The following is a 57,671-nucleotide window of genomic DNA, read 5'->3' as shown; positions in this document are numbered from 1 at the left end:
GCTCCAGTTCCGACTCGAGTTCATCTCGGGTAGTGACCGTGTTTTCGGTCTTGGCCGGAAGACCGTGCGTATCGATGATCTCTTCGACCCGTTCCTCCGGCAAATGTGCGAAGATCGACTTGCCTAATGCTGACGTGTGGAGATACTGCCGCGTGCCGACCTTCGTGTCGAGCGAAATCGCTTTTTCGCCCTTTGTGGTGTAGATGTAGATTCCTCGTCCGTTTTCCTCAACCATCAGATTGGCTATCTCTCCTGTTTCTTCGGCTAAACTATCGATTTCGGGCTTTCCAACCTTGTACACGTTCATCCGCGATCGGATGTGGGCGCCGAATTCTAGACACCGTAAACCGATTCGGTACTGTCCATCGGTTTTGACGATGAAACCGTGCTGCTGGAGCGTGGTCATATGATGATGGACGGTGCCTTTGTTCATATCGAGACGCTGGGCAAGTTCCGTGAGGCCCGCTTGTTCAGCTTCTTTCAACTCTTCCACTATCTGTATCGTGGTTTCGAGGGATTGGATCGGGTTTTTCGCTTTCATCGCCATCTAACTCTGGAATTGCGTCGTTCGCACTTAAATTGTTTGGTGACGTTAAACAGAGCCGCTGGATCGCCGCGGTACTCGCCTACGTGTTTCTCGACACAAGACTGATCAAGCGGACATGATGGACACCGTCAATTCGAAGACGGTGGATTGACATTCACAAATCTCCAGAAAGTGCGTATAGAGAGGTAGTGCTAACGGAACTCTCTCCAACGCTCATACGCCGTCGGTTGACTTTCCTCTTTCTAGCCGAACTCGTCGAAGACATCGCGTGATCGCGATGCCGTTCAACGTCATCGGAAGATCCACATCTCTATGCTCGTCTGGTCGCTCATCTTGGGCTTCGCCGGGGACGTAAAAACCCGCTCTATCACCGCGTTTCAACGCACCTACCAGACTGCGACCAATCAGACCATAGTTCGATCCAGCTTCTACGACCGGTTCATACCAGAACTTCGTGACCACCTCACACGTGCTCGAGGAGGTCGCGGTCCCTTACACGATCGCACCGCAACTCACCCAGTTCCGTGAGACGATGGTTGCCGATGCAACCGTGTTCAGGTTGCATCGGCTCCTTACGACGTTTCCAGCCATTCACGAAGTGCGTCGCGAGGCTAGCCAACCAGAGAGATCACGCCTTACCTTGAATAAACGGCCGGTTCAAGCCTTCAACACGGAGGTGTGGCCTTAACCGAACACAGATGCTCCTCGTACAATCGTAATGAAAACCATTGGAAAGCTTTGCTCTGTAGGACTACTAGACGGGAAGGCGACGATTCCATTATCACTGTAGAAAGCGAAGAGACGGAGTGTTGTGACTTCCGAAATCCGTCTTTTCACCCGAAAATGCGTCGCAAAAGCTAAAAGATTGTCGAGGATCCCGACGAACCCGCCGACCCCGAAGGGGGTGGCGGGTTCGCCGAGTGGGTGATGCTCACGCTGCAGGCACTCCGAATCGAGCCCGGGACGTCCTACCGCCAGACGATCGACCTGCTGAGCGAAATGCCCGGCATTTTCGAGGAGATTGGGTTGACGCGGCTACTACACTTCACCGTGCTTCGTGACTGGTTCGAAACCATCTCGGGAGACCTACCGTGCGTTTCTCAGCGAATCAGCCGAGAAACGCACTAACCACGCCGCGATCGACTCGACCGGCTTCGACCGAGACCAGCCTTCACGCCACTACGTGACTCGCGCACACTATCGTGTGTGCTCGCTCAAAGTGACCGCACTGGTCGACGTGAAAACGCTGTACGTCTTCGACGTTCACTGCACGACGACCAAGAAACATGACGCCAAGATCAGGCCGCAGGTCGCTGGCAGCAGATCGAGGCTACGACGGGAAGCCGTTCCGCGACGACCTTCGTGCCGATGGCATTCGTCCGTTGATCAAGCATCGGATCGACTCCTCGCTCGATAAAGCGCGCAACGCCCGGATGAATAGCCGGTGGTACAATCATCGGTGGATGGTTGAAACCGCCTTCTCAAGCATCAAGCGTACGCTCGGCTCCGCCGTGCGTGCGCGAAAATGGCACTCGAATTCTGGGAGTTGGTGCTGAAATGTGCGTCTACAATCTTCGTCGAATGGTTAGATATCCGTAAAAACGACCGCCGTCGCTCGGTTACTGGCTCTCGGCTCAGTAAGTGAACACCGCGAAATCGAGCCTCAATTCTACGAAGCAACAAGATTAATAAGGTTTGACGTTAGATGTTTTGGCATGACATCAGTTAACAGGAGAACAGCACTAGGCATAATTACCACTGGTGTTGGAACCGGGATAGCAGGGTGTTTAGGAGGAAATAGCGACCAGTTGATCCACCTCGGGTTCGGCGGAACCCTCCAAGAGGCCAGAGAAGAAGTCGCTGAGGCGTGGACCGAGCAGTCCGATATCGAAGTCGTTCACGAATCCGCGGCCGAGGCGGAAGAGTACATGACCATGATTGAGCAGAATCCGGAAACGTACGACGTGGTCACGTCGAACGACGAATTCTTCCACCGAGCCGGGGAAGAAGGCCTCCTCCAGTCGATCGATCTGGATCAGACCCCGAACTTCGAGGAGAACACCTACGACGACACGCGGAATCAGGATGCGATGCCGTTCGCCTTCAATGACGACGGGGAGATCCACATGCTCCTCCGGGAAACGGTGACAACCGGATTCGCGTACAATTCGGAGCTCGCTGAGGAAGAACACACGTCCTGGGATGCGCTACTGAGAGACGAGTACAACGGGTACGTTTCGTTGTTGAACCGACCGCACTACCGATACACCAACGCGGCGCTCGCCCTCGGTCTGGACTTCTACGAGGCGCTCGAAGACGACAATCAGATGCAGGAGATCGAAGAGCTATTGGTAGAACAGAACAATCAAACGTTCAATTATTTTGAGGCTGCTGACACGATGATGCGGCAGCTTCAAAACGAGGAAGCCCACATCTCAGAGGCGTGGGGCGGACGTGTGTTTAGTCTCATAAACGAAGGACACGACCACATCGAGTACGTGATTCCGGACGAGGGGTGTGTCGTCGGTGTCGACGGGACGGGCATTCCAGCTAATGCCGACGAAGATAACCTAGAACACATTTACGACTACCTCAACTTCCAGTACCAAGAAGAAAGCCTCGAGACGTATCCGCAGCACACCAACTATGCGCCACCGATGGCCGACCCGCCAGAGGCGGTTACCGACTTACCGGGATGGACTGATAGTCTGTCCGACTTCGCTTTCACGGATTACGAAGCCCTCGATCCACACCACGAGGACATCATCGAGCGGCTCGAATTGATAAGGTCCGGTGACTATGAACCGTAGGAGACATTCAGGTGTCTTGAAATAATACTCCAGATAAGATAAACAAGGTAAATAATGATATTAAGAGTAGAAGGTTTGGTAAAACGCTACGGAGATTTAGTAGCAGTTGACGACATCAGCTTCGGAATCGAGGGAGGTGACTTCGTCACGCTGCTAGGACCGAGTGGTTGTGGAAAATCGACGATCCTTCACACGATAGCCGGATTCCTCGAACCGACTGAAGGGAACATCTACCTCCGCGGCGAGAACGTAACGGAGAGACCGCCGAACAAACGAAACATCGGGATGTCCTTCCAAAATACGGCGCTGTTCCCTCATATGACCGTGCGGGAAAACATCTCGTACGGACTCCGGATGCGAGACTACGACGTTCAGTCGTACGAAAACCGAGTCGACGAGATCTTAGAACTGATTGACCTCCCGGAACACGGCGAACACAACCCGAGCGAACTGAGTGGCGGGCAACAACAACGGGTTTCTCTCGGTCGGGCGATCGCCTTCGAACCCGACATTTTACTTCTCGACGAGCCACTGACCGGCCTCGATAGAGTGTTGCGCGAAGAGATGCGTTCCTGGCTCAAACAGATGCAGGCCGAAACGGATGTCACGATGCTCTACGTCACGCACGACCAGGCTGATGCGTTATCGATGTCCGATAAAGTGATCGTGTTACGGGACGCGAAAAAGCAACAGGAGGCGGATCCGAAGACGATTTACGAACATCCGGCAAACTCCTTCGTTGCAGAATTCGTCGGGAAGTCGACGAAATTCGAGGGGCAGATCAAACAGAACGGCAATAGAGCCGAGATCGAAACAAGCGATTCGAAAATCGCGGTTGATTCCGAGAGGTATCGATCGTTCGGCGATCAGAACGAAAACGAACCTGTCACGGGATACGTTCGACCGGAGGACGTCGGGATCTCCACGAACGGAAATACCGACGGTCAGAACGCGTTCAGCGGATCTGTCGAAGAAATTCTCGATATGGGAGATCGGTCGGAAGTCACCGTCGTCGTCAGCGAGTTGGGGACGGTACTCGTCTACACGGAGCGATTCCCGGACTTTAATGAAGGAGACGAGATAACCGTCGAAATTCCGGATAACAAAGTGATGCTCCCATGAAGGTCGTCAGCAATCACCCCGTTCCGGAAGTCCTCTCGCGAAAGCTGACACACAAGACGATGGCGTTTCTGGGACTCGCGTGGGTTGGGCTGTTTTTTATCGGGCCGCTGTTGCTGCTTGCTATAGAAAGCTTGAATATGAGCGGAAGCGGCGGTGTCTTCGAGTCGTACGTACGTTCGCTCAACGAACCGTATCGCGGCGCATTTGTTCGTTCGTTCATATACGCCGGCGCTACGATGATCGTCGCACTGGTGTTATCGTACATCATTGCCTACTATCTGGTCTATATTACGGAACGACCTGCTCTGATGATGGCGCTGGTACTGATGCCGCTGTGGGTCGCGTACATCATCAGGTATTTCGGAATAATGACGTTTTTCGCGCCGGTGGGCCCGCTGTCGCTGATTACTGACGACGTCCCGCGCGTCCTCTACTCCTCAACCGGCGTCGTGATCGGTCTCGCGAACGTCTTTATTCCGTTTGCGGTGTTACCGATTTACAATTCGATGAACACAATCGATAGCGAGTACATCCACGCGTCACGGATGCTCGGTGCCGGGTATTTCAGAACGATAGCGAACGTCGTCATCCCGCTGAGTCTCCCCGGGATCGTCGCGGCGGGACTAATCGTGTTCATCCTCTCTGCGGGCTCGTACTTAGCACCGGTGCTCCTTGGAGGACCAGAACAGACGATGATCGCGAATCAGATCGCGATTGCGCAATTGGAGGCGGGAAACTCTCAGCTTGCAGCATCGTTGTCGACGATCTATACCGTTTTGCTGCTCGTCGGACTACTACTATTTAACTCCATCCTCGATCTCCAGGAGGTGTTCGCGAGGATATGAACACCGACCGAATCGCCCACACTGCCGTCGTTACAGGATCTGTCTTGGGATTCCTCTTTTTGATTACGCCAATAGTTATGGTGATATTAACGTCTCTTACGACCGAGCGGTATCCGACGCTACCCTATAACGGTCTCACTCTCGACTGGTACGTCGAAACGTTCACTGACAGGCAGGTTGTCAGTTCGATACTCGTGAGTTTTTACGTTGGGACGGCCGCTGGCATCCTCGCAACTGTCGTCGGCACCGTCGCTGCGTTCGGATTCGTCCGGGGCGACTTCCCGTACAAAGAAGAGCTATCGACGGTCATCTTGCTTCCGATGGTGATCTCACCAGTGATCGTCGGTTTCGCGCTTATTCGGTACTTCAGTCTGACTAATCTCCCGAGTGGATACCCGGCGTTGATCGTCGGTCACACCACGTTGACGCTCCCTTTCGTATTCTTGCTGGTCCGGTCGCAACTGTTGACGTTCGATCGAGACCTGGAACGGGCGTCGAGAATGCTCGGAGCGGATCGGCCACTTACGTTCATGAACGTTACGTTACCGTTGATGGCTCCAGGTATCTTGGCCGGATTCTTTATCGCATTCATCCTTTCATTCGGTGAATTTACCGCGTCGCAATTCTTGGTTGAACCTGGGCTCAGAACAATCCCGATTGTCATCTACAACATGCTCGTTACCGGGCTCACGCCCGTAGTGAGCGTGGTCGCAACAGTGCTTGTCGTTATGATGTTACTTCTCGCAGCGATCGCCGAGTATCTTTCATAGCTTTCGCTTCTGCGTTCTACCGTTGTAACTGAGTTTCGATTAGAAATATATCATATAAAGGCGGGCGTCGAACACCCTGCCGGGCGTCGCCGTCCACTCGCGTTCCAAAACCTCATCAAATTCTGTTGCATGGCATTCGCTGAACACGTTTGTGAGAAGCTTGGTCAAACTATAGTAGCCGCTGAAACGATTTACATATTGATCGCATAGCCGTCGTGCGATCGGGTATGCATTGACTTTTAGCGACTACTATAGCTATAGACCTAAAATTCGGTCTTGATATCACAATCTTCAAACCGTGAAGAACCGCCCTAGTCGGGTATTTCTATATCACTTGACGAGAAACGTCGGTAGTTCTCATCGGATCAGCTGGTAATAATAACTGACAGGTTAGATTCTCAGAAAGCGTCTGAGGGGGTGTTGTGCAATTCTTATACCACCAGATGGCCTGCCACCAGATTTGAATCCTCAGAATGGGGCAGATCGAAAAACAGTTTCATATACTTATAATTTGAGTTACCCGAATCAATAACTCTCGAATGTAGTATAAATTACATAAGTGATGGCAAACGAGTTAGAAATCTTCTCCTTCGAACCTCTCTAAGAGAGTCCAAATTCTGAATGTTCTTGGATCGTGTGAACTGAGAGACTGCTGACCAAATATCGCGTTTCAAATCATCTTCAGCGGCCAACAACGCTCCTAAGCTCCTGTTCGAGATCATCGAGATCGATCGATCGAACGTTAATTTCGGCGCCATATCGCTCTTTATATCCGGATCCGGTCAGGATTGTAACTACGTCGTCGTCCGCTTTGATGTGACCCGAACTCGACAGATGGCGAACACCGGCCAGTGAAACAGCGCTTGAGGGTTCAACGGACGTTCCCGCCTTCGTCGATAGGTGTGCCATCGCGTCACGGGTCTCGTCATCCGGCACGGAAATGACCGCGCCGCCGGTATCACGCGCTGCCTCGAGCGCTCGCGTCCCACTCGGCGGATCGCTGTTCGCGATCGATATCGCGATGGTTTCGTCCGCCGACACTGGCATTACTACCGCTTTGTCTTCCCGGTAGGCCATTGCAATTGGGTCGCACGCTGCCGCCTGAACGAAATAGAGTCGGGGGACGTCGTCGATCAGGCCGGCACACTCGAGTTCTCGAACTGCCTTCCAGACGGCGCTCGCCTGCCCGCCGCTACTGACCGGGAGGACGAGCGCATCCGGTTCGGCAGGGTGTAGCTGTTCGAGAATTTCGTAGGCAACCGTCTTCTGACCGGCGACTCGAAGCGGCGTGTCGGAGTTGACGAACATCACATCGGTCTCGAGTATGAGCGTCTCCGCGTACAGTCGGCCGTAGTCACCCTTGACGCGGAAAACGTGCGGGTCATGTCGGTTGATGAGCTCGAGTCGCTCCGGCGGGGTATCCACTGGCACGAAGACCGCACACTCGAGTCCAGCACTTGCAGCGTACGCGCTTGTACTGAGCGCCATATTGCCGTGGGAGACGGTTCCGACCCACTCATGACCGGTCTGTGCAGCGTAGCTGACGCCGACCGCAGTTCCACGGTCTTTGAAACTCCCCGTTGGGTTCTGGGCTTCGTTTTTCAAGTAAAGCGTACAGCCGACATACTCGTCCAGCCTATCCGCGCGGACGAGTGGCGTCGTTCCGGGAGGAATACCAACCGGATCAGACACCGGAAGGGTATCCACATATCGCCACATTCCGGCGGTCCACTCATCGTCGGGCCACCCCATACCGATCGGGTTGGTATCAAACCAGAGGGGCTCCCCGCACGTACAGCGCTTCCGGTCATCGATTTCGTACGCCTCCGCACAGTCGTAGCATCGAACTTGAGGGGTCATTACGGAAGTCATCTCACCGAGATGGTAAAATGCTTTGGCTCATCTGAAGCTGTGACTACTTCTTTTCCGTGTGGAAGACATAGTTGATTTCAACTTGGTCAGCAAGGAGAACATGAAAGAGATCTTTCTCCCAGACAAGGGGGGTTGTTGAGAGTATCTGCGTGATCAGCGGTAGCTAGGTAATTTTGCATGTCTACACTTCGATAATACAGGCCAATCAAGAAGGCGACGACGAGAAAGGGTGCACAACGCTATCAGTGCCCGAGCTGTGAGAGTATCTTCAACGATCTCACGAGGACGATTTTTGTTGAGCATCGGCTTTCCCCTCCCGAAGATATTCACATCATCCGGGAAATGGAAGAGAAGAAGATGGCACAGATTATTCGCCAGCTTGATCGATCCTACAAGTCAGTCGTAGACTTCGTTCATGAAGTTCAAGACGTTCTTAATACCGGCCCTAAGTTCGATCTTTCAGGTGTCTGTGAAGCCGATGAGTTCTACGTGACCGCTGGAGAAAAAGGATCAAGCAAGAAGATGAGCGAGAGCGTGGACTCTCAAAAAAGGACGCGAAACGTTCGAGTCAGACAAACTGCCAGTCGTGACACTCGTCCGTCGGAGCGACTGAGGAGTTCGGTTTCTCGTTCGAGAGGATCTTCAAGACGCGGACGGAGATATCGCCGAGTATAGTGATGGAAGCGTGATCCTGTGTACGGATCAGTACGACATTTTATGATGAAATTGAGGGGGATGACACGATTGATGGCCACTTAGCTGGGATGTATGAACCCTTCTGTAACGGTCTCATCATGCCTCCACTGAGCGTGACACTGCACATCAAGGACAGCAAATGACCCGTATCGGTTAATGTCGTGACTTTGAGTGTTTTTACCGACCGGTTCGATCACGACTGGTAGTATGCTGAGGCATGACCTCAATCGAAGAACGTGCTGTCGAGAGCGACATGCCCTGACTGCGGGCGCTGCTGCGCATTTCAGTGCAGCAACGCCCGCCAGAACCCCATCTTCAATCGGTCAAATGATTTGTAGATCGTGGTGTAGTCTGGGAGACTATCTCGATTAAGTTCAAGGACATCACGGATCTTGGCCATGTACTTCAGTCAATATTCGGTCTCATAGAAGTTGTGGTCCTCTTCGAGCCGGAAACAGTGGAGAACAACGTTAATCCAGCGGACTCGCCCGCGTACTTCCCCAACACTTGTTTGGATAGGTGATGACACCTCTCAACGAAGTCGAAGAGATCGACCCCCATGAACAAGAGTCGAGTTCCTTGATGTCACCCTTCTACTCCGAGATATCGGCTGATTCAATCGCTATTCAACACGGCAAGGCGTTGAACGCTCGCACGGAGTGGTCTGGAACTCTACGATCGGCTGGACCGGGGAACCGATGAGTTCGGCGGCGACTATCCGTTAATCATTCTGCTGATGCCCTCGGGCGACCACACCTAACCTGGACCGACCGCCAGTTCGAAGCGAGCAACCCTGTCATCATCGAACTATCGGGGTGCCGTCCCCGGTACTACTCGCCGCTCGCCCGGACGACGTTCGTCATAGATCCGTCAGCGGAACTCAAGCGCACGGCTGCCATCGGTTGTCGAGGAGATCGAAGCCGCGCTCGACGTCGCCGAACCTGGCGTCACCTGTGAGGCGGTCGAGAAGGCCTGGCGCGACGAGATCACGGAGTACGGCCTCTAAAATGAGGACCGCGTCAGCTACTCGATGGGGCTGGCTACCCGCCGGACTGGGGCGAACATACCGCCAGCATCCGCCCCTGCGATGAGACGGTGCTCGAGGGGGAATGCCGTTTCACATGATCTCCAGTATCTGGACGGACGCGATCAACTAAACGTTCTACGTCACCAGTAACTGAACCGAAACGTTTGCAAACTCCCACAAAAAATATTCACTGCGTAATTCCCGATGAGTACACCACCAACCCAGCAGGAATCCGAACTGGAGGAACAACTCGATTCGGCGCTCGTCACCGCCCGCCGACAGCTCGAGCGCGCCGCAACGCACGTCGACGTCGACGACGGCATCATCGAACGGCTCAAACACCCGACGCGTGTTGAGCAGGTGTCGGTCCCACTCGAGCGCGACGACGGTAGCGTCGACGTCTTCACGGGCTACCGCGCCCAGCACGACGACGTCCGCGGGCCATACAAGGGCGGACTCCGGTACCACCCTGAGGTGAACGCCGATGAGTGCATTGGCCTCTCGATGTGGATGACCTGGAAGTGCGCCGTGATGGATCTTCCCTTCGGCGGCGGGAAGGGCGGCATTTCCGTCAACCCCAAGTCGTTGAGCGAGGAGGAAACCGAGCGGCTCACCCGTCGGTTCGCCGAGGAGTTACGCTACGTCATCGGACCAACGACCGACGTTCCGGCGCCCGACATGGGGACGGACGCCCAGACGATGGCCTGGTTCATGGACGCCTACTCGATGCAGCAGGGCAAGACAATCCCCAGCGTCGTCACTGGGAAGCCGCCCGTCGTCGGTGGCAGCTACGGCCGTGAAGAGGCACCCGGCCGTTCGACGGCGATTGTCGCCCGCGAGACCGTCAACTACTACGGCGGCGACCTCGAGGATACCACGGTCGCCGTTCAGGGATTCGGGAGCGTCGGCGCCAACGCCGCCCGCCTTCTCGAGGAATGGGATGCTAGCGTCGTCGCCGTTAGCGACGTCAACGGCGCTATCTGCGATCCGGACGGTCTCGACATCGGATCGATCCCGACCCACGAGGAAAAACCGGAGGCTGTCCTCGAGCAGGATGCGCCTGAGTCGCTCACCAACGAAGAGATCCTCGAACTCGACGTGGACGTGCTGATCCCTGCCGCGGTCGGCAACGTCATTACCGTGGACAACGCCGACAGCATCTCGGCCGAGATCGTCGTCGAGGGGGCGAACGGCCCGACGACGTTCGCCGCCGACACCATCCTCCAAGAGCGCGGCGTTCGCGTGATTCCGGACATTCTTGCCAACGCAGGTGGCGTGACGGTGAGCTACTTTGAGTGGCTCCAGGACATCAACCGGCGAAAGTGGAGTCTTGGGCAGGTCAACGAGGAACTCGAGGAGAAGATGCTCGACGCCTGGGAGGAGATTCGAACGGAGGTCGAGGCAAAGGATCTCAGCTGGCGCGACGCGGCTTACGTCGTCGCGCTCTCGCGGATCGCGGAAGCGAAGGCGAAGCGCGGCCTTTGGCCGTAACTCGAGGTGTTGCCATCGCACAGAAACCGTTTTCTCACATCGATCTAACACAGTTCTTCCATACTGTCCGTATCGACCGCATTCGATCTTGATTCTGTAAGAAAAAGCTGACAAGGACACCCTCTTCGACCGGGTCCAGCATCTCCTCTTCGGTCGAGGAATCGCTGTACGGCGCTATACTGTTGAGGGCCGTTCTGATCACACTCGTTTTGTCGATACCTCTCTGTAGCCGTCAGCTGTCTCCTAAGAACATCCGTTTTCTCATACACTGCTTGTACTGCATAACGGAGGTAGTCGGTCAAGGCTTGTTTCTTCTGCTCTATTGTGCTCTGTAGGATCGCTAGGCGATGCTGTGATTAGCCTACTATCGTCGGAGAATAGTCAACCATTGGACTAGTATTTGGAATCCACCGCAGTCTCTTGTTCTTACAGAAATCTGTCATCTGGCCTTCAGCATCAGGGAAATATTCGTCAAGATGGCTCTGGTAAATCACTAAACGGTGTCGGCTTAGTCCGTTAGAACTAGGGAGTTGAAGCGGGAAGCTTCCGATGTTCATGTCGAAGATTTCCCTCTTCACTGGAAAGGTCGTGACGTTGTCTAAAAATGCTGTTGGTGGCTAAGGCGAAGTCGCCGCCCCGCAGGGTGGCGGCGGCTTCGCCGACTACGCCGTCGTTTCGCTCCACTGTCTCCGGATTTACCTGGAGAAATCCTACCGGGAAGCACTTGATCTGCCTTAGCGAGATGCCACAAATACTGGTGGAGATCGGCCTCGACATAGCCGATCTCCCACATCACTCGACGCTAGTGAAGGCCTTTGACAGGATCAAAATTGCCGTCTGGCGAGTGTTGCTGTGCTTGTCAGTTGCACGAGCCATCAGGTCGAGCGGCAATGGATGCGACGTTTTTCGACCGCGAAAACGCGAGTAAACACTGCTGCCGTCGCACGAATTGCCGCGTGCAGACGCTCAAAACCACCGCGCTCATCGATACAGCCACACAAGTCGTCCTCGACATTCATTGTACGACCGAGAAACGCACGACACCCGCGACTGGTAACTATTACGCGAGAAGCTCAGTGAAGAGGGTGTGAGACCGGTGATCAAGCACCGTGGGTTCCGTCCTATCGATCCGCGCGTTGTGCGCGCGATCGATAGGGCTCTCTACGGCCAGAAAGCCTGTCTGAGACCGTATTCTCGGTGATTAAACGCATGCTCGGCGATGCCGTGGTGCGCAAAGCGGGTGTTGAGAGTTCCGTGAAATCGTCCTGATGTGTGTCGTCGACAATATCAAGCGTGCTGTGAGTTAGGCGATTGCACCATTTTATGGCGATTCACCACGGCCAATTTAGAAACTTGAATCCGAAAACTCTATCGCTAACTTGCCTCCCCCGTTACCATCAGAATTCTATCGATATTCACACGATGAATCAATAGTCGATACCTGCCCTGAAACCGAAACCTTTCGAAGGGTGTTCACAAATAGTTAGATAGGATTCGAGTTGATGAGATCATATAGCAAAAGTTGGAACAAAAATTGGACATGGATAGCCGTGATCTTCCTGTTTATTCTGGCTGAAGCGATCACCACACAGGCTAGAGGGCCAATTCTCGTCAGCTTGGAACGCGCTTTCGGGGTCTCAGAGGCCGCACTCGGACTGGTTGCTCCGGCTGGAACCATTGGATTCCTTGGAGCGATACTCGTGACTGGACTCCTTGCAGGCCGCATTAGCGTTCAACGAACGATGGTGCTCGGCATCGCCGGCGTTATCGGTTCGCTGCTCTTGATGGCAATTGCTCCACACTATCTTCTGTTTCTTGTGGCGTTGCTCGCCCAAGGGTCGGCCTCTGGCGCGTTTCGAGGGGTTGATCGAGTCGTTCTCAGTCACCTCTATCCCGATAACCGTGGGAGGATGTACGCTGCCTATACCTTCGTCTGGGCTATCGGGGCCGTCCTCGGTCCACAGCTCGTTAGTGGTATTCTCACACTCGCGGACTGGCGTAGTGTCTTCGTTATCATTGCTATCTGTTTTTTGCCAGCTGCAGTCCTCGCACGGCGACACAACCTCCCTTCCATGGACGCAGAACGAGCGTTGTCCAAAAACGGTCTTCAAATTCTGCTCCGCCGGCCGCCAGTTGTCTGTGCCTGTATCAGTATGGTCCTCGTCGGGGCGCTTGAGGGGATTATGTTTACTTGGCTCGCATACTATGCGGGTGGATTCTACGATACGGTGACTGCAAACCTGCTTTTATCAATATATCTATTAGCATACCTGCCTGCACGACTAGTATATATGTATGTTGTCGACCAGGTTCCGTACCTGTTACTCTTGGTCTTAATGATGCTTCCTGTGGCACCAGCACTCGCAGTTGCATTTTCGGGCTTCATTGGAATTCCGTTGTTCACTGTTGTTTTCATTGCTGGTGCGGGGATCTCAGGAGGATTTCCATTACTCTCCGCGTACGCTGTTGAGGCAGCTCCGGAATACAGTGGACCACTGAATGCACTGACAAATGGATCATTGTATGTGGGAATGTCGACCGCACCTGCTGCAGTCGGGCTTCTTGCAGAGGTTTACGGTATTAGGAAGGCCCTCTCGGTGACGGTATGTTTGACAGTTGCCCTCATAATCTCGATCGTGATTACGTGGTTCTGGACCGGAACAGCAGACGCATCTACTCCAAACACAATGGCGGAGTAGTCGAATCAGTAACGTATGAACGCACGTTACGGTACCGAAGGGCGAGATTCTACGACCTAATCGCTTCTCAAACTAGCCTAACGATAGTAAACATTAGAAGTAGTTGCTTGCTTTGGAGGGGCCTTGTTTAGACGATCAGTTTCGGGAGGGTTGAGTGCCACTTGCTCAAAAAGCCGTCGCTTGCGGGCCCGAACCGGCTTACCAACCGGACAAAGACGGGTATGCTGACTGGGTGATTCTCGCCATTCAGACGCTAAAAGAGTGTCTCGGACAAACCTACAGGAAACTGCTAGATGTATTCAAAGAGATGCCGAGAATAGTGAAAACGCTTAGGTTGGCGGCTGAGACGTTGCCGCACTTTGCTATGGTTTGTGTCTGGAAACAAGACATACCGATGAAGCGGTAGCGAACAATTCTTAAGTCATCCATTGAATTACATGATCTTGGTGACGTCCAAGCGATTGATGCAACCGGTGTGGATCGCGTCCAAGCCAGTCAGCAGTACGCGAAGCGGACGGATTTTGCGTTTGAAGCTGTGAAAACGTCGCTGCTCATCGACTGCGAGACCAGCGCAATTCTAGATATACACTGCTCGATGAAACAACCGCACGACACACAGGTTGGCTGGCAAGTGATCGTGCGGAATCTCAACGAATTGGACACTGTAGTGGCCGATAAGGGCTACGATTGGGAGATCCTTCATACGAAATTGTAAGAAAAAGGTATCACGCTGCTGATTCCAACGCGAGAGAAAGCTTTGATGAGCACTGTATAGTTTAGCACCTCTGCTGGCGGTCGTTTGTTGAGTGACTGGTGCGGTCGCTGTGTATTATAGTAGTGGGCAAATTGTTCAAGTCATTCTCTGGCGCTCGCCCGACTGCCGACCCACGATTTATGGAAGCGGTCGATTCGCATTTTGAGAGTGTGAAACCATTTTTAGATGCGGTTTCGATCGACATAGTCGAGTGACCGCTCAATCCTAATCGGGAGAGGGCAGCCAGATATACAGCACCATCGACGAGAAACTCAGCATCGGAGAGATCGTGTTTCTCGGCGAGTCCATGCAGAAACGCAGCAGCTAGATCGGTGCCTCGCCGTCCAAAGAGTACTATGTCGAGAATGAGTTTCGTGGCAAGGTCTATTGCAGCGTACATCCAAGATTGGTCGCCGTTAATCCTGACAGCGGTTTCGTCAACCGCGACCCGCGACGGCTGTGCCGTCGGCGGGTCTGGAACGCTGTCAGCCAGCCGATGTACCCAGTGCCAAATTGCTTGTGAGAGCGTTCTACGCCAAGTGAGCGAAAAATCACTTGTGTCTCTCGAAGCGAACAACCAGTCGCGTGGAGCAGGACGGCGACGCCCGTCAGGGCGTTCGCCGTCCGCTCACGCTCCCAACGGTCATCAAATTCCACGAGAGCGGACACCGCGTCAGCTAATGGAGCTGGGTATTCGACTCCATCTTGCTGGTCTCTCGCTTTCGAATACCGTTCGAGAATTAGAGAAGTTCGGTGCCGAGCGCAGTCGCAAGGCAGTCCACGATTGGGTTCACAAATGAGATCTACAGCCGGCAGTTGACGAGGAACCGAATCACGTTGCGCTTGACGAGACGGTGATTCAACTCGACGACCATCGCTATTGGCTGTACACTGCTGTCGATCCAGAAACAAACAACATCCACCATACACGGCTATATTCGACGACTACGACCGCATTGACAGAGCGGTTACTGCGGGAGCTCACTGAGAAACATGACCTCGACGATGCCGTGTTTCTCGTCGATGGAGCAAAACATCTCCAGACTGCCCTCCGTCGATCTGGGCTCCGATTTCGATACGAAAAACATGGAAATTGGAACAGTGCTGAACGTGTCTTTTGTGAGATAAAACGCCGTACTTCTTCGTTCTCAAACTGCTTTAGTCATGCAAAACCATCAACAGCAGAATCGTGGCTCCAAGCCTTCGCCGTCTGGCACAATGCTATAAACTAAACACGACCGCCCAAAGTGGACAAAATGTTATATTCCTTGAGTCTCGAGCGGTCTATATGCTTAGAAAAACCCTAAGTGCTGTTGGAATAATTGCTGCCGGAATCGTACTGTATTGCACTCTCGGAACTGAGGACGAGACACCCGACCGCGACGAGCGTAGACAATCGGTCACTATCGAAACGGCGTCGCGTGAGGAACTGTACAGGCCGGATGATCGTGGCTCGTCACATGGGTCTCGAGACGAGTTCAAACGAGACTTCGTCGATCACCGCCGGGAGAAAGAGGACGAAGAGGACAACTAACTACTCCCGCACCCGTTCAAGAACAGCCTCTGGCGTCTCCCCGACGTTGTTGGCGTCCTCGACGACTAGGTAGTTGAGAATCATATCAGAGCTAGTTATGAGCAAACCAAAAACTAGTAAGTAGACTTAAGAAATCCCACTTATTATTCATATGTAATGTCTGACATTGGTGAAGTGCTTACTGCAGCTATGGTGTTAGTAGTGGGCGGTGGTGTGATTGCTGTTATGGCAGGAGCGAATGCCACAGTTGTTTCTGACCTGATGGCAAGCGGTATTACACTCATAGTTTATGTTGCAGTCATTGCTATCTTTGCTCTAGTTCTGATCAATCTGGTTAAAGACATTTAAAACTCACACAATGACTATCAAATCAACTCTGTCAGATATCAGGAAAGAAATGAAGAAAGATGGACTTGATCTACTTGAGCAAGTATTGGTTCTGATAACCGGGGGAATTCTTGGAGGGAAGGGCCTTAGCTTGGCCAATTCTGATCTCCCTATATTATACGAATTTGGCGCCTATATGGTACTATTTGCAATTGGAATGTTTGTACTTGGGACAACACACTTCGTAATCTCATTTCAGAGAGTTGTAAACTCGGAAAGAGAAGAGAACTAATCGTCTACAGGGCAGTGTGATCAGCTCCGTATCGAGCCAATCGAGGAATCTGGGGAGGGTGATATAGGGCTTCTTTCTCGTTTCGATCACCCCAATTCGCTCCTGGGTAAGGAAGTCGACCAGCAGCCACAGATTGTAAATGACGCAGCCAAATGCGAAATGGAACCATTGGACTTCGATTTCCTTTGACGTCGTCCACGCTGCACATTTCTTCACCGACGTGTAGGAGTTTTCAATCGCAGCTCGATCACTGTACTGCTCTATTTCCTTTCTTGCCCCCGTCGATCCAACGCGACCTCATCACGCACTTCGAGATTCGTTACAAACGGCTGCGGCGAGCCCCTCTCATTTAGCTAATAGATAGAAGCCGATCATACAGCCCGTGGAAGCGCCCGCTGTGTTAGCGAGACGGGCATGACTGGGTTGAATTCACAAAATCATCTAATCCATTCCTTCTTACCGTCAATTGTTTTCGGAGGAGAGTATTCATCGGGTACTTCAATCTCTATATCCACTAAAACCCCCGCTCTAGACTTACCCATGCTGTCGATGTTTAATGATTGGGTTCCACCTCCGCCTAATGCTTCATGCATGACGTAGTTTATAGCTTTGATTCCTGGGACTTCATATCGTTTTATTTCTCCTTTGACCAGTTCGTCATATGCCTCTTCGACCTTTGAAACCGTTAATTTTTCCAGAAGCAATTCGTAATCGCTTTCCCTATAGGGGATTACATAATCATTTGAGACATCTCCTTTGTCTCCTGAACGACCGAATGCTATTTCTTTGACTTTGATTTTCTTGGACATTAGGCCACCTCTGTATCAACAGCGGGGGTAGGATCATCCAGTTCCACCGTTGAAAATTCGACTTCCGTAGACACCTTTTCTCTCGAAATCAAGGTAGAATGAACCTCGGTAATGTGTTGAACATCCTGTCGGACACCACCTGCACCGACCGGGCCGAAGAGAGCATCTGGTATCATCATACCGCAAAACCGCTCTGCATCCTCCCTATCATTGAACTTCGCTGCAACCCGTACTCGCAATTCATTCGGGTCACACTCTGGTTCTGGTGCAGCCGGACCGAAGATAGAGTCCACACCTATTATATCTATTCTGAATTCTTCTATATTAACTTTATTCCTTATATTATTTATCCCATTAGTGAGACGGGGTTTTACCATTTCCTCTACATGCAGTTTCGCTTTTTTGTATGTATCTGGACCGGCCCAACCGACCTCCACTTCAGCTTTGTAGCCAGCACTGGAACTTCCATTAACCTTTAGCATATTAGGCCTCGGCTTTCCCCTTGAGCCATAAACCTTCACTTCGTCTTCCCCTATTTGCTTGAGTTTAACGTTACTTATATCAAGTACCACATCTGGCATGTAGTAATTTTCAGGATCTTCTACTTCGTAGAGCAGTTGGGAAGCGACACTGAGTTCTGTAACTACACCTCCCGTTCCATTAGGTTTAGTAATGATAGCATCTCCATCCTCTGAAACCTCTGCCAATGGGTTGCCAATATGATGGAGGTCAGGAACTTCAACATACCCTGGATAAGCGAAATTGCCGCCCGTTGCATGACCACCACATTCTAACAGATGGCCAATTGTATATGCATCTGCTAATTTTTCCCAATCGTCCATCATCCAATTGAATTCATAAATTAGAGGCGCTGCGAAAAGAGCAGCATCACTAAACCGTCCTCCGATTATGACATCTGCATCATTTTCTAGAGCTTCGATAATTGAGTCTACTCCTAGATAGGCGTTAGCTGCTAATAGGTCCTTATTTCGGTCCATCGGACCTGTAGCTCCAGTCATAGGTCCATCGGTCCCGAAATCATTTGGCTCAAGGATATCGACTACATTATCGCCTGTAACCGTCGCGACTTTTACGCCATCACAGCCCTGGCTTGCAGCGATCTCTTCAACCCTTTTCCCAGCTGCTGTAGGGTTTGCCATGCCAAAACTACCAATGATGGTTGTGTCATTTTCCCAAGCGATAGGTAATACCTTGCTGAAAAACTCATCTAATTTTGGCCCATATCCTTTATTTGGATCCTCCCGCATACGATTCATCGCCCTAGAAAGCGAAACTTCTGCCATTCGGTCACAGCAGAGATATTCGACATTTCCCTGGTCAACCATGGTTACGGCAGCAGATGTCTTATCTCGTTCGTGGGCACTACCAGCGCCTATTCGCACGGTCTTTTGATCTACCATTGTCGCATGTTATCATATGAGGTGATTATGCTTATTACTTTCGCTGGTTTAGGAGCGATATCACTTTCATTTGACTCTTATGATCTGGATTTGTAATTCAATTCGCATTCAATAATGGAACTATCTAATATGTGGCGGATGTGGAGTATGTTATGCTTTTTCGACGGTTGGGAAACTTCTAATTTTTTCAATATTTTTCCCGGTTAAAAACACTGTTGCGGCAATAATTACCAACAATAGATTATATATGGGTACGTTCCAGATCATTAGAAGAATTCCCAGAGTGGTTAACACTATACCAATTAAAACGCGAGTGTACCAACTCATATTTTCTCCAGGATAATTCAAACCAATAGCCAGCGAGATAGCACCCGCTAATCCAAATACTCCAGATACTAAAGTACCAGTCGTTATATCAGCCGTAATAATCTCAGGTCTGTAAATAAACATAAAGGGTATTACAAAGATAGGGGCAGAGATCCTCACTGCTTCTACGCACGTTCGCCAAAAATTGGACCCTGCAATTCCCGTTGCAACAACAACGGACGCTGCGATTGGGGGCGTGATTGTCGACAGGTTTGCGGCATAAAGAACGAAGAAATGTGCGGCGAGATCTGGAATCTGGAAGCCCCGAACGATTGTTGGAGCTATTAAAATCGCCACAATAAGATATGCTGCTATCGTTGGCATCCCCATACCTAATAAAATACATATGATTAGGGCAAGAACTAATGTTATTTCTAAAACACCACCTGATAAATCTAACAAAGCCAATGTTAGAGCGGACGGGGTACCGGTAGCCATCAATAAATCAATTGCCAAGTTTAAAACAGCTACAATTAATGCAATTGGTGCGATGATTTTTGCACCAATTACAAGTCCATCAATAGTTTGCAAAAGTGTTCCTTTAATTGTTTCCCGACTACGATCATATATAATCGGAATTCCACATCCAAATACGATCATAGAAATTACGGTATATAGGCCAACAACAGGAATAGAATATTCAGCTACTCCCAAGTAATATATCATGACTACGACAGGTAGTGTAAATCTCAACAAATCAATCCAACTTGGGTAGGATGTAGTGGCTGGGCCTTCGTCGTCTGCAATAGTATCAATATTTTCTAAAAGCCTATCTGCTGTCTCTGAATCCAACTCTCGAAGGGCCGTGTAATGGACTGCAATCATTATCGACACGAAGTATATAACGCCAGGTATGAAAGCTGCAATAACTACATCCCAATAGGAGATACCCAGCAGCGATGCCATTAGGAATGCAGATGCCCCCATAATGGGGGGCATTATTTGTCCGCCATTGGATGCTGTTGCCTCGACAGCCGCTGAAGATTCAGGACTCATTCCAGATTCCTTCATCAGCGGAATGGATATATTCCCCGTGATTCCTGTATTAGCAGTAGCACTCCCATTAATCGTCGCCATTGCCATGCTACCTACAACTGCCATCATAGCAATACCTGATCGGCTATATTTCGCAACCTTAGAAGCACCTCCAAAGATTAGATTAAAAGCACCATATGATTGCATCAATCCCGCCCAAAGGAAAAACAGAGCTACCCAAGCGGCGACAACCTGTGTTAAACTCCCGAAAATACCATCCATCTCTGTCACAGAAATTTGTAATATTCTGAAGCCTCCTATCCCAGCGTGCCGAAATACGCCTGGGAAGGCGGTACCAAAATAGGCATAGAACCCAGCAACAAGAACTATAAGAGGAAAGGCTAAACCATATTCTCTATAAACTAGATAGAGGGCAAATACAATAACCATTATAGCAAATATATAATCTATGTCTGTAGCGTATCCAATTCTTTGTCTAGTTAATTCAGTATAATTATATAATAAATAAAACATAGATGAAGCACTCAATAAGAGTGCGAAATTTAGAAGCCACCTATCATATTGGAGTATATCTTCATCAGATAAATACAAATTGCTAAAGCAATAAATTATTGCTGATAGAGATATAAATATGATGGCGAGTTGGCCCCTGAGCATGATTGTTGTGTGGGCATAGCCAATCACTATAGACCAAAATAAAATAACTAGAGATACGAATATTAAATTTTCAGTACTTTGATCATTCTGAATGCTATTTGTATCCATAGTGGTTAGTTTAAAAATTTGTATATAAATTATCTATTCTCTATCTCTGACTTCGCCTTCTTCCCAATCATCCTCCCAAGCATCCCACTCTTGGAGTGCCTGAGCGAATCCTGGATGGACAGGGTAATCAGGAAGAATTCCTGCTGCTAATTCTTCAGGATCTTCGAACCCTGGTCCGATAGCATCGGAATCTTTAAATACATCTGCATGTTCGTTGAGCGTTGTGACAAGTTCGTAAACTACGTCTTCCTCTAAGTGCACCCCGAAATACTTTACGTACCAAACGAGGACACCTGGGACTTCATCCATGCCTAGATCCTGTTCAAAGAGGGAGAGATCAGTCATAGGGACATCTCTACCAGTCTCTTCCTGAATAGTCTCTCTCTGGTCGTCAGACATTTCTAATGCCTTTAAATCAACTCTCGCATCGGTCTCAGTTACATATCCAGCGAGGATATCATCTCCTTCCCCCTGATTGATAGTGTCATTGAGTATTAGAGCATCAATTTCTCCTTCAGCCGTAGCACCAGCTATGTCATCAGCGGCAACATCAACAACGTTCATTTCATCCCATAACCCAATTGCCTGGAAATAGTTGCGGCAAACGTATCGAGTGGATGCATCCGGCCACATTGGCCACACATTAGCTCCGGCTAGATCGTCATATGTATCGATATCAGTGTCCTCCCTAGCTACTGCAAATAGCCGGACTCCACCACTTGCGAACCCTTGATATGGAGGGTTTTGAATCGTATCTTCTTCATATGCATCTTCTTGAGCCTGAGAAGCCATATATTCATAGTCTGTTGTGGAGAAGAAATCTATATCTCCCTCGTCATATAAACGGTAACTTGCTACTGTTCCCCCAGTTTCTTGCACAGTAATATTTATTGAATCGCTGTGGTCGTTCATTATTTGTTGATATACTAACGCCTTCTGATAGGTGTTTGTTCCGGACCCTCCACCACCAATCACCAGATCGATCTGATCATCATCCCCCAAACACCCAGCTGTGAGCCCTAACATTCCAGTAGTTGCTGCTATTCCAGTTCTCCTGAGGTAATCTCGTCTACCATAGGCTGGCATGGTATGACACAACAAGTTATATTGTCTTAAGTCTATCGTCATCTTTAGAGGTTATGAGAACACACTGATAGGGGAGTTACATATCCCTCTAAATCACATCGCAGATTACACCCAAAATTTTATTCTTATAATATATAATTTTTATTTTATATTAGAAAATATAATTTGACTTAAATGTGGTCTTTCACTAATTCGGGAATAGTAAACGGTGTCTCTGTAACAAAAGCCCCTGCATCGGAAAGGATTGATAGCTTATCCTTCTCCAAGTCAGAAATTGCGCCGGCATGCCCCATCTGTTTCCCGGACGGCGCAGACCGACCTACGACAGTAGCGAAAACAGGTGTATCGATATCCTGAATAGCCATAGCTGCACGCTCTTCGAAGGTCCCTCCAATTTCTCCTGCATAAACAATGGCATCTGTTTCCGGATCTTCGTCGAACTCCTGAAAAACTATGCTGGGAGGGGTTCCAACATACGGATCTCCCCCGACGCTGAAGACTGTCGTTTGACCGATTCCCCGGGAACTAAGAAGGCCAGAGATCTCCATTGAGAGTGTGCCACTCCTCGTTACCACGCCTACAGAGCCCGTTGTATATCTTGAGTCATCTCCTCCCAAAAGTGAAGCAGATGCTTTACCGGGAGAAAGAACACCAAGCGTGTTTGGTCCGATGAGTCTTGTATCTCGTGCACGTGCATAAGCAATGAACTGAAGTGAATCATGGATCGGTACGTCCTCAGTGATTACTACTACTACTTCGATACCTGCCTCAATAACCTCAAGGCATGCTTCCTTCACGTAGGGTGCAGGAACAAGAACCAAAGAGGTATTTGCATTTTTTTGGTCCAGTGCTCTTGCGACAGTGTCGAATACAGGTACGCCAGCTATTTCCTCACCTTGCCTACTAGGTGAAACCCCTGCTACGACATCCGTCCCATGTTCTTTCAGACGCGGGATAACCGCTTCTGCATAGCTACCGATTCCTTGGATGAGCAAACTTGTATCCTCATTTATATAAATAGCCATTATATTCACCTCTCCCTCTGGAGGTCAACAGCAATTGAAGCAGCTTCGGGCAGATCGTCTGTAGCAGGCACGTTATTCTCCTTGCATCGGCTAATCGCTTTTTCTTCATTCGGACCGTTAAATCTGGCAACTATTGGTATCTGAGGATCAGTAGAAAACAGAATTTGATTTGCTACATCATTACAGTCAATAAGTGATCCAGAGATGTTTACGATCACAACGTCTACATTCCCTTTATTAAAATATTTTATATACTCTTTAAATTTCTTTTCTTTAAAACTAGTGCCGTGAATATCAATGAAAACACCCATCTCCTCGCCCTCCCCAGTTACCAAGTCGATCAGAGCTAATCCAGTTCCCGCACCTGTGGTGAAGATACCGATATTCCCACCACCTTCTCGCAAATATACTTCCTGCTCTTCTGCAAACCTTTCTAATCCCGTCAGTGATGAATGGATAGCGGAATGATCTTGCCGAAATGCAGATACGCCATCAACTACACATTTAGAATCTAAAGCTATCAACACACCATCATTAGTTATACCGATGGGATTTATCTCTAATAGCTTCAGATCGTTGTTTATGAATATTTCCCACATTTTTTCTAATATGTGTTCATATAATATATCCGGTGAGAGGTCATCCAGTTCTGATTTAGATATTTGCGATGTTATATGCCGTGCATGATATTCACGTAACCCGATTAAAGGATCAATTTGGATTTCTGCTTTGAATTTGTCTGCAACGGATTCAATATCAGAGCCCCCGCTTTCAGAAAACAGAAGGAGTGGATTCGAAGTATCACCATTTGCTGAAATAGCAAGGTAGATTTCGTAGTCTGTAGGAATTGCTTCTTCAACCAACACTCGTTCGACAGTATGTCCCTCAATAGTCGATCCAAGTAGGTCCTCAATAGATTGTCTTGCTTCTTCAGGTGAATCAACAAACCTAATGCCTCCCTTTTTTCCACGACCCGATACAGGGACTTGAGCTTTAACAACAATAGGTAATTCGACTTCGAAAGAAATAGCTGAAATATCTGTACCAGATTCGATCAACTTGTTTTCCGGAACTCTAACACCTTCATTCTGGAACTGTTGTTTACCTACCCATTCTGGGAGTTCTTTCATCTCTTTTAGATATACTAAGGGCGATGTATTTAACACTTTTGTCAAAAAAGCGTAGAGGTGGTTAAATAATCGAGGGGAATCCCTTTTCTTTGAGTGCTTTCGCAATTGTGTTCTTTTGAATCTCATCGGTTCCCCCTCCTAGTCGGCGTCCTCGTGCTAATCGGTAGAGGTACTCTATGGAATGTCCTTGTTGATAACCATTTGCACCGTGGACTTGTAACGCCTCACTCACGATTTTCTCAACCATTTGTGAAGAAAATAATTTCGCGATGGAGGTTTGGAATCGATCGAGACCATCGGATCCATTCTGGACCGTGGTGATCGCGTCATAGGTCAGTGCTCGAGAGGCTTCAATTTCGCGGGCCATATCCGCCAATTTCCATTCCATCCCTTGGAAGTCACCAATCGGCTCACCAAACTGTTCCCGCTGTTGTGCATACTCTAAGCTTTGGTCTAAAGCACACACCGCGATTGTGTTAGAGACAGACGCACTTCCTATCCGTTCCCAATTCAATGCTTTGAGCTGTTTCTTGAAGGCGTCTCTCCCCCGAGTCAAAACATAATCCTCTGGGATGAGGACGTCTTCCAAATAAAATTGAGTCTGAGTATCGCCAGCCATATTGGTGAAATGATTACCTACCTCGATTCCGGGGTTATCGAGTTCCACAATGACAGTTCCTAATCCCTCGGGGAATTTTACCCAGACCACCGCTGTCCGAGCATCTGGTACACCACTTACCCACGTTTTCTCACCGTTTAGTACAATTCCATCTGCGGTTTCCTCTGCAGTGGTGGTCATCGATTGTACATCTGAGCCGGCTTCAGGCTCAGAGATAGCAATAGCCATAAATTCTTCTCCAGCTAGGACTGGAGGTAAGAACTCTTCTTTCACAGTTTCAGTACCGAACATCTCTACAGCTCTGGGAGCAACAAGACATTGTTGAGAAAGGGCAAATGCTGTGTCCGGACAGATCCTCCCGATAACCTCGATTTGTAGCATTGCTTCAAGCTCCGTCATGCCTGCTCCCCCATACTTTTCTGGCATGTTTAGCCCAAGATAGCCTTGGTCGGCCAATAGCTGGAGATTTTCCCATGGGCGTTGCCCTTCCCAGGTAAAGGCGTTCTTTTCAAAGTGGTCCTTCGCAATACGTTTTATAGATTGCAAGACCATCTGCTGTTCTTGAGAAAGCATTTCACTATTCATCGGTATCCAGATAAACAAATATACGCCATCATGTTTATAAATTTCGGCAGGAACATTTACCAAGTCTGTCACTTCCAATAGAATTTTAACCCTCCTCGCTAAAGGATCCATCATGGGACAGTCAAGCGACGTAGAGTGGCGGACAGCGATCAGTACTACACACAATGACCAGATTATGTACCGGGGCTACCATCTGAATGACATAATATCTGAACTTAGTTTTACTGAAGTAATATATTTACTTCTTCAGGGTGACGTGCCAGATAACGGTAACAGGCGGATGCTTGACGCTATGTTTGTTGCAGTAGCTGATCATGGTGTGAGTTTGAGCCAAGGACTTTCTCGCTACATAATTTCCTGCGGATCACCACTCCAAGCAAGTATCGCCACGGGAGTGCTCACAATCGGCGATCATCACGCTGGTGCTGGAACCTTCGTAGCAGACCTATTTGAAGAGTATATGGAGGATGACGAATTTGCTTCCGTAACAGAAGGTGCCACGACTCTTGTTGAAGATCATCTTGAACGTGGTGAGCCGGTACCCGGATATGGACATCCAACGCATACAGGTGGAGATCCTCGAGCTAGAATCTTAGAAGAGATTGCAATAAAAGAGGAGATTGCAGATAGTTATGTAGAGTTCGCCCTAGAAGTAGAAGAGGCCTTGGCTCAACAAGTTAGTAAGCGAATCCCGATAAATATCGATGGGATATCTGCTGCAATTCTCCTTGATATGGAGTTTTCACCGGACTTCGCAAGAGGTTATCTGATTATCGGTCGAGTTCCTGGTCTCGTCGCTCACGCGATAGAAGAATCAGAGCGGGAGGATCCATACCGACTTCTTGGCGGTGAGAAAAAATACGATGGACCTGAAAACAGAGACTTCAAAACGAATCGAAAAGGGAAATCCAAATAAGGTTACCAAGTCGTTCCTACTACAGTGTAACTATAATATTGCCATCTTTTACTTGGACCGGATGAGTGGGGATTGTCTTCACAGGCTGATGACAACTTTCACCTGAGACCACATCAAATTCCCATCCATGCCATGGACACACCACAACCTGATTCTCTTTTACCCATTCAACCTCATATGACATCTCTTTTTTATCATAGGTGGTTTCCGTGGTGCCACTCAGTTCACCCTCACAGAGAGGCCCACCTTGATGAGGGCACCAGTTCGTGTATGCATGATATTTACCATCGATTTTGAACACCGCAATTTCCCGTCCTTCGAGTTCGACAAGAATCCGTTCATTATCTTTTATCTCATCGTGCTTTCCCACTATATGTTCATTTTCCTTCATAATTTTATTATATGGGTAGGTCGAAAGATTCGATGGCATTCTTTCCCAAAACCCTTTCTCGATCTTCACTGGATAATGCACGCAGAAGTGCCAGACCAGCCGGGTCGTCGAAATCATGATGCGGATAATCCGTCGAGAATAGAATCGATTCTGGGCCAATAATGTCGATGATGGACTTCATGTGACGGTGGTTGTTGAATTCCCCAAGTGGCTGCGTGGTGAAATAAAATTGATCTCTAATGTATTCCTCTGGAGACTGTTCTAAGATGGATACCTCACTTCTCCATTGACCGTATTCACGGTTGAGGCGAGCAATGTAGAACGGAACCCATGAAATACCATACTCCATGAGTACAAAGTTCAAATCCGGGAATTTTTCTGGGACTCCTTGAGCAATCAAACTCGTGAGAGTAAGGGAGCCAGCCCACTGCGGAGCAACAGAATGTACCGAGAAGTAAGACTCAAGCTCATCAAGGACAGGTGCCTTCCGTCGTAGGATTCCTGTATGGAATACTGGAGTCAGCTCTTTGTCTTCCATTGCCTGATACATAGCATCGAAAGTTGGGTCACCAAGGGGTTTCTGGAACGAGGAACCAGCAAGCAAAAACACCCCGATTATCTGGTCCTCGTCCCCAAGTCGCTCTATCTCTTCAACGGCCGCTTCGGGATTCCTTGCCGGGACAGATATGAGCCCGAAAAAGTCGTCTTCTTCGTCGAGTATCTCCTCAAGGAGATAATCATTTGTCGCTTGAGTTTCTTCGATAGCTCGAGGTGTGCGTTGTACCTCATCTACCAAGGCAAACGAGTTAACGATTGGATAGTCGACCCCGAGGCCATCGCAGAGTTGCTCTCGGATATGACTCGCCTCGTAGACATCGTCCACCATAACGTTCTTTTTTCCCCCTAGAGTTTTGGACCAACCACTTGAGGGATATGCTGATCCCCCGGTGTCGGGGTCAAGATAGCTTTGATATGGTTCAGACATCCGATTCGCAATTCGCTTTCGGAGTTCGGCCGAAAATGGGTTCGACAGATGTACATCTGTATCCACTACGGTGTGCTCTTCCAGGAAATCCGTTACATTGGCTGTTGATTGCGCCATGTGTGATAACCACTTCCACACGCCCATATATAAATGATACGCTTCAGAAAAGGCATAATAGAAGGTAGCAAAGTTATTTGAGTTCTAATCCATTTTTGTATAATATGTCCAAAGACCCGGAGGAGCGTTCAGATTGGTGGGAACGTAATATCACTCTCCGAGAAGCAATGGAGCTTCCTCCATACGAACCACCTAGGTTTGAAGATGATATCTACACCCACCATGTAATCGCTGAAGTAGAAGAGGAACACGGCTGCCATATCTTATTTAGAGGAGTCAACACTCATTATCAAGAAGACTGGAACGTTCAAATAGATGGAGAAGATAAATTCAAAATCGGAAAATCCAGAGACAAGAACGGGAATACGATATATGAAATGAGATCTACCGAATTCAAAAGCGAAATAGAAGAACATGTTTAGCGATGTTAGTACATATTCTCTAGCATTTTTCGGATATTAGTTTTTGTTAATTTTTGGGGATTAGAATTAATAAAATCCTCTTCGAGTAGCCTCTCAGCAATCAGAGCCAAATCCTCTTTGGGTACCCCGAGTTCGCCGAGTCGAGTGGGGAGATCTAGTCTTTCGACCAAGTTTTCGCATTTTGCTATTCCTTCCAGAGCAACTTCTTTGTTAGTCATCTCCTCAGGAGAAACGCCAAGAGCCTCACCAATTATGGCAAATCGATTGGTCGCAACAGGTAGGTTGAATCGCATCCCATAAGGGAGAACAACTGCGTTCGCGATCCCGTGTGGAATTCCATATCGAACTCCGAGGATATGGGCTACTGAATGATTGATTGCGGTCGCTGAATTTGTATACCCAAGCAATGAGATAGATGCACCGACCTGAACATAGGCGAGCGATTCTTGATTCCCTTTCACTGCATCCGGTAGATGGGTATATAGTAATCTGATAGAATGTAATGCAGTTGCATCAGTAAATGGCTGGTGTTTATTGCAGTATACCATCTCAATCCCATGATTCAGCGCGTTCATCCCTGTGCTTGCAATTAGGTCTGAAGGTGTTTCTTCGAGTAAAAGTGGGTCATAGATGATGTCATCCACGAAAACCCCACGACCCTTGATTCCTTTCTTCATATCCCGATCTGGCCACGAAACACCTGCCAGATTGGTCATCTCTGCGGCCGAGAGAGTGGTCGGAACTGTAATATGATTGATTTCGGGTTGTGCGTCGATACAATCAGCATGAATTAGTTCTTCTACTGGATAGTCGGATTCGTCGGCGATGCAGATCGCCTTTCCAGTATCAATTGCACTGCCCCCGCCTACACTCACAACCACATCAATGTCGTTCTCGCATAATAGGGTCTTCCCCTCCTTGATGCTCTCGACAGGAACATGAGAACGGACACCAGGCCATATTAGCGTAGAGAAGTCAGATAAATGGGATGCAATCTGGTCAGGTAAACCGGTCTCAAGAACTGATTCACCACAAATTATAAATATATTTTCGTGTTCATCGTCGACGCAATTACTTATCTGAGAAATTTTCTGCTTACCAAATGTGATTTTATAAGGAACCGGTGTTTGTTTGAATGGGGTGAGCATGAAATATCCTTTGGATTGGTTATACTTATTTCTTCGTTTCTATCTGGCTATGGGCTAGGTCGAGTTCGATTTCATTAGCAGTGCTAAGGATGGTTTCCTTCAACTCCGAGTAAATACGATCATCTGTAATCCGATGAGCAGGCCCGGATACACTTATTGCACCTAGCACCTCACCCTCTTGGAGTATTGCTGTTCCAACAGCACGAATACCCTCTACAGCCTCCTCGTCGTTTATAGCTATCCCCTCCTCCTCGATGTTTCCTAATTCATTTAGCATATCAGTTTTGTTTGTTATCGTTGTGTCTGTGAATTGTTCCAATTCATTATTTTCAATTATACTCTTCATTTTGTCCTCATCTAAATGGGCCAAGATAGATTTACCAGCTGCTGAGCAATGAATCGGAATCCGCTTTCCGATCCACCCATGTCGCGCAGTTGTCACACCTCTTTGACCGGATTTTAGATCTAGATAGACACACTCCCCATGTTCTTCAGTTACTAATAGTGCTGCCTCCTTAGTTTCATCCGCCAAAAATTCTAGATGGGTGTCGGATGCTTCCATTAATTTGCTTTCTTTCCTAGCATACATCCCGAACTCCAGAAATTTGAGTGCAATCCGATAATTGTTATTTTCATCTTTGATAATATACCCTGCCTCTTCCATAGTATTTAAATGTTCATAGGCAGTACTAATAGCCATATCAAACTGTTTGCTTAATTTGGTAGCGGTCACTCCGTCTAGTTCCTTTATAGTTTCGAGTATATCGAAGACTTTCTCCGACGTTTTTACCTTTCTGCCATCTGTGTTGGGTGGGACCATAGTCCATACTATCACCGAGATAGCTTAGTAGTTCCCGTTTATTTCTACTTCTTATTTATAAATATATGTGCTCCAGTTTCGGGGTTTTCAAAACACATCCTATCGAGGTTATTGAAGAAGTCTATCATAGTCCACGACAGAAGTCTCTTTCAGGGTCGCTGGAATAATACCATCTTAGCTTTTACCTTGCTCTTTTGTTTCTAAATTCACTTGTGACACCCTTACCAACTTCAACAACCGGTCTTAGTTCATTAGATGGGTTAACAACGCCGATGCTTTCGATCAGTCCTCAGTGCCAAATGTGAATGATTGTCTTTTAACACTTACTATAGTGATATACTGGCAGAAGTTAACGAGTGCAGTATAAAATTACATCCGTACCTATGTAAATCATGTAGCTGAAGGTGGCTGAAATATTAAATTTGTGAGCGGGCTCTATAGTAACCGTTAGAATTTTCCGCCCATGGATTATTGCTGTTTGTAATGGACCATCTTAACGAGATCTCCGTCGAAGAACTTCACGACACACTCGACAAGGCCGAGGAAAAGAAGCCGACACAACGGCTGTTAGCGGCAATTGCGTACAAAAACGGCGCCACACAGACCGAACTTGCCGAGTGGCACGATACCGGCCGACGAACAATCTACAGTTGGCTCAAGCGACTCGACACTGACGAGTCGCTTGAGCAGGCCGTTACTGATGCTCACCGATCTGGTAGAAAGCGAAAACTCTCAGAAGAAGAGCAGCAAGAGTTCGAAGAAACAGTCCACGAGTCTCCCGAAGACGTTGGGGTAGACGCGCCGGCGTGGACGCCGGCGCTCGTCCAGCAGTATCTCGACGAGACCTACGATGTCGAGTACTCAATCCCGAGCTGCCGGCGGTTGCTCAAAGAAGCGGGATTGAGCTATCAAAAACTACGTCCTACAGCCGCCGAATCAGAGGCTGACGGGCAAGAAACGTTCCGCGAGGAACTCAAAAAAAGCGGCGGGAGATGGACGCCACAGTAGTCTGTATCGATTAAACCAAGAAATCCGTGCAAGTTGAGCCGCGTGCCGCGTGGTTTCCGCGCGGCACGCGGCCGTCCGTCGAACTGTCTGGTCAACGCGACTGGACGTGTCTGTTGGGCGCGATTACCGAGGACGGTGATCGCTTTTTCTCTCGATTCGAAGAATACGTGACTGCCGAACACGCAAAACATTTCATTCTCGCATTATGCCAAGAGTTCGAAGATGATTTGGTCGTTGTACTAGATGGAGCACCGTATTTTCAGGCTTCGGCCGTCACGGACCTAGCGGTCCGTGACGACCTCGCCTTCGTGAGGTTACCGGCGTATTCACCTGAACTAAATCCGGTCGAAGAGTGCTGGAGACAACTCAGTTAGCACTTAGCAACCAGTTCTTTGACTCACTTCCTGAACTCACAACAGCGACCGATACCGCTCTTGATCAACTCTCTATACCAGAAATGTGCAATTATTTCTAACGCCTACTATAGACAGTGCCAATTCTAGAGAATCCGTATATCATTAGGAGGTATCCAAAAGCCAAAAAAGAATAGCCAGCCACCTATCCAAAAGCTGGTGATTTGCACTATAAATACCACGTTCTGTCCGCGAAAACTTTCAAAAGCTCTAGTCTTGGGCACTCAACATCCCAAACCGTAGTGATGGCAAGACAATATATCATTTGAAGTTGTTTTCGTCTAACGTGCGGAGCCAAGAAATTAGACAGTGATCTATTGACCTTCAAAAGGACCTGTCCGAGTGCGATCGCGGTCGTACTTGACACTGGGACCTCAGCGCGCGGTCCAGCCACCATCGACCTCCAGCACAGCGCCGGTCACGTAGCTTGCGGCGTCGCTGGCAAGAAAGACGGTCGGGCCGGCGATCTCTTCGGGTTCGGCAAACCGGTCCATCGGCGTGCGATTGATGATCGACTGTCGGAGCCGCTTGTTTCCTTCCAGATCCTCGGTGAGTTCCGTCGAGACGTACCCGGGAGCGATTGCGTTCACGCGGACCTCTGGTGACCAATCGAGAGATATGCTCTTTGTGAGTCCGACGAGGCCATGTTTCGAAGCAACGTATGGATGTTGGCGTGGAAGCCCGACAAGTCCGCCGATGCTCGCGACGTTGATCACCGACCCACCATCGGTCTCATGCAGCTCCGACGCGGCCGTTCGTGTTACCTCGTAAGCACCATTCAGGTTGACGTCGAGGACACGATCGAAGCTTTCGCTCGAGACGTCCTCCGGCTGACCGAGGGTGTTATCGGGGTTAATGCCCGCGTTGTTGACGACGATGTCGATAGATCCGAACTCGTCTTTGGCCCGGTCGATTACGGACTTGACATCGCCGGAATTCGTCACGTCAGCCGAGACGGGGAATGCGTCACCGCCGTCAGCCTTGATCTCGTCGGCCACGGATTCGATTTCGTCGGTCGATCGAGCCGACGGTACGACCGCTGCGCCAGCGTTTGCGAGTCCAATGGCGATCGCGTGGCCAATGCCGCGGCCGCCGCCGGTTACTAGTGCCACTCGTCCGGAGAGATCGAATTGTTCAGTCATCTTCGAGTACCACGTCGATCTGATCGCGGAGGGCTTTCTTATCGAACTTCCCCGTCGCTGTCTTCGGGATCGACTCGACTTTCTCGATCTCATCGGGGAACCACCAGTCGGGCTGGTCGAGTTCGTCGTCGAGAACGGCCAGTAACTCGTCTTCGCTCGGATTGCTATCGTCTGCGGACACGACACAGGCGTAGGGTCGCTCTTGCCACCGCTCGTGGGGAACACCGACGACGGCCGCCTCGACGACGTCATTGTGGGCCATCAGCGCGTTCTCGAGTTCGATTGAGGAGATCCACTCGCCTCCGCTCTTGATGACGTCGTTCGTCCGGTCAACGATCTCAATGTAGCCGTCTTCGTCGACACAGACGATGTCTCCGGTCTTGAGCCATTCGCCTTCGAAGTCCTCCTCGTTAGCCTCAGGCCGGTTGTAGTATTCCTCGATGACACTCGGTCCGCGGACCCACAGTTCGCCGACAGACTGGCCGTCCCAGTCGACTTCATCGCCGTCGTCGTCGACCACACGCATCTCGAGGCCGGGCAAGAGCAATCCCTGTTTTTTGCGCTTTTCGTACTTGCGACTGCGGTCCCAGTCGTCCATATAGGACTTTGGTCGAGACACCGACCCGATGCTCATCGTCTCAGTCATTCCCCAGGCGTGTTCCATCGTAACGTCGAACTCGTCTTCATATCGACGCATAATGCCTTCGGGGGCCGCGCTTCCGCCGACGACGATCCGCTCGAGGCTGGAGAGGTCGCTACCGTGCTCGTCGACGTGTTCCAGCAGGTTGATCCAGACCGTCGGCACGCCGGCGGTCATCGTGACGCCCTCGCACTCGATCAACTCGAGTAAGTCCGCTGGGTCGGGCGACGGACCAGGATAGACCTGGGTCGCGCCGGCCATTGTCGCGGCGTAGGGGAACTCCCAGGAGTTAACGTGGAACATTGGAACAACGGGCATAACGACGTCAGTCTCATCAATGTTCAGGCCCGCCGGCGACATTACCATCATTGCGTGGGCGTAGATCATCTTTTGGGTGTACTCTACGCCCTTCGGTCGTCCTGTCGTACCCGATGTGTAACACATTCCTGCGGAATACTCCTCCTCGAGGTCAGGGAACTCGGCGTCAACGATCGGGTCGGTCTCCTCGATCAGTTCGTCGTACGTGATCGCATCGACGCCGGTGTCGGGGACCGAATCGGCCATGACGACAACCTCTTCGATTGGAAGGTCGTCCCACAGCCGTTCGATACGATCGAACGGCTCACCGGGATCGACGAACAGGATCTCGTCGTCGGCGTCCTCGACGATGTGAACGACATCGTCGTCGCCGAGCATCACGTTGATTGTGTGTAACTGCGCACCTGATAGCGGTGCCGCGAAATACGTCTCGAAGTGACGATGGTGATTCCAGCCGAACGTTCCAATCCGATCACCTGGTCCTAATCCCTGGTCATTCAACGCACCGAGTAGCGATCGAACACGCCTCTCAAATTCACCATATGTGTACGACGTGATTCCCTCATATGTTTTTGAAACGATTCGTTTTTCGGGAAAGAGGTTCGTTGGCCGCCAAAAGAACGGCTGGATAGTCAGATTAGACATACCGCTATAGGAACCCTCTTTGAACCCGTGTTACCTGTTTTTCTACAGCGTTAACCGTTTTATTTGTAAAAACGATAGTCTTGACCATTGGTATCAGCTCTCTACCACAGATAGAGACGTCCACCCATATCAAATTGATCCTCCTCATAGCTCTGCTCTACAGTTCTATGTGATGTTACCTATAACCGTCTGCCAACTTACATCTGACGGCACCGTCTAGTTAGGTCGGTTTGAGGAACGAGCAGGTTGTAGAGTTGGTTTGGAATGACGCTCGCAGACCTGCTCAGCGAGTGCTACGCGGCGGAATTTGATGAATCTTGGGAGCGTGAGCGGGGTCGTGTTTAGTTTGTAGCATTGTGCCGGACAGCGAAGGCTTGGAGCCACGATTCTGCTGTCGACGGTTGTGCGTGGCTGAAACAGTTACCGCTGTTGGACTACGACCCCAACTGTGATCAACTGAAGAATTTCGACGAACTCGCGCACATCGTCGAGGCCGGTAAGGTGGTTCACGGTGACTGATGACGGTGACCCATTTGCCCACCTCAGACACGACAACCGAACACGTCGACGAATCGGATGAGGGGTACGTTGAGGAATGGGACCTAATGACAGACACTGCCTTTTCCTATGAGGCAGCTAATCAACGGCCGTTTTACGCACGCGAAGAAATATATTGAACTTCGATTTCTGGCTGAACCACGAATTAGAGCGCGAACTCAGTACGCGCGGATATCAGAACATCGTTGTCCGTGAGATGACTGACGCGTTGCTGCGCACAGTTGTAGAGGAAAACTTGGTGGCTGAACGATTCGAGCAAGAACGAAAGAATGCGATTTCAAAATAGCCTGAATAGCCTTCTATTTTCCTTTTAGGAGCGTGTCATACAATGGTTCCCAACAGGCATTATTCATGGTTTCGATCTTGAGCAAAACCCATGACTGACGAAACTTACAGTGTTACACGCGAATTGGGAGCTGTATAATCGATAGATAAAGGGTATGAGACGTATTCTATGACACGCTGTTTAGGGGAACGAAGGAAGGATGCCCATCTCTTCAAGAAGGTGAATTACTGGAGTAGGTAGAATAGTGTGAAAAGTATTATATTCAGATAATATACCTTCGCTAGGGCACTAGACTCACGAATTCTGAGTTAGAGTCTATCGCTGTCCGACGAATGATATTCGCATATTTGACCACTATAGAAATGCATATGGCGGAATTGTAGGCTGAGACTGCTGAATTTGGCTAGCACGCCGAAAATAACTACTGGCCGTGATTAGTACAATAATCCCGTCCACTTTGAAGGACCTCCGCGCCCTCGGGTAAGCACGAATGCTGCAACCGCCTCACGACACCGCTTCCCGTAGGATTGAGCCGCTGCGAGCGGCTGGGTCTCTGCAATTACCGGATTGGTTGCGAGTTTTGCTCCATCGCCGGAAGCCTTATCACGAGTTATCCATAATTCATAATCGAGATGGCGCAATCACCCCCCAAGTCAGGTCGGCCACCTATTCAGCAGCTTCAGACGGTCGTCGACCTCCTCGAGACACCGGCACTTGCTCGGATGTACGCCTACATCTTACAACACGGTACAGTCACAGTTTCCGAGATTGTCGATGTACTCGACATCCCACAGGGGACCGCCTACGACTACGTTCAGAACCTCGAAACAGCTGGCTTAGTGGAGAAAACCCGTGACCAACGCCCGTACGAATATGACGCCGAGTCGATTTTACTCACGCTCTCGACGGACGGAGAGACCCAAACGATCACGCCGGCACTTATCGCAGCCGTTGCCCGCCGCGACGAGGACGAGGACATCGATGTCTACATCGAACGCCACGGGCTCGACGGCCTGGCCGTCGCGCTGGAGTACGCCTACGAGTATGTCGATGGAACGGTCAACCATCGCATCGCGGCCCGTGAACTCGAAATCTCGCCGCTTGAGGCCGAGATTATTCTTCAAGCGCTCGAACCAGTCGCTACCGAGTACGCCGACGCGGCTGCATGACGACTGCATACGTCGCCGATACCGGCGTCTTCGTGCGGTGTGGTGGCCCGGACAACGACAAGTTTCAACGGCTTCGCCGGGCAGTTCGACAGGCCGGTGTCTCCCTACGAATCCCCCAACGCGTCTACGAAGAACTCGGGGGCGACTCAGCTGCAGACGAGTATCCCTCGGGTAACATTCCCTATCCCGATGGATTCGAGGAGGGATGGATCGTCGTCGCCGACGGGTTGGACTATACCAATCCGCTCGTTTCGACGGTAATGGACGACGCTCGCCGCTTCATTGCCAACGAGACCGATCGGGACGAGGATATCACCGAGAAAGCAGATACAGCGCTTGTCGGGCTTGCTGCTCAATTACTCGAGACCGATCAGGCCGACCACGTTATTCTCTTGACAACCGACAAACCTGCGGGGCGGGCGGCCGAAACGCTCCTGCCACAACACGGCTTCAGCGACCGGATCGAGTACCGGTACGTCAGCGTCGAGTATCTCGAGACGATCACAGCCGGCGAATTTCGCTGACGCAGACCCTGGGTGAGACTCGATGATCGATGACAGCTCTGCCCGTTTTGAAAGCACTCTCGACGAGACGTTCGAGCGCTACCTTCAGGACAAGGGAAAAGGTCGCGGTGGCGATGGCGGCAATTACCGGCGGAACGCCGCTCGAGTTCGCGAGCGGTTTGCCGAGTGGGCCGCCGGTGACCGCGGTCGCGACGACTGGACCGAGATTGTCCCCGACGACGTCGATCGGGAGCCGACCTTTGAGGACCTCGACGAACGGCTGTTCCGTGAGTACGCCCGGCACCTCGCCGGTGACTGGGGCCTCAAACAGAACACCGTACAAACCTACTACGCGTACATCTCTGCGTGGTGTGGCTGGTGCGTCAATGAGGGGTATCTGGAAGCCCACTATGCCCAGCGGGCCAGCGCGACCTCACCACTCCCTGAGGATGACGGCCGCAAGCCAGGGGATCAGCAGGCATGGACCCCCGAGCAGCGCCACACCCTCACCAGCTACGTCGACGAGGAGGCGCGCGCTGCTATCGAACAGTTCACAGGATTACCGGAGAACGTCGACCAGCTCGAACGTGAGCGAGGTCGATACGCGGCACTCAGAGCTGCTCGTGACCGAGCGCTAATCTGCGTTCTCGCCTATACAGCTGTCCGCGTCGGTGAACTCCTTCGAGACTCAGACGACCCACGTCGGCGCGGTGTCCGGTGGGAGGAGATCGACCTTGAGGACGGGAGTATGCACGTCTATCGGAAGAAACAGCAGTGGGACTCGGCGAGTCTTCCTGACCCGGCCATCTCGCCGCTCCGGAACTATCAGCGTCTTCTCGATCCGCCGAGTGAGCGGTGGCCAGTCTTCCCAACGTTCGATCAGCGAACGCTCGCTACCCTAGTCAGCGAAGAGCTGACAGATCGTGGTCTGAAACCTGCAGAAATCGATGAGCAGCGAAGTACCTATGCACGTGATCTCCTCCTTGCGATGGATGAAGATATTCAGCCGCCGTCGCTCACGACTGATGGAGCGCGAACCGTCCTGAGACGGATAACTGGCGACGCTGGCATTGATGTCGACCATCCGAAACACGAGTACCTTGCGCCCCATGGTGGACGGCGAGGCATGGGAGAAGTCCTTGTTCGAGCGTTCGGTTACACGGTGGCCGCACGATACCTCGACAATAGTGAAGAGATGGTCCGCGAACGATATTCACATATCGAGGCCGGTGAACTCGGTGATATTTCGGCAGAAGCGCTTGAAGAGGTCGACGGTGGCATCTAGTCTTCTGATTAGTAGAGCCGCTGTGCTCCAGGGAAGTCCGAATACTAGCCAATATTGTGGCGGTTTCTCCTGTGGGTATAGCAGACTGAGAGAGTCTGCTGAACCCACATCAATTTCAGTGATGAAATACTCCACATGGATAAACCGTACATCGCGATACTGCTTCTCGGGGCTGAAGTTGCGAATGCCGTCGAAATCGTTCACGGGAAACAGACAGTCGCTACCAAAAATGGATTAGACTGGTCGGCACTGTCTAGTTCAACACCTCCTCAGTTGGTGTCTTTCCATCGAGCGATTGATGCGGTCTCTGGCGGTTATAATAATGTACGAACTGTTCAATCCATTTGCGTGCGCTTGCCCGACTTCCCACCCACGAATTATGGAAACGGTCGACTCGCATTTTGAGGGTATGAAACCACTTTTCGATAAGGTTTCGGTCGGTATAGTTCACCCGGCCGTTCAATCCTAATCGAGCAAGGGCAGTCCGATAGCCGAATTGATCAACGAGAAACTCAGCGTCCGAGAGATCGTGTTTCTCACGGAGACCATGCAGAAACGCAGCTGCCGGATCAGTGCCGTGCCGACCAAACAATGCGACGTCAAGAATCAACTTTGTCTCGATGTTATTGCAGCATACAACCAAGACCACTCGCCGTTGATCTTGACAGCGGTTTCGTCGACAGCGACCCGCGACGGCGACGCCGTCGGCGGGACGCGTTCGCTGTCAGCTAGACGATGTACCCAGTTCCAAACCGCTCCATGAGATCGTTCAACTCCTAATTCAGCGAGAATCATTGTTGTCTCCCGAAGTGAACAGCCGGTCTGGTGGAGGCGGACGGCGAACGCCCTAACGGGCGTCGCCGTCCGCTCGTTCTCCCAAGATTCTCCTAAATCCGCGTCGTAGCTCTCGCTGAGCAGGTCTGCGAGTATTAATCCAAATTAACTCAACGACCTGCTCACTTCTCAAACTGGCTCAACTAGACAGTGCCGGCCACAGCTACTAATCATCACTCCGACGCTTGGTACCGATCGATCCGGGCTTTGTTCTCGGCGTATGACCGACTCGAGTCGTAGATCGGATCCGTCGGCAACGCGGCGTCGCCCTCTGGCACGGTCGCGACGGGATACTCGGTTTCGGCGAGCACCTCTTGGACCATCGATTCCCACTCGCCGATCGGCGAGTCCTCGTCCATCATGCCGCGAAGGCGCTCGAAGACGTCCGCGACGTCGGCGTACGCTTCGTTGAAGTCCTCGACCCACGCCGCGAGGTCGTCGAGGTCGTCGTTCACGCCGGCGTCGCGAAGCCGCTCGTCGACGATCGTCTCGACGTCGCGTTCCCACTCGTCGCCGCGCCGGTCGTTCTTGTGCGGCAGGTCCAGGTCGGTGTATCGCTCCAGGGCGTCACGGATGATCCGTCGGAACTCGTCGGGATGTTGCTCGAGGGCGTTCAACTCGGTCGCTCCGGCCCCGTGTTCCTGTTCCCACTCGGTGATACGGCGGTTGTAGGCGACGCCACCGGTCCCTGTCGCCGAACTCTCCTCGATGGGCTTTCGCGGAAGCTCGAGATCGTTTATCTGGGCTTTCGTCACGGCCAGCCGTTCGATTACGACCCGCTCCTCGAGATCGCCGCGTTGGTGGAGCCACGCGAGTTTGCCCGCCATGTTCGCCGGCATATCGTAGCCCTTGACGTCGAAATCGGCCAGATAGAGGATGACGGCGGGTTTCCCGGCCTGTTCGATTCGTTGGGCGAGCTCATGAGCGACGGTCAGCGAGAGGTCGCCCTCACCCTCGACGACGACGTTGCAGCCATACTCGGCGGCCAGCCCGCCCCGGCCGCGGATGTAATCGGGGAGCGTCTTCTCGCTCCAGAGTTCGATATGATACGGCGACTGCCGGGCTTCGTCGAACGACAGGTCTTCGCGTGCACGTGACGCGACGCGTTCGGCAGCCCACTCCGAGTACGCTGTCTCGTCAGGATCGAAGACGAGTCCGGCCTGAGCCTTTGGATGAGGGATTGTCGGCGCCGAAACCCCGGTCGAAGCGGGAAGCCCCTCGGGTCTGGCCGGACAGTGTGGTCTCCGTACTCGGTGATCGTCCGCGTATCAGCGCGTTTGTCGATAATCCCGTCCAGCGGGATGTAGCCGAGAATCCGGGCGAGAACGGCACACTCCTCGAGATAGTCATAGCACTTCTGCGTGTTGTCGTACGAGGCCCACGAGCAGTCCGTCGGCGGTTCGACGTCCATATCGTCCATGTAGACGGTGTAGTGGACGCCGCGGACGTGGATCCGGTCACTCTCGCGTTTCTCGACGGCCTTCCGCCAGAGTCGGCCGAACCACTCGGCTTTCGCGTGATCGGCGTCCGTCCCTTTGTACATCGGGTCGCGACGACGGCTCTGAATGAGTAGGTCGTCGACGTCGACACCGTACTCGTCGGCAAGCTGGTTGATCCACTGGCGGATCGATGCCTGGTCTGTGTGCGCGTGGTCGCGATCGTGGCTATCTGGTGGCATTGATGGATTCTCGAGAATGGCGACTGTCGTTCGTATTCGGTACACCCGGTTATTCCGCCCTCTCTGCACACCCCACCCCCTTGGACGCCGTGGCGTCTGTCGGACAGCGACACTGTTTGAGTACAGCAGTACTCTAGTGTGTATGGCGTACCTGTCGCGAACGCGGGGGACACGCCAACAATTTATCGACAATCTTCCTAACGTCCAAGAATAGCGCCTGAGAGCGGCATTTGGTTGTTGGCTCATGCCCGCGACAGGTCGGACAACAGCCAACAATCGGGAGAAAAACAGTTAGATATCGAAGAGTTTCGATCCTTCCTCACCAACGTCGTTTTCATCGATGAGATAGTCGATTTGGTCGTTCACTTCCTCGCGACGGACGCCGTGACCGTCGACCACCGCATCGACGACCGCCGGCCGATCGACGGCCCAGTCGTCGACAGTTTGGATCTGTTCGGTAAGCGCGTCCATAATGAACTCACGGATCTCACTTGCGCCGTAGGTATCGATCTCGGTCCGTTCTTTGATATCGAGGTCGAAAACTTCGATGTACGTCGACAGTGTTGACTCACTCTGACCACCGAACGTTTCGTAAATCCCGTTCAGCGTGACGAGATCGCCTGGACCGACCATATCAACGAGGTCGTTTTTCAGAAAGGCGATCGTGGCCGGTGGATCCTCGAGATTGCTGTCTGGCGGGATAATGACGACCTTCTGCAAGTCAACGAGTTCGGACTGCTCTCTGTTGAACCGGAAGCCGGGTTTTGACTGCTCACACCCCATGCATTCGCTCGGCTTCATGAGGTCGCCATAGCTTTGGGGCATTCGCGTCAGCGTTCCACACCGCGGACACTCGAAGGCAGCTTCCTCGGCGTACGGTTTCACGCCATCCATATCGACGACCTTCCCGCGGACTGAGAGTAGCTTTCCGAGTTGACGTGTTCGGTACTTCCCGACTCGGACGGTCTGTTGGTCGGGGAGATTGTAGACGCGGATGTTCACTCCGAGGAGCGAGGCATCCTCGAGACGATTCAGTGCATTCGTCGCGAATTGGCGCATTCGAGCGGGCTTACGCAGAACTTCGTCGGCGACAGAGCCATCCCACGCCTCGAGATCGTGCCAATCGATTCGAAGCGAGCGTTCGTCGGGATACGCGTCGTCAAGCCGTTGGACCTCGTTTTGATACGGACCGGTGAGAAAATCGGTAAACGCCTCGAGTGGGTCGTTGTAGGACATCTATTTCAGTTCCTCCATGACGACGTCCCACGCAATCTCAGTCGCTCGCTTCCCAACCGGCGTGAGCTCGTAGTACTTCCCGTTTTGCATGATGCACTTCTCGAGACTGTTGCTTTTCCTAAGGTGAGTCGCGAGCGTACTGCGCGACCAGTCGATATGATCCGCGATATCTTGTTGGCTGGTTAGATCGTCGTGTTCGCCGACGACTCGGCAAGTCCCGACGAGTTGTTCCCGCGTTGGTGCTTCTTTCGAAAGCCACGGAGCGATCGATTCGGGAATATTGTATTGTTCGATGGTTTCGGAGACTGTTGTATCGCGGTCTTGCTGTTGCAAAGAGAGTTCACGCTGCCGGTCTCCGAATCCGGTCGGCTGCAACGAGAGATCCGATTCGACTGGATACTCTCGGCGGCGCTCAAGTGCCGAATCGATCGCTTCCTGGTCGACGTCTCCCGGCTCGAGGCCGTTCTCGAAGTCTTCGGGGACCAAGTGCCACGTCCCGATTTCAGGGACCGACCCATCGGTAACAACGGTGTTCTCCACAAGATTCACCCAGTACTCGGACTCGGCGTGTTTCGAGCGCCACCCGTCGTATTCGCTTTCACGAACGCGAGCGCCCCACGCAACGCCGTACCGGTCGAGCCAGTGGCGGTCACCGAGTCCGAGCCCACACGGTGCGCCGCGGAACTCGAGGGGCCAGTAGGCTTCCCCGGCGGCAAGGACCATTCCCTGTCCGATATCGAACTCCGAGAGCTGGTTCATCTGCTCGTGGCTGAAATTGTACGAGCGGTCCAGCGTCTCAATTTCTTCCTCGCCGAGTCGGAGGAGGATCTTCGTCGCCATATTCGACCGGACCGGCTTGTACACGTCGTTCAATTTCTGTGTCGAGCCGAGCATCAAGATTCGGCGGCTGCCACCCTGCGTTGAGAGGAAGAATATGGTTTGCCGGAGGGTCTTGATGGTCTCTTTGTACCGGACGTCTGCCAGCTTACTCGGTGCGATATTCTTCAACTCGCGGATCTCGAGACAGACACGTGGAAGACGCATATCTCCATCGCGGGCTTGATAAATAAGGCGCAACCAGAGGTCCATAATCGTGTATTTCAGCGCCTCTTGCCCTTGTGTAAGGAAGTTACAGCACAGTACGGAGGCCTGTTCCTGATTTGCAATCACCGACTCCATGTCGATGTTCGTCTCTGCTCGAGGTGACGCGACTAATCCCTCGCCAGCGAGGTGGGCGAGTCGCTGCGCAGCCTTATTCAGCGCGTCCTCGGCCTCCATATGATACTGAACACTTTTGGACTCAACTGAATCGTCGCCCTTCTCCACCCATTCGATCGTCGCGTCCATCTCCTTGGCGTAGACCTGAAGCCGGGAGACTAACTCGGTCACCTCGCTGGTGCGCTCGAGAGTCTTATCCAGCGCCTGTTTGATCCGTTGCTCAGTGTTCGCGTCGGATTTAGTGATTCCAGCGAGACGGAGAATCAGGTGCGGCGTGAGGTCGTCGATACCGATCGTGAACGGGCGGAAGTTCGCCGGAAGCTTCGACGGAATGCCGTCCATAGCGGGCACCATGATTTCGGCGTCGAACGCTTCCGGCTCCTGTCCCATGCGCTCGAGGTTATCCTGGATCGCGTCCTCGTCGTTGGGAATCGAGAGCATCGGCGTTTCCATCCGTCCATCGTCGAGGATGCTGAAATACGAGTAGTTGTGCTCGCTCCAGAGGTTCATCCCGATACTGGTTATCGTCGAGTCCTTGCCCGACCGCGGGAGTGCGACCGCGAGAATGTGGTCACACGACGAGTGAGTGATTTCGACAGCACGATCTTCGAGGTCGGCAGCGTCGTCAGCCCCGATACGACGTCGGCCGATCGGCGTTGCCGTCTCGACGTTGCTCTGCCGTCCCTGTTCGTTTAGCGTCTCGAGTCTGACCGGTGCGTACTGGGTCAAATCGGAAAACGCTTCGACGTAGCCAAGCCCTTTCGCAACGGCGACGAGCGTTTCGAACCACGTTGGTGCGTCGATATCTTGACCGTTCTTGAACCTGCGGTGAATCTGGTTGAATCGGTACAGGACAACTGAGTCGACCGAGCCACCACCGGTTCCGGTTGGACGGTTCGGGTCGTGCCAGAGATAGAGGTGTAGCTCCTCGAGTAACCCCTCGGTTCGATGATCTGCCTCGGCATCGCCAACGATCGCGCTTTCGACGTCGCGGATCAATTCGCGGACGTAAGCCTCGGTATTCAGCGTCTCTTTCCGACGGCGTTGTTCGATTCGGTCGGAGAGTTTGTTTCTGACTGCGATTCGCGTTTCGGTGTCGTCACTCGGTTGGTGTAGGCTGTGTTCTGAACTCATTGTTGTGAGGTTTCAATCGGCTGGTTCGCGATTCTCTGGTCGGACGAACGGGGCCGGCTTCGTCGAGACATCCACATCTGGAGCCTTGTACCGGGTATTCAGCGCCTGTTTTCCGAACAACGAGGAGAACTCCCCGCGTAGTTGCGCCACGTTCGGCGGGAGCGGTTCGTCGCCGAGTGAGACGGCGGTGATATCGCGCTCCTCCCCGTGTTCGGTGTCTTTGATCGTGACTGGCGTCTCGACGAGCGCGTGTGCTTGGACGAGATCGGCGTACACCTCACGAACGAGGCTGGGGTCACGACCGCGGCCGATGAACAGCAAGCCCCATGCAACGTACCGACGGTCGTACTCGACGACGTCTTGGATCAACAGGTCTCGAGGTATGAGCCCCTCCGACGTGTTAGCGATGCCGTTGACGAGTTGGTCCATGATCGCTGCCTTCTCACGCTCTTCTTTCCACGCCTCGAGCATCGGGATATACCGCTTCAGGAGGTAGGCGTTCTTTTCTTCGAGCGCCGGCGCCGGCTGGCGCCCCTCGAGCCGATCGATCGCGCGGTCGGCGAGTGTTCGGGCGAGCTCGTACTTGTCCTCACTCGCGTACGTTTTCCCATCGTGATAGCCGAAGTACATCGTCGTCTCTGGCACGTCGACGGTCTTCGTGAGGATCGCCAGGTCGGTCCACTGTGTTGGTTCGTTCTCGTCACGCAGGGCCCGCAGCCGGCGGCGGTGGCGGAGGTCGACCGCCCAGTAGTAGCCGCCACCGACGAACACCGAGACGGCGAGAATGACCGGCAGATACCATGGCTGGACCCAAATCTGAACCCAGAGCATGATGGTGACGAACGCCAACAGCGCTGGGACCAGAAACCGCCAGAGGACGCCGTTCAGATCGATCGCCGACGCTAACTCGAGTCGGAATAACCGGTACTGAGTCCAGAAATCCGGGTCCGAGTCCGCGTTCTGATCCGAACCACCCTCCGTATCGTCGGTCGGTGGGCTCACATCGATCGGCTCTGACTCCACGGCTGGGAGCTGGCCCGCGGCTTCGCGACCGGACGTCTCGCGTGTCTCGCTCGCGACGCTCGAGGCGGCTTCGTCACCGTTACCCGACTCCTCAGGTGGGGAGAACGTCGGGTTTGCGTGTCCCGTGCCGTCGAATGCGTTGACGAGCCATGATGCAATCTCGGAGGCACTGTCACCACTCTGAACGAGCACGCGCTCACACGAGTCGAGATCCGGCTGTTTCGCTTCCTCTGCGAGCCGTCGGACTGTGTTGTACCTGTATCCGGAGGTGCTGGCCGTTACGCGAGCGAGCAACCGGTCACCGAAGAACAACAGTGATCGAAACAGCAGGGCGATCACGAGTACCCACACCCACGAGTTCCCGGCCAGTCCGAAGATCGTGGAAATGACCGGCGCCGACGACGCGGAGGTCTCGACGCCACGGTAGATCAGCGCAAACAGCCCGATTCCGGCGACCAGTCCACTACTTACGACGACCAGTAGTTCTAAGCGTGCCGTGTTCGGGTGTGAGCCACCCATCAACGCGCCGACGACCGTCTGCTTGAGTCGATAGCGGACCATCGTTGCGAATCCGCGAACTCGAGCTATCAGCCACAGGATAGCGGCGAACAACGGGTTGAAGAGCCCTCGTACACCACTTTGAAGGCGCTCCCTGAGAGTCGCGTCCGGATCGGTGTCTTCGCCGTCAGCTTGCTCGAAGGGATCTGAGTCGTCCATCGGTTTGTCGGCCGTTTCGTCGCCGGTCTCCCGTTGTTCCGTCTCTTCGGACGACGCCTGTGTCTCAGGTTCGTTGCTGTCAAACACGTCCTCGAGGTCGTCTTCGATGTCGGCTACATCGTCATCGGGCCTGACGCGGAGTTCATCGGGGTCGGGACCTCTAGCTGTTGCCAGCCAAAGCGTGATTCCAACGAGCGTCACCGCCATCGCGACGCCGATCGCGGCGTACAGTGGATCGATCATTAGTCATCCCCCACGCCCGGGAGCGACCCGGTGAGTTGCGTCTCCTGTCGCTCAATATCGTCTAACATGGTCTCGAGGTCGTCTCTCGTATTCCGGTACTGCGAACCGAGTTGATGCTCCGTCTCCATCCACTTGACCGACTCGAGCAGGTGGTTCAGGACCTGTCTCTCGTGTGGGATATGTCGAAGCACGGGTTCGAGCCACGTTCCATGCAGATCATCGGTATCGAGGTCGTCGACGCCGTGGTGGATCTGCTCGAGGCCGTCTTTGGTCGATCGCGCTTCGCCCGCTGCAGCGAGATGAGCGAGTTGCGCAGGCGATTTCACGCCGAATGCGTCCTCGTAGTAATCGGCGAACGTGCCGATCGCCGGGACTTCCGAGAGGTGTTCGTCGTCAGCCGTCCGCTTGGCTTTGTGACGGCCGATCTCGAGACGGTCGAGTTTCTGCCGGTAGCGCCCGGCCATCGAGGAGAGTGCATCCGCGAGTTCGCCGTGTTTCGACCGACGTCGCCACATCGCGAGTGCGGCCAGCGATAGGCCGATGATGATGTTCAGCGGGTTCATGACACCGGCCATGAGCCACGCGATCGTCTGTGCGGCACGCTCGGTGAGGAACCCGTCGACGAGTCGCGCCTGGTCGTCGATGAACGTGAGGAACTCCTCTGTCGATTCAGGATCGGTATCGTACCCCCACTCCTCCGCGAACTCTTGGAGTGTGTCGATTGCACCCCGCCATTCTTCGAGTTCGGCCGCTGCGACGCTTTGTTCGGTTGCACCCGCGTACAACTCGAGCGTTTTCGAGCTCTCGTCTTCGAAGAACAGTTCGAGTTCGTACAGCGACTGTTCACCGCTTGGGGCAGCGTCTGGTGGGCGCTGTTTCGTTAAGCGTGAAAAGTGAGGCGGTACGATTTTGTGGTGTGCTCTATGCCAAAAATCGACCGCCTCAGTGGATGTAGCGACTGGATCGATTTGAGTTTTGTGGAGCGAGAGCGGACACCGCGTCAGCTAATGGAGCTGGGTATTCGCCTCCATCTTGCTGGTCTCTCGCTTTCGAATACCGTTCGAGAATTAGAGAAATTCGGTGTCGAACGGAGTCGCAAGGCAGTCCACGATTGGGTCCACAAGTGCGATCTACAGCCGGCGGATGACGAGAAGCCGAATCACGTTGCGCTCGACGAGACGGTGATTCAACTTGATGAACATCGGTATTGGCTGTACACTGCTGTCGACCCGAAAACGAACAACATCCTCCATATTCGGCTGTATTCGACGACTACGACCGCGTTGACAGAGCGGTTCCTGCAGGAACTCACTGAGAAACATGACCTCGATGATGCCGTGTTTCTCGTCGATGGAGCAAAACATCTACAGACTGCACTCCGCCGATCTGGGCTCCGATTTCGATACGAAAAGCATGGAAATCGGAACGCCGCTGAACGTGTCTTTCGTGAGATAAAACGACGTACCTCTTCGTTCTCAAACTGCTTCAGTCACGCAAAACCATCAACAGCAGAGTCGTGGCTCCAAGCCTTCGCCGTCTGCCACAATGCTACAAACTAAACACGACCTTGCAACGCTGTCCATAGCTATTTAGGGCGCGGACTATTACAGTAACACGATCACAATGAGTGCTGAAAGCCGCGAGAAGGCCCGCGAAAAAGGTCTCAAAAGCGGAAAAGGGTCGCAGCTTCTGTCGCGACTCCTCGGGCGTGAAACGACAGAGCAAGACGACGACGAATAGCGTCTTTTTGTTTTAGCTTGGCGTGGGCGATAGAGACGCGATAGGCACCAGAGGATTCGTCGGTTCGTTATTGGAATTCGAACCGAGCGCCTCCCTCTGCCGATTCCGTAAGAGAGGCATCGAAATCATGATCAGCGGCGATGCGGCTCACGATTGTCAGTCCGACTCCACTCCCACTGTACCCAGTCGTGAATCCGTGTTCAAATACCTTCTCTCGTGTTTCTGGTGGAATCCCCGTTCCAGTATCCTCAACATAGAATCCGTCACCAAGAGGACCGGCTCGGACAGTTACATCCAGTCCACCATGACCGACTGCATTCCGGAATAGGTTCTCGAAAAGTGCTTGCAATTGGCTCTTATCGCCGTTGATAGTACAATCCTCAGTTTCGAGGGATGCTGACTGGGTGTCGATAAGTTGCCATGCATCACGTGCGACCTCAGTGAGTGAAATGGGTTCGTGGTTTTTTGACGAGCTGCTGGCTCGAGCGAGCGCTGTGAGATCGACGATAAGATCCTCTAGTCGTTCCAGTGCATTCTCGACGCCATCCAAATACACGTCATCACCTGTCTCACGATATTGCTCGAGTTCGCCAACTGCAATCGCTAATGGATTCTGGAGGTCGTGAGAGACCATGCTCGCAAATTGGTCGAGACGCTTATTTTGGTCGGCGAGTTCCGCTGCTGTCTCGCGGGCCTCAGTTACATCTTGTGTGACCAAAATTCCGTATGGCTCATCAGCAATACGTACCGATCTCGTCTCGATGTGGTGAATTCGACCTTGGCATTCTGTATCAAATGATCGAGACTCCCCATCAATTGTAGCTCGAAGATTGGGTTTGAGTACGGTAACCGTTTCTGCAGGGAAAAGCTCGTCAACCTGTTTGCCGACCATCTCCATTGACGTTCTCCCTGAAAATGGGTGCGTCTCGGGACCAACAATACGATAGTAAAGATCAGCATCAAATAATACTAAAATCCCGTTTGGGAAGTTTTCAATCAGAGTCTGGTTACCTTGTGGCGGAGGATTTATATTTTGCATGAGTATCTCTATCGTACTACAAACAATTTTTCAGTGGTTAAAGGTATTGGCTCGGACTTGGAAGTGAAATTTTCATATAATAAGGGAGGACCAATAGGCAACCACTTCCTCAGTTCGTGGGTTTATATAAGTTTAATTACTGGTGAGTGATATGCCCGATACAAAGAACATCGAATTACCGACGATTTTCGATGATCTGAAAGTGGGAATCACGTTGCATGAGCCAGAAACAGGTAGAATACTTGATGTGAATACGCGGCTGGAACAGTTATACGGCTATAGCCGATCAGAGCTGCGAGAAATGGAGGTTGGGGATTATACAGTTTCCACGAAAAGGTTCACACAGGACGAAGCACTTGATCGAATTCAGGCGGCCGCTGACGGGGACGAACAAACATTCGAATGGCAAATCGAACGTGCTACTGGCGAGTTCGTTTGGGTTCGTGTTCGTCTCAAGCGCACTACGATCGATTGCACTACATGTGTCCTTGCAGAGATTCGGGATATCACTGAATACAAGGCTCGAGAGCGTCGACTGCGCCTCCTTAATCGAGTCGTCCGACATAACTTACGAAATGAGACAAATATTCTCATCGGGTATGCCGATCGTCTCAAAAGTACGATCGAAGAAAAGACACAGAAAGAGGAACTGGAAACCATCTTGGAGATCGCCACGGAGATTGGTGCGTTGAGCGACTCGATCCGTCAGGTCGAGGAGATTGCGGAACCCGACGCAACAGAGCGGTCAATTACAAAGCTCAGAAGACTAGTCGAGGAAGTCGCCACGGAGATTCGATCCGAATTTCCAGAGGCCGAGCTGACTGTCGATATACAAACGGACATTTTCGTGAACGCCGATAGGGGGCTCCGCTATGCTACTAAGCACGCTCTCGAAAATGCAATTTCCCACAGTGACGATGATGCCCCCTCTGTCGAAGTATTAGTCACCAAAGAGCCCGATACAGATCAAGGGGAGATTCAAATCGTCGATACTAATCCAGCCATTCCAGACGTCGAAATTGACGTTCTCAAAGACGATGTAATGACGAGTACCACCTACCACGGGTCTGGTGTTGGCCTTTGGGTGATGCAATGGTGTGTCGACTCTCTCGGTGGTGAACTCATCTTCAAGGAGAATTCTCCGCAAGGAAATATTGTACGTTTTTTACTACCCCAGGCCGATTTCTGTGTACGGTAAGAAGTTCTGTTCCCCCTTTACCTATGCTGATCTCTTCGAGCTTCGGTCTCTACAGCGGAGTTCTACTGCCTCAGAAGACGTCGGTGATAGGCCGACGTCGGAGCTCCCCATCCGCTGGTGGTGTGTCAACCGGACGGGTCGATCAGAGATCAGGCGTCAGTGGCTATTGACGTTGGAACGATCTCGACCGGTGACGGTGGGTTTCGAATGTCTCACGTCGAACGGAACCTGTCGGCAACGACAGTACTCCTCACCCCCCGCTAGGTAGGCCATTCGAGCAGAGCTGATTAAGCTTACTGGCCGCCAGAGGACTTCTTTCGGGGGTTTTGCCGGTAGTATTGAATCGCTCAATTAGAGTTGAGATTCGCCTCGAGTCCAGCAATCCGAAACTGTTACGCGGGCAAGATGGTTTACTCTGAGAGCAGCTCGTCGACATACCGATTTTCCCATCCTCGACGCGCGTCGAGTTCGCGCCGTCCACGGGCGGTCAATGTATAGAAATTTGTTCGTCGATCTACTTCGCCTTTTTCGACGAGGCCCTTGTCAACGATCGTGTCGAGGTTCGGATAGAGCCGTCCGTGATGGATCTCGTTTTCGTAATAGTTCTCGAGTTCGTCTTTGATTGCAAGACCGTGTGGTTCCTCTTGACCGGCGATCGTATACAGCAAGTCACGCTGAAAGCCAGTTAAATCGTACATATCTGTTCGTTGTTCTATCAATATATAAGAATACCGGGTCTGTGTCATCAATCCGGTGTATACCGGCGTGAAAAGGAGCCAGTTTGTAGAGGTTCCGTAGTCTTGCGTGTTGGCTATGAGTAGCATTGCAAGCTATGAAGAAATGCATTCCACGAGGACGACCGACAATCTCATCAAACGTCACGGAAAGAAGCGCGGGCGGACCTACGCGTCCGCGCTCGAGAACGGTCTATCGAACTAACGGAACCCAGTCGGGGTGTCTGCTTCGTTGTCGCTGTGAACGGTTGTCTGGACGGTGTGTTGGGTCTCTGCAGTCGTTGTTGGGTGGGTTGGAAACTCTGTAACGGAACGGGATGCAAACAGTGTTGGAATGGGCTGCAAACGGTGTACAGGCTGTCTGGAAACACTGAATGGTGTCGGAACCGGGTTTTGTGGGGCGCAAGTATCGGAACACGGACTCCGCTATCCGTTCTTTATCCGATTAGCAGGATTTGGTAGAGATGGGGCTGATCGGTGTGACACTGGAAACGGTGTGAAAAACGCCCTGAAGCCCGCGGTTGACACACCTGACCACGACGGGGCAACCTTACAAGGTCCCCAGGAAAGGTCAGCACAACACCCCTTAAGTGTGTACGTCGCTCTAACCTGGGGACTATCTCGGGTGGGCGTACCTGTACGAATGAGAAGGACTGTGTTAAGTTTGTCTATCCTGTGGGATAATCTAAGTGAATGCTGAGAATTCAGTCTGAATACCAATATTTACTTCCAGATTTTAGTCTTCAGAGGGTCGCCAGCAAGTCGTAGTGGATGTCAGATAAGTTGGTAGAACCAGCCGATACTATCCTATGCAGCGGGTAACGTAAACGAGAAAGTCGTTCCGTTGCCGGGATTGGAATCAACCCAAATCTCACCCCGATGACGCTCAATGATCCGCCTACAAATGGCGAGACCAATCCCAGTCCCGCTACCATCGCTCCTGCTGTGCGCTTGTTGAAATACTTGGAAAACTCGATCCTGATCGTCTGGATCAATCCCGACACCCTCATCACGCACTGATATCATCCATTTTGCACCGTTCCACTGTGCTAAAACGTGAACTTCAGGTGTATTGTCGCCACTGTATTCGATCGCGTTATCCAACAGATTTTGAAACACTTGGCGTATCTGGTCGGGGTCGCCTTTGATACGAGGAAGCGAGTCAGCTGTAATCGTTGCATCATTGGCTGCAATCATAACTTGGAGATCGTCACGAACGTCTTTGAGAACCTCTTCCAGATCGACCGGCTCTAAGGGATCACCTTGTGTCTCAACACGAGAGTACGTGAGTAACCCGTCGATCATTGACCGCATCCGTTCAGCGCCATCAATAGCAAACTCCAGAAATTCCTCGCCGTCCTCGTCGAACTCTTCACCGTATCGGCTTTCGATGAGTTGCAGGTATGAAGAAACCATCCGAAGCGGTTCCTGCAAATCGTGTGAAGCAGCATAGGCGAACTGCTCTAACCGCTCGTTCGACGCTTCGAGTTCCTGTTGGTACTGGTGGCGTTCAATCGCTTCCGCAAGGACGTTTGCGACGCTCTGAACAAAGCTTACGTCCTCCTCAGTGAATACGCGACCGTCAGTATCGTGTACCCCTAAGATACCCCACGGATCGTCGAACGGCCCGATGACGGTGCTGATACCGCTGCGGACATCATGGTTTGTCAGTAACTCAGGTCCGCTAAATCGTGTTTCCGTCTCGAGGTCTTCAACGACTATCGGGTGATCGTTTGCTAACGTGTATGCAGCCTGCGATTCATCGTCAACGGATGAAACCGATGTCTCCCCAACGAGTCCGTCATCCCATCCAACTCCCTGTCGGAGCAGGAGGTCTTCACCCTCCTCGTTCAAGTCGAGTACTTTGCAATATTCGGCATCGAGGGCATTCGCGACTTTCTGAACGACTTCATGCATGAACTCATCAAGATCGTCAGCTTCGAGAGCCGCTTGTCCAAGGTCAGCAACAACTTGTTGCTGACGGGCTCGCTGTGAGAGTTGTTCCTCTCGCGCTTTTCGGTCGGATACGTTTCGACCAATGCCGGCAAGCACTGTTTCACCGTCCGGATTGTCGAGTGTTGAGGCGGCAAACTCATAGGGAATGGACGAACCATCCTTGGTGAGTATTTCGGACTCAATCTGCAGACCTCCTGTTTCGAATCCCAACTCAATTACCTCGGAGATTTGCTCCTGATTGTCCTCCTCAAAGAGTTCCACAGCGTGCATTGACGCGATTTCTGAATCGGTATAGCCCGTTATCTCGCAAAGACTTCCGTTCCACCGATGGAGCGTGCCGTCAGCCTCGAGTACGTAGAAAATGTCGTGAATCGCATCCAAAATATCATCTGTGTACTCTCGGTATCGTTCGAGCTGGTGATTTGAGGCTTCAAGTTGATCCACCGCTTTTTCGAGTTCTGTCTGTGCTTGATGGAGATCGTGGTTGCGAGCTTCGACTTCATGTGTTCGTGTCTTGGCTCGCCCATCGTTGATGCCTACAGCGAACCCTGCAACGCTAGCTAATGCAGTCAAGACTGGCGGAGCTCTCGTAGAAACACTTTCTCCAGGCTGGAGGTGGTATATTACAAGGAGGCAGACCATTAGTCCGAATCCAGCGAAACACCAGCCAGCGATATCAGGATAAAATTCCGAATTGATATCGGCTCGAGAGAGCCAATAAACACCATATACAAGGAAAAAGCCCGGTATACCGACTAATAGAGTAATGACAAGAATGTTCACACCCGGTTCCCCTTGATCAATCTCAAAAAGCGCACGTCCAGCGGCAAATACAAGATACAGCCCACCGAGAAGACCCATAGCGCGTCTCGGACCAACGCTGGACAGCAGGCGTCTCCAAGGCAACATTTGGATGATTAAGGAGTATGGCCGTAATGGGTCTTACGTTAGACATTGGCATCCTGTTTCCACCAAATGCGTAGAAATGTCTGATAGCAGAGACAGGACAATGGGAACTCGAGGATATCTTTTTGTTCAATGGTTGCGCTGCGAACGTCCAAGCGGGGGTGAGAGACGCACGAGTACGAGTGTCCAACCGCGACAGAGGATTCGACAGGGTGAGTGTGCCGAGACGTGTGATGCCGAAGAGATACGGACTCGAGGAAGAGGACATCCAGGGATCAGACCTTACTAGGGATGGTTTCACATACCATGTTCACTTTCTGTCGAAACTCTTAAATACTGTAACGTTTTACTAGACCGTAGTAGACCTTTTGAGGCAAGGTGAAGGGGAACGTAGCCGTAGCCGGGCTCTCTGCCCCGTCTCCTTTCATTTCTCTCCACTGCTGTTATTCGCGTAGTAGTACTGCTGTATCGATGGTCTGGGTGTCTCTGTACCCCTCCCGGACACTCGAGTAGGATCGGTCGAAAAAGAAAAGATCCGGGCATTGTACAGTGCCTAATCTCTCGAGACGTTGTTAATCGCCATACGGCGCGGAGGTACTCGCTAACCTCGAAATCAAGAGGCGGCAATATTCGCAACACGGAGGCGGCATCTTTCCGAAGGTTTCGACACCTCTCGAAAATCAGAGAGGTTTTGGGGACTAAAGTCGGCGCTCATCGGTCGCTCACAGCTCGAGATCGAGTCGATTACCACGATCGTCGCTCGAGGACGGGATCAAATCGTGACGATCGGTCCAAAACAGTGGTTCCAGGGGTGATTCAAAGGTCAGAAACGCACGCAGAACAGAGCTTCAGCTATCCGCCAGGGCTATCACGTGGGTCGGATCGACGCTACAGTTTCTCCGAAACGGCAGCGATCTGGGCTTCCGGACTGAGCGGCGTCTCGCATTGGGTCACCCACTTCACGACTGGTTGGCTTGGTCGATCGGCGTTGATCTGTTTCCAGTCATCCCCGGTCGACACTTCGTCGGTGAGCACATCACCGTCCTCGAGATCGAGTTTCGCGTTCGCAACGGCGAAGCGAGCCCACTGGTTCACACGAACGTACTCTTGGAGCAGTTCGTTGTACATCTTTGCGGCGGCAACCCGTGCGTTCGGGAAGTCACCGATCGAGCGCTCCATCTCCTCGAGTCGATCACTCCAGGTCTCGTCGGACGTGATGGCCTGCAAGAACCCGAGCTTCTGGCGGAAGTCCGCTAAGTCCTCGAGCCACTGGGTGGCGTCCTCTTTCACTGCGATACCGGTCTGCTGGACGTGCTCTCGCGGATCGAGCACCCACGTCTTGTCGACGAGATCGGCGATCGTCTCTTCGACTTCGGTCGCGAACAGTTCGGCGGCGGCTTCCTCGGACGTGTAGTACTCGTCACGCAGCGGATCTGGGTGCGGAATCAGGTATCCGAGTTCGTCGACGAGCAGTTCCTTGTACGTCTCTTTCTTGTACCGCTTCCCGGCGTCGGTGTTCGCGCGGTTGATCTGGTGGTCGGTGTACTTCAAAATCATTCCTTCGACGAGCGTCTCCGGAACGACGCCGCCTTTCGAGCGGAGCAGCCCCATCAGAATCTTCGCGACGGTCGTCTGACTCGCTCGGAGCGCATACTCGTCGTGATCGTAGGTGCCGTCCGGGGCGACATCGACTTGCCCGCCCGTACGCACGCGATCTTCGTGGATCTCGAGGTCGTCGTTCCAGTGGCGTTCGACCGACTCTTTCAGTTCCGTCCAGGTGAGCTCGGTGCCAGCTTGGGACAGATCCTGTGGCGTGTAGGTCGGCGTGTAACTCGACGGTGTCGATCGGGACGCCACACCGCCGTCTGAAACGGGAACCTGTGCTGGTCCGTCACCGTCCATCTTGTACTCGTCGGGGACGTCCTCGGGATCAAGTTCACCGCGGATCAGTGCTTCCGTGTCGACGTCGGGACGATCAAGTGCAGCGGGGTGGATGTCACCGAAAAAGTTCCGGTAGGTTTCCCACGCGATCAGGCGATTGGCACCTGCTTTCGAGCAGTCGTAGACGTCACCGAGTTTTTCGAAGACTTCGTACTCGAAATCGTTGACTGCAGTCGTGATGTTCGTCTCTCGAGTAGCGTCTTTATTCATCGCCGGTCACCTCCACTGTCTGGTGGCGGCGATCTGGATCAGTACCAGTGCGGCGGTCCGGCGAGCGGGCGATCGTAGTTACGGCGCGTGACTTCTGAGTCGGCTTCTGAATGTTTGATGTAAACATTATAGGGGTGTTGTGCGTAGTTTTTGATGAGCGAGCGACGATTTGTGACGTGAAAAAACGTCAGGTGGGCGGCGGCGGTGGGCCAGCTCGCCCAACGGTCCACGTAGGCCGGAACACCTGTCGGCTTTGGAGGCCGATCGATGACAGAACCGCATGACTACACAGGAATTGGAACCTGTCTAGAGCACAAAACTTATGCCACGCGGACGCGTACGTGTGAACGTCGTTGTGAGACTCACTTGGTGGCAGGCTCGTGTCTGTCATTGTTAAGGGGTGTTGTCTGACAACCGGTCGGCCATTCGGGATCGGCCCGACGTGATCGACTTCTGCGCTATAACAGAAGACCGACGAGCGGAGCCGTTCTCGAGTGCAACCGAAACCGGTTGGGCGACGTACGTATTTCGTATACCCAGAACCACAGGCCCGCTGATATTTAGGTCTGTCGTCGCATTGAATGGTACTGTGTAGGGGAAGGTTACTTAAGTCAACCAGACCGAAACTGCCGCGAGGGTTGGCGACACCAAGGTTTTTGGCGGTTGCGCCAGTAGAATGAGCCGGACACGCGGCACTCACGATGGGCGTTCCGTCCGTCGGAGCGTGCGTGTTCTGATGTGACATTCGTAAGGGGTCCCGGACTGGTTCAGGCAGTTCGGGTTTTTCGAAGGGCAACGTGTTGAGCAGTCGTTAGGCCAGTCATACAACCCCCGGCACTTATAGCTTCCTCAATGCCCACTTAGGTTCATATCGGTATTCCAACATCAGAATACGCTGGTTTTGCTGCTTTTCTGCCGAATCCTCTCTGCACGCAATAAGGATTATAGCCGTTCGGTGAGACTGCCGAGATACATGGATGCTGCGGATATAGAGCGTGCCGACTGGATGGCGGCCGTTGATTTGAAAATTCTCGCCTACTACTACAACCGCAGTCGGGACATATATGGTCCGTCTACGGTCGCGAAGAACATCCGGCGAACGGACGGCGAATCCTACAATGCCGATTACATCAACCAGCGGATGCTGACCCTCGCCGACGCTGATCTACTCGAGAAACTCGAGCGGGGCGAGTATCGAATCTCCGAGACCGGGATCGAGTACGTCGAAGGCGAGGTCGGGCCGGACGAGCTGCCCGACTAGAACTCACTCACTCCGTCGAAATTCACAGCGTTTGATACAAACGACGTGCGAAATATAGGCACAACACACATTGATCAGCATAGGGGAGTATTCGTCGCTTCCCTACGAAACGTTTTCCGCGACCAATCCCCTAGCACAGGTATGTCGACGACCGTTACAACACCTGACGCAAAAGAGGCGTGTACATACTGTGAGTCGCGTATCTTCGACCACGAGCCCATTTGTGTCCGCGATTGTGACGACGACTGT

Annotated in this window: 44 protein-coding genes and 15 pseudogenes (2 of these 59 cut by a window edge); 31 read left to right on the top strand and 28 right to left on the bottom strand. The window is 51.9% G+C overall.

What is annotated here, in order from left to right; all coding sequences use genetic code 11:
- Positions 1-547 carry the 5' portion of an IclR family transcriptional regulator gene (locus ACSFC7_RS27500; protein WP_436348743.1) on the bottom strand. 218 nt of this gene lie to the left of the window's left edge, so only the first 547 of its 765 coding nucleotides appear in the window; it begins with the start codon at positions 545-547; its stop codon lies beyond the left edge, outside the window.
- A gap of 188 nt (positions 548-735) precedes the next feature.
- Between ACSFC7_RS27500 and ACSFC7_RS27495 the strand changes: the two are divergent.
- The 6 genes and pseudogenes from ACSFC7_RS27495 to ACSFC7_RS27470 all read left to right on the top strand — a co-directional run.
- A pseudogene (locus tag ACSFC7_RS27495) lies at positions 736-1,142 on the top strand (IS4 family transposase); the annotation flags it as partial.
- A 216-nt stretch (positions 1,143-1,358) separates the two neighbouring features.
- Positions 1,359-2,146: pseudogene (locus ACSFC7_RS27490) on the top strand (IS5 family transposase).
- A gap of 116 nt (positions 2,147-2,262) precedes the next feature.
- Positions 2,263-3,357 carry an ABC transporter substrate-binding protein gene (locus ACSFC7_RS27485; RefSeq protein WP_436348742.1) on the top strand — a complete coding sequence of 365 codons (1,095 nt, stop codon included), beginning with the start codon at positions 2,263-2,265 and terminating at the stop codon, positions 3,355-3,357.
- A 54-nt stretch (positions 3,358-3,411) separates the two neighbouring features.
- Positions 3,412-4,479, top strand: a complete 1,068-nt coding sequence (locus ACSFC7_RS27480) for an ABC transporter ATP-binding protein (RefSeq protein WP_436348741.1) — start codon at positions 3,412-3,414, stop codon at positions 4,477-4,479.
- A complete protein-coding gene (locus ACSFC7_RS27475) occupies positions 4,476-5,324 on the top strand; it encodes an ABC transporter permease (RefSeq protein ID WP_436348740.1) in 849 nt (282 codons plus the stop codon). Before ACSFC7_RS27480 ends, ACSFC7_RS27475 begins: the two co-directional genes overlap by 4 nt.
- Positions 5,321-6,094, top strand: coding sequence for an ABC transporter permease (locus tag ACSFC7_RS27470; protein WP_436348739.1), 774 nt, complete (start codon positions 5,321-5,323; stop codon positions 6,092-6,094). The genes ACSFC7_RS27475 and ACSFC7_RS27470 overlap by 4 nt, the downstream gene beginning before the upstream one ends.
- Before the next feature lie 681 nt (positions 6,095-6,775).
- Here ACSFC7_RS27470 and thrC read toward each other — a convergent pair.
- A complete protein-coding gene (thrC, locus tag ACSFC7_RS27465; protein WP_436348738.1) occupies positions 6,776-7,954 on the bottom strand; it encodes a threonine synthase in 1,179 nt (392 codons plus the stop codon).
- Between the two features lie 157 nt (positions 7,955-8,111).
- On the opposite strand from thrC, the pseudogene ACSFC7_RS27460 reads away from it, so the two are divergent.
- Positions 8,112-8,727 (top strand): annotated as a pseudogene (locus tag ACSFC7_RS27460) (IS1595-like element ISHti5 family transposase); the annotation flags it as partial.
- Between the two features lie 30 nt (positions 8,728-8,757).
- Here ACSFC7_RS27460 and ACSFC7_RS27455 read toward each other — a convergent pair.
- Positions 8,758-9,223, bottom strand: a pseudogene (locus tag ACSFC7_RS27455) (IS5/IS1182 family transposase); the annotation flags it as partial.
- 109 nt (positions 9,224-9,332) lie between these two features.
- Between ACSFC7_RS27455 and ACSFC7_RS27450 the strand changes: the two are divergent.
- From ACSFC7_RS27450 to ACSFC7_RS27430, 5 genes and pseudogenes are all read left to right on the top strand, one after another.
- Positions 9,333-9,813 (top strand): annotated as a pseudogene (locus tag ACSFC7_RS27450) (M24 family metallopeptidase); the annotation flags it as partial.
- Positions 9,814-9,893: 80 nt separating this feature from the next.
- Positions 9,894-11,180, top strand: a complete 1,287-nt coding sequence (gdhB, locus tag ACSFC7_RS27445) for a glutamate dehydrogenase GdhB (protein WP_436348737.1) — start codon at positions 9,894-9,896, stop codon at positions 11,178-11,180.
- 555 nt (positions 11,181-11,735) lie between these two features.
- A pseudogene (locus ACSFC7_RS27440) lies at positions 11,736-12,487 on the top strand (IS5/IS1182 family transposase).
- A 243-nt stretch (positions 12,488-12,730) separates the two neighbouring features.
- Entirely contained in the window at positions 12,731-13,879 is a 1,149-nt protein-coding gene (locus tag ACSFC7_RS27435) for an MFS transporter (RefSeq protein ID WP_436348736.1), read from the top strand.
- A gap of 154 nt (positions 13,880-14,033) precedes the next feature.
- A pseudogene (locus tag ACSFC7_RS27430) lies at positions 14,034-14,591 on the top strand (transposase); the annotation flags it as partial.
- Here ACSFC7_RS27430 and ACSFC7_RS27425 read toward each other — a convergent pair.
- Positions 14,579-15,302 (bottom strand): annotated as a pseudogene (locus tag ACSFC7_RS27425) (IS6 family transposase). The pseudogenes ACSFC7_RS27430 and ACSFC7_RS27425 overlap by 13 nt on opposite strands.
- Here ACSFC7_RS27425 and ACSFC7_RS27420 point away from each other — a divergent pair.
- The 4 genes and pseudogenes from ACSFC7_RS27420 (at position 15,284) to ACSFC7_RS27405 (ending at position 16,786) form a co-directional block, all read left to right on the top strand.
- Positions 15,284-15,865 (top strand): annotated as a pseudogene (locus ACSFC7_RS27420) (IS6 family transposase). The pseudogenes ACSFC7_RS27425 and ACSFC7_RS27420 overlap by 19 nt on opposite strands.
- A gap of 56 nt (positions 15,866-15,921) precedes the next feature.
- Positions 15,922-16,167: a hypothetical protein gene (locus ACSFC7_RS27415; protein WP_436348971.1), complete on the top strand. Its 246-nt coding sequence runs from the start codon at positions 15,922-15,924 to the stop codon at positions 16,165-16,167.
- Positions 16,168-16,323: 156 nt separating this feature from the next.
- Positions 16,324-16,515 carry a hypothetical protein gene (locus tag ACSFC7_RS27410; protein WP_436348970.1) on the top strand — a complete coding sequence of 64 codons (192 nt, stop codon included), beginning with the start codon at positions 16,324-16,326 and terminating at the stop codon, positions 16,513-16,515.
- A 10-nt stretch (positions 16,516-16,525) separates the two neighbouring features.
- Positions 16,526-16,786, top strand: coding sequence for a hypothetical protein (locus ACSFC7_RS27405; RefSeq protein ID WP_436348969.1), 261 nt, complete (start codon positions 16,526-16,528; stop codon positions 16,784-16,786).
- Between the two features lie 437 nt (positions 16,787-17,223).
- On the opposite strand, the gene ACSFC7_RS27400 is transcribed toward ACSFC7_RS27405, so the two are convergent.
- From ACSFC7_RS27400 to ACSFC7_RS27370, 7 genes are all read right to left on the bottom strand, one after another.
- Positions 17,224-17,595 (bottom strand): AtuA-related protein, encoded by a 372-nt coding sequence (locus ACSFC7_RS27400; protein WP_436348968.1) that lies wholly within the window; start codon positions 17,593-17,595, stop codon positions 17,224-17,226.
- Positions 17,595-19,016: an acyclic terpene utilization AtuA family protein gene (locus ACSFC7_RS27395; protein ID WP_436348967.1), complete on the bottom strand. Its 1,422-nt coding sequence runs from the start codon at positions 19,014-19,016 to the stop codon at positions 17,595-17,597. The genes ACSFC7_RS27400 and ACSFC7_RS27395 overlap by 1 nt, the downstream gene beginning before the upstream one ends.
- A gap of 150 nt (positions 19,017-19,166) precedes the next feature.
- Positions 19,167-21,143: a TRAP transporter permease gene (locus tag ACSFC7_RS27390; protein ID WP_436348966.1), complete on the bottom strand. Its 1,977-nt coding sequence runs from the start codon at positions 21,141-21,143 to the stop codon at positions 19,167-19,169.
- A gap of 33 nt (positions 21,144-21,176) precedes the next feature.
- A complete protein-coding gene (locus ACSFC7_RS27385) occupies positions 21,177-22,229 on the bottom strand; it encodes a TAXI family TRAP transporter solute-binding subunit (RefSeq protein WP_436348965.1) in 1,053 nt (350 codons plus the stop codon).
- Between the two features lie 170 nt (positions 22,230-22,399).
- Complete coding sequence (locus ACSFC7_RS27380) at positions 22,400-23,254, bottom strand: succinate--CoA ligase subunit alpha (protein ID WP_436348964.1); 855 nt, start codon at positions 23,252-23,254, stop codon at positions 22,400-22,402.
- A 5-nt stretch (positions 23,255-23,259) separates the two neighbouring features.
- The gene (locus tag ACSFC7_RS27375; protein WP_436348963.1) at positions 23,260-24,384 is read right to left on the bottom strand and encodes an ATP-grasp domain-containing protein; all 1,125 of its coding nucleotides are present in this window, start codon (positions 24,382-24,384) and stop codon (positions 23,260-23,262) included.
- A gap of 61 nt (positions 24,385-24,445) precedes the next feature.
- Positions 24,446-25,660 carry an acyl-CoA dehydrogenase family protein gene (locus ACSFC7_RS27370; RefSeq protein WP_436348977.1) on the bottom strand — a complete coding sequence of 405 codons (1,215 nt, stop codon included), beginning with the start codon at positions 25,658-25,660 and terminating at the stop codon, positions 24,446-24,448.
- A gap of 40 nt (positions 25,661-25,700) precedes the next feature.
- Here ACSFC7_RS27370 and ACSFC7_RS27365 point away from each other — a divergent pair, with 40 nt between their 5' ends.
- On the top strand, positions 25,701-26,504 hold the full coding sequence (locus ACSFC7_RS27365) for a citryl-CoA lyase (RefSeq protein WP_436348962.1): 804 nt from the start codon (positions 25,701-25,703) through the stop codon (positions 26,502-26,504).
- A gap of 19 nt (positions 26,505-26,523) precedes the next feature.
- On the opposite strand, the gene ACSFC7_RS27360 is transcribed toward ACSFC7_RS27365, so the two are convergent.
- Both ACSFC7_RS27360 and ACSFC7_RS27355 read right to left on the bottom strand, forming a co-directional pair.
- A complete protein-coding gene (locus tag ACSFC7_RS27360; RefSeq protein WP_436348960.1) occupies positions 26,524-26,895 on the bottom strand; it encodes a Rieske (2Fe-2S) protein in 372 nt (123 codons plus the stop codon).
- 7 nt (positions 26,896-26,902) lie between these two features.
- Positions 26,903-27,997, bottom strand: coding sequence for an amidohydrolase family protein (locus ACSFC7_RS27355; RefSeq protein WP_436348959.1), 1,095 nt, complete (start codon positions 27,995-27,997; stop codon positions 26,903-26,905).
- Positions 27,998-28,101: 104 nt separating this feature from the next.
- Between ACSFC7_RS27355 and ACSFC7_RS27350 the strand changes: the two genes are divergently transcribed.
- Positions 28,102-28,419, top strand: a complete 318-nt coding sequence (locus ACSFC7_RS27350) for a hypothetical protein (protein WP_436348958.1) — start codon at positions 28,102-28,104, stop codon at positions 28,417-28,419.
- 5 nt (positions 28,420-28,424) lie between these two features.
- Here the strand turns inward: ACSFC7_RS27350 and ACSFC7_RS27345 are convergent, their stop codons facing one another.
- Together ACSFC7_RS27345 and ACSFC7_RS27340 are read right to left on the bottom strand one after the other, a co-directional pair.
- Entirely contained in the window at positions 28,425-29,567 is a 1,143-nt protein-coding gene (locus ACSFC7_RS27345; protein ID WP_436348957.1) for an iron-containing alcohol dehydrogenase family protein, read from the bottom strand.
- A 25-nt stretch (positions 29,568-29,592) separates the two neighbouring features.
- Positions 29,593-30,387, bottom strand: coding sequence for an IclR family transcriptional regulator (locus ACSFC7_RS27340; protein ID WP_436348956.1), 795 nt, complete (start codon positions 30,385-30,387; stop codon positions 29,593-29,595).
- A 483-nt stretch (positions 30,388-30,870) separates the two neighbouring features.
- Between ACSFC7_RS27340 and ACSFC7_RS27335 the strand changes: the two are divergent.
- A pseudogene (locus tag ACSFC7_RS27335) lies at positions 30,871-31,870 on the top strand (IS630 family transposase).
- Positions 31,871-32,182: 312 nt separating this feature from the next.
- Here ACSFC7_RS27335 and ACSFC7_RS27330 read toward each other — a convergent pair.
- A complete protein-coding gene (locus ACSFC7_RS27330; RefSeq protein WP_436348975.1) occupies positions 32,183-32,950 on the bottom strand; it encodes an SDR family NAD(P)-dependent oxidoreductase in 768 nt (255 codons plus the stop codon).
- The gene (locus ACSFC7_RS27325) at positions 32,943-34,553 is read right to left on the bottom strand and encodes a long-chain fatty acid--CoA ligase (RefSeq protein WP_436348955.1); all 1,611 of its coding nucleotides are present in this window, start codon (positions 34,551-34,553) and stop codon (positions 32,943-32,945) included. Before ACSFC7_RS27325 ends, ACSFC7_RS27330 begins: the two co-directional genes overlap by 8 nt.
- A 264-nt stretch (positions 34,554-34,817) precedes the next feature.
- Between ACSFC7_RS27325 and ACSFC7_RS27320 the strand changes: the two are divergent.
- Positions 34,818-34,886 (top strand): annotated as a pseudogene (locus ACSFC7_RS27320) (IS6 family transposase); the annotation flags it as partial.
- A gap of 8 nt (positions 34,887-34,894) precedes the next feature.
- Here the strand turns inward: ACSFC7_RS27320 and ACSFC7_RS27315 are convergent.
- Positions 34,895-34,987, bottom strand: a pseudogene (locus ACSFC7_RS27315) (IS6 family transposase); the annotation flags it as partial.
- On the opposite strand from ACSFC7_RS27315, the pseudogene ACSFC7_RS27310 reads away from it, so the two are divergent.
- The 5 genes and pseudogenes from ACSFC7_RS27310 to ACSFC7_RS27290 form a co-directional block, all read left to right on the top strand.
- Positions 34,974-35,072 (top strand): annotated as a pseudogene (locus ACSFC7_RS27310) (ParA family protein); the annotation flags it as partial. The pseudogenes ACSFC7_RS27315 and ACSFC7_RS27310 overlap by 14 nt on opposite strands.
- A pseudogene (locus ACSFC7_RS27305) lies at positions 35,072-35,397 on the top strand (hypothetical protein). The pseudogenes ACSFC7_RS27310 and ACSFC7_RS27305, both read left to right, overlap by 1 nt.
- Positions 35,398-36,029: 632 nt before the next feature.
- Positions 36,030-36,566 carry a DUF7437 domain-containing protein gene (locus ACSFC7_RS27300; protein ID WP_436348954.1) on the top strand — a complete coding sequence of 179 codons (537 nt, stop codon included), beginning with the start codon at positions 36,030-36,032 and terminating at the stop codon, positions 36,564-36,566.
- Positions 36,563-37,090 carry a hypothetical protein gene (locus ACSFC7_RS27295; protein ID WP_436348953.1) on the top strand — a complete coding sequence of 176 codons (528 nt, stop codon included), beginning with the start codon at positions 36,563-36,565 and terminating at the stop codon, positions 37,088-37,090. Before ACSFC7_RS27300 ends, ACSFC7_RS27295 begins: the two co-directional genes overlap by 4 nt.
- A gap of 22 nt (positions 37,091-37,112) precedes the next feature.
- Entirely contained in the window at positions 37,113-38,354 is a 1,242-nt protein-coding gene (locus ACSFC7_RS27290) for a tyrosine-type recombinase/integrase (protein ID WP_436348951.1), read from the top strand.
- 253 nt (positions 38,355-38,607) lie between these two features.
- Here ACSFC7_RS27290 and ACSFC7_RS27285 read toward each other — a convergent pair.
- A pseudogene (locus ACSFC7_RS27285) lies at positions 38,608-39,284 on the bottom strand (IS6 family transposase).
- Positions 39,285-39,361: 77 nt separating this feature from the next.
- The gene (locus ACSFC7_RS27280) at positions 39,362-40,015 is read right to left on the bottom strand and encodes a hypothetical protein (protein WP_436348950.1); all 654 of its coding nucleotides are present in this window, start codon (positions 40,013-40,015) and stop codon (positions 39,362-39,364) included.
- On the opposite strand from ACSFC7_RS27280, the gene ACSFC7_RS27275 reads away from it, so the two are divergent.
- Together ACSFC7_RS27275 and ACSFC7_RS27270 are read left to right on the top strand one after the other, a co-directional pair.
- Positions 39,989-40,285 carry a hypothetical protein gene (locus ACSFC7_RS27275; RefSeq protein WP_436348949.1) on the top strand — a complete coding sequence of 99 codons (297 nt, stop codon included), beginning with the start codon at positions 39,989-39,991 and terminating at the stop codon, positions 40,283-40,285. The genes ACSFC7_RS27280 and ACSFC7_RS27275 overlap by 27 nt on opposite strands.
- 140 nt (positions 40,286-40,425) lie before the next feature.
- A complete protein-coding gene (locus ACSFC7_RS27270) occupies positions 40,426-40,761 on the top strand; it encodes a hypothetical protein (RefSeq protein ID WP_436348948.1) in 336 nt (111 codons plus the stop codon).
- Positions 40,762-41,157: 396 nt separating this feature from the next.
- Here ACSFC7_RS27270 and ACSFC7_RS27265 read toward each other — a convergent pair whose 3' ends face one another.
- The 4 genes from ACSFC7_RS27265 to ACSFC7_RS27250 are packed head-to-tail and all read right to left on the bottom strand — an operon-like array spanning position 41,158 to position 47,222.
- A complete protein-coding gene (locus ACSFC7_RS27265; protein WP_436348947.1) occupies positions 41,158-42,102 on the bottom strand; it encodes an ATPase in 945 nt (314 codons plus the stop codon).
- Entirely contained in the window at positions 42,103-44,454 is a 2,352-nt protein-coding gene (locus ACSFC7_RS27260; RefSeq protein ID WP_436348946.1) for a hypothetical protein, read from the bottom strand.
- 12 nt (positions 44,455-44,466) lie between these two features.
- The gene (locus tag ACSFC7_RS27255; protein ID WP_436348945.1) at positions 44,467-46,437 is read right to left on the bottom strand and encodes a hypothetical protein; all 1,971 of its coding nucleotides are present in this window, start codon (positions 46,435-46,437) and stop codon (positions 44,467-44,469) included.
- On the bottom strand, positions 46,437-47,222 hold the full coding sequence (locus ACSFC7_RS27250) for a hypothetical protein (RefSeq protein ID WP_436348944.1): 786 nt from the start codon (positions 47,220-47,222) through the stop codon (positions 46,437-46,439). The genes ACSFC7_RS27255 and ACSFC7_RS27250 overlap by 1 nt, the downstream gene beginning before the upstream one ends.
- 138 nt (positions 47,223-47,360) lie before the next feature.
- Between ACSFC7_RS27250 and ACSFC7_RS27245 the strand changes: the two genes are divergently transcribed.
- Positions 47,361-47,996, top strand: coding sequence for an IS6 family transposase (locus ACSFC7_RS27245; RefSeq protein ID WP_436348543.1), 636 nt, complete (start codon positions 47,361-47,363; stop codon positions 47,994-47,996).
- Between the two features lie 248 nt (positions 47,997-48,244).
- On the opposite strand, the gene ACSFC7_RS27240 is transcribed toward ACSFC7_RS27245, so the two are convergent.
- Positions 48,245-49,216, bottom strand: coding sequence for a sensor histidine kinase (locus ACSFC7_RS27240; RefSeq protein ID WP_436348942.1), 972 nt, complete (start codon positions 49,214-49,216; stop codon positions 48,245-48,247).
- A gap of 151 nt (positions 49,217-49,367) precedes the next feature.
- On the opposite strand from ACSFC7_RS27240, the gene ACSFC7_RS27235 reads away from it, so the two are divergent.
- The gene (locus ACSFC7_RS27235) at positions 49,368-50,414 is read left to right on the top strand and encodes a sensor histidine kinase (RefSeq protein WP_436348941.1); all 1,047 of its coding nucleotides are present in this window, start codon (positions 49,368-49,370) and stop codon (positions 50,412-50,414) included.
- 410 nt (positions 50,415-50,824) lie between these two features.
- Here the strand turns inward: ACSFC7_RS27235 and ACSFC7_RS27230 are convergent, their stop codons facing one another.
- The 3 genes from ACSFC7_RS27230 to ACSFC7_RS27220 form a co-directional block, all read right to left on the bottom strand.
- Positions 50,825-51,112, bottom strand: a complete 288-nt coding sequence (locus ACSFC7_RS27230) for a PadR family transcriptional regulator (protein ID WP_436348940.1) — start codon at positions 51,110-51,112, stop codon at positions 50,825-50,827.
- A gap of 843 nt (positions 51,113-51,955) precedes the next feature.
- On the bottom strand, positions 51,956-53,965 hold the full coding sequence (locus tag ACSFC7_RS27225; RefSeq protein WP_436348939.1) for an ATP-binding protein: 2,010 nt from the start codon (positions 53,963-53,965) through the stop codon (positions 51,956-51,958).
- Positions 53,966-54,898: 933 nt separating this feature from the next.
- Complete coding sequence (locus ACSFC7_RS27220; protein WP_436348938.1) at positions 54,899-56,161, bottom strand: hypothetical protein; 1,263 nt, start codon at positions 56,159-56,161, stop codon at positions 54,899-54,901.
- 973 nt (positions 56,162-57,134) lie between these two features.
- Between ACSFC7_RS27220 and ACSFC7_RS27215 the strand changes: the two genes are divergently transcribed.
- Together ACSFC7_RS27215 and ACSFC7_RS27210 are read left to right on the top strand one after the other, a co-directional pair.
- Positions 57,135-57,422, top strand: a complete 288-nt coding sequence (locus tag ACSFC7_RS27215) for a MarR family transcriptional regulator (protein ID WP_436348937.1) — start codon at positions 57,135-57,137, stop codon at positions 57,420-57,422.
- 141 nt (positions 57,423-57,563) lie between these two features.
- A protein-coding gene (locus ACSFC7_RS27210; protein WP_436348936.1) for a hypothetical protein crosses the window boundary here: on the top strand, positions 57,564-57,671 show its beginning. Its footprint extends 114 nt past the window's final position; 108 of the gene's 222 nt are visible here — the first part of the coding sequence; its start codon is at positions 57,564-57,566; its stop codon lies off the right edge, out of view.

The sequence above is a fragment of the Natronorubrum halobium genome (assembly GCF_051351675.1).
GTDB lineage: Archaea > Halobacteriota > Halobacteria > Halobacteriales > Natrialbaceae > Natronorubrum.
Note: the sequence above shows the minus strand (reverse complement) of the source record. Positions and strands in the feature narration are given on the sequence as shown.

What these genes read in the sequence shown, in the direction of transcription:
- ACSFC7_RS27485 (WP_436348742.1), top strand. Translation starts at nt 2,263, where the DNA reads ATGACATCAGTTAACAGGAGAACAGCACTAGGCATAATTACCACTGGT.
- ACSFC7_RS27480 (WP_436348741.1), top strand. Translation starts at nt 3,412, where the DNA reads ATGATATTAAGAGTAGAAGGTTTGGTAAAACGCTACGGAGATTTAGTA.
- ACSFC7_RS27475 (WP_436348740.1), top strand. Translation starts at nt 4,476, where the DNA reads ATGAAGGTCGTCAGCAATCACCCCGTTCCGGAAGTCCTCTCGCGAAAG.
- ACSFC7_RS27470 (WP_436348739.1), top strand. Translation starts at nt 5,321, where the DNA reads ATGAACACCGACCGAATCGCCCACACTGCCGTCGTTACAGGATCTGTC.
- thrC (WP_436348738.1), bottom strand. Translation starts at nt 7,954, where the DNA reads ATGACCCCTCAAGTTCGATGCTACGACTGTGCGGAGGCGTACGAAATC.
- gdhB (WP_436348737.1), top strand. Translation starts at nt 9,894, where the DNA reads ATGAGTACACCACCAACCCAGCAGGAATCCGAACTGGAGGAACAACTC.
- ACSFC7_RS27415 (WP_436348971.1), top strand. Translation starts at nt 15,922, where the DNA reads ATGCTTAGAAAAACCCTAAGTGCTGTTGGAATAATTGCTGCCGGAATC.
- ACSFC7_RS27410 (WP_436348970.1), top strand. Translation starts at nt 16,324, where the DNA reads ATGTCTGACATTGGTGAAGTGCTTACTGCAGCTATGGTGTTAGTAGTG.
- ACSFC7_RS27405 (WP_436348969.1), top strand. Translation starts at nt 16,526, where the DNA reads ATGACTATCAAATCAACTCTGTCAGATATCAGGAAAGAAATGAAGAAA.
- ACSFC7_RS27400 (WP_436348968.1), bottom strand. Translation starts at nt 17,595, where the DNA reads ATGTCCAAGAAAATCAAAGTCAAAGAAATAGCATTCGGTCGTTCAGGA.
- ACSFC7_RS27395 (WP_436348967.1), bottom strand. Translation starts at nt 19,016, where the DNA reads ATGGTAGATCAAAAGACCGTGCGAATAGGCGCTGGTAGTGCCCACGAA.
- ACSFC7_RS27390 (WP_436348966.1), bottom strand. Translation starts at nt 21,143, where the DNA reads ATGGATACAAATAGCATTCAGAATGATCAAAGTACTGAAAATTTAATA.
- ACSFC7_RS27385 (WP_436348965.1), bottom strand. Translation starts at nt 22,229, where the DNA reads ATGCCAGCCTATGGTAGACGAGATTACCTCAGGAGAACTGGAATAGCA.
- ACSFC7_RS27380 (WP_436348964.1), bottom strand. Translation starts at nt 23,254, where the DNA reads ATGGCTATTTATATAAATGAGGATACAAGTTTGCTCATCCAAGGAATC.
- ACSFC7_RS27375 (WP_436348963.1), bottom strand. Translation starts at nt 24,384, where the DNA reads ATGAAAGAACTCCCAGAATGGGTAGGTAAACAACAGTTCCAGAATGAA.
- ACSFC7_RS27365 (WP_436348962.1), top strand. Translation starts at nt 25,701, where the DNA reads ATGGGACAGTCAAGCGACGTAGAGTGGCGGACAGCGATCAGTACTACA.
- ACSFC7_RS27360 (WP_436348960.1), bottom strand. Translation starts at nt 26,895, where the DNA reads ATGAAGGAAAATGAACATATAGTGGGAAAGCACGATGAGATAAAAGAT.
- ACSFC7_RS27355 (WP_436348959.1), bottom strand. Translation starts at nt 27,997, where the DNA reads ATGGCGCAATCAACAGCCAATGTAACGGATTTCCTGGAAGAGCACACC.
- ACSFC7_RS27350 (WP_436348958.1), top strand. Translation starts at nt 28,102, where the DNA reads ATGTCCAAAGACCCGGAGGAGCGTTCAGATTGGTGGGAACGTAATATC.
- ACSFC7_RS27345 (WP_436348957.1), bottom strand. Translation starts at nt 29,567, where the DNA reads ATGCTCACCCCATTCAAACAAACACCGGTTCCTTATAAAATCACATTT.
- ACSFC7_RS27340 (WP_436348956.1), bottom strand. Translation starts at nt 30,387, where the DNA reads ATGGTCCCACCCAACACAGATGGCAGAAAGGTAAAAACGTCGGAGAAA.
- ACSFC7_RS27330 (WP_436348975.1), bottom strand. Translation starts at nt 32,950, where the DNA reads ATGACTGAACAATTCGATCTCTCCGGACGAGTGGCACTAGTAACCGGC.
- ACSFC7_RS27325 (WP_436348955.1), bottom strand. Translation starts at nt 34,553, where the DNA reads ATGTCTAATCTGACTATCCAGCCGTTCTTTTGGCGGCCAACGAACCTC.
- ACSFC7_RS27300 (WP_436348954.1), top strand. Translation starts at nt 36,030, where the DNA reads ATGGCGCAATCACCCCCCAAGTCAGGTCGGCCACCTATTCAGCAGCTT.
- ACSFC7_RS27295 (WP_436348953.1), top strand. Translation starts at nt 36,563, where the DNA reads ATGACGACTGCATACGTCGCCGATACCGGCGTCTTCGTGCGGTGTGGT.
- ACSFC7_RS27290 (WP_436348951.1), top strand. Translation starts at nt 37,113, where the DNA reads ATGATCGATGACAGCTCTGCCCGTTTTGAAAGCACTCTCGACGAGACG.
- ACSFC7_RS27280 (WP_436348950.1), bottom strand. Translation starts at nt 40,015, where the DNA reads ATGGCGGGCAAACTCGCGTGGCTCCACCAACGCGGCGATCTCGAGGAG.
- ACSFC7_RS27265 (WP_436348947.1), bottom strand. Translation starts at nt 42,102, where the DNA reads ATGTCCTACAACGACCCACTCGAGGCGTTTACCGATTTTCTCACCGGT.
- ACSFC7_RS27260 (WP_436348946.1), bottom strand. Translation starts at nt 44,454, where the DNA reads ATGAGTTCAGAACACAGCCTACACCAACCGAGTGACGACACCGAAACG.
- ACSFC7_RS27255 (WP_436348945.1), bottom strand. Translation starts at nt 46,437, where the DNA reads ATGATCGATCCACTGTACGCCGCGATCGGCGTCGCGATGGCGGTGACG.
- ACSFC7_RS27245 (WP_436348543.1), top strand. Translation starts at nt 47,361, where the DNA reads ATGCCAAAAATCGACCGCCTCAGTGGATGTAGCGACTGGATCGATTTG.
- ACSFC7_RS27240 (WP_436348942.1), bottom strand. Translation starts at nt 49,216, where the DNA reads ATGCAAAATATAAATCCTCCGCCACAAGGTAACCAGACTCTGATTGAA.
- ACSFC7_RS27235 (WP_436348941.1), top strand. Translation starts at nt 49,368, where the DNA reads ATGCCCGATACAAAGAACATCGAATTACCGACGATTTTCGATGATCTG.
- ACSFC7_RS27230 (WP_436348940.1), bottom strand. Translation starts at nt 51,112, where the DNA reads ATGTACGATTTAACTGGCTTTCAGCGTGACTTGCTGTATACGATCGCC.
- ACSFC7_RS27225 (WP_436348939.1), bottom strand. Translation starts at nt 53,965, where the DNA reads ATGGGTCTTCTCGGTGGGCTGTATCTTGTATTTGCCGCTGGACGTGCG.
- ACSFC7_RS27220 (WP_436348938.1), bottom strand. Translation starts at nt 56,161, where the DNA reads ATGAATAAAGACGCTACTCGAGAGACGAACATCACGACTGCAGTCAAC.
- ACSFC7_RS27215 (WP_436348937.1), top strand. Translation starts at nt 57,135, where the DNA reads ATGGATGCTGCGGATATAGAGCGTGCCGACTGGATGGCGGCCGTTGAT.